This window comes from Virgibacillus sp. (assembly GCF_013393565.1).
Lineage (GTDB): Bacteria > Bacillota > Bacilli > Bacillales > Amphibacillaceae > Virgibacillus > Virgibacillus dokdonensis.
Genome location: NZ_JABXHF010000025.1, coordinates 1 through 53,010 on the forward strand (window position 1 = coordinate 1; position 53,010 = coordinate 53,010).

Genomic DNA, 53,010 nt, shown 5'->3' on the forward strand with positions numbered 1-53,010 from the left:
TGTCCGAAACAGGCGATTTTACTACCATCAGGGGAAAAACGAGCATCGTGATAAACACCTTTCCCATCTGTAAGTTTGTTTGTTTCTTTTGTAATAATTTGGAAACAGTAGAGGTCATTATTTAACTCATAATCTGCATGATCACTTAGATTAGCCGTGTATAAAAGCGTCGTGCCATCAGGTGAGATATCCTGCAAACGATAGTCGGCATCACCGTCTGTTATTTGCAGTAAGGAAGAATCATCTATTGACAGTCTAATGATTTGTGAGCGTGTATCATTATGAAAACCTTGTGCATCTGATTTGTATTTTAAACGGTTGATCATGAATGGCTGTTTTTTCTTTGCTTCTTTTTCTTTCTTTTCTTCCTCTATCGAAGGCTCTGTTTGATTATGTATATCATCATCGTGTTCGAGGGAGGCGGTAAAGAAAATATGTTGGCTATCTCTTGACCACATGGGATTCATAGCACCATGGCGGAAGGTTGTTAACTGTTCTGCTTCTCCTCCAACTGTGTGGAGTAGCCACAATTGTGGACGTCCACTTCTAGTAGATTGAAAGACAGCTCGTTTTCCGTCAGGGGAAAATCGTAGTTTGCTATTTTTAGATGAGTGAAAGGTCCAAGGAATAGTCTGTTTTTCCTTTAACTTTTGATACATCAACTGTGATTCGTACTCATTTTGTTCATTAATAGTAGTCAGAGTGTATGTGAAAGCTTGACCATTTGGTGTGAATTGTGGGTCACTGACAACGTTCAGTTGCAAGATATCTTCTGTTTGCAATGCTCGTTTATAACTCATGAAAAACCCTCCTTTACGAATATGTAACCATAGTTTAAACTATTTCGATTCCCGAATCAATTAGCTAATGAAAAATAATTTAGATTTTTCATTAGACATTATAATGGTTCGTGTTTTAGGGAACTTAGCTACTATCTTGAAGAAATTTTTGTAACTGGGATCTATTTTTGAAAATAATCTGCTGTTTGTCTGGATAGTTCGTTAGAAGTTCGTAGATGTGCGGAGCTTTCTGCTTATTAAACTTGCGAACATATTGAAAGAATTCTCAATCCAGTTTTTCGGGGCAGCCTGCAGCTAAGTCAGGGCGTTTTTGTTTATGATACTGGATGCGCCGTTTCGTAATTCCATACAAGCAACAAATGGTGGAGAAATGTAAAAAGATAATCGTGTCAGCTTCTTTCAAACGTATATCCATCGTTGCACTGTAATTGCCGTCAATAATCCACGTGTCTTTTTCCATTAGCTTTTTAGTTTCCTTAATAAGTTTTTCCCGTTTTATTGGTACCCAGCCAGGTTGCCAAAAAATGGTGTCCATAGGATAAGCGGGGATATGCAATAATTCGCTTAAATGTCTAAAGTTGATTTTCCTGAACCAGGGCTTCCTATAATCATGACTTTTTTCAAAATAACCCCCCCTTGTAATGAGATGACAACCGAACAGTTTAGCTGAGAATGTTAGAAAAAAACGAAGCCTTAAACGACTTCGTATGATAATACATTAAGCTTGGGTAATATTATTTTCTGTAATAGCAGCATCTAATTCATAAGCTTTTTGTAGTTTTCGCGTAATTGCCCCAGGTTTTCCATCTTGAATGTGCTGATTATTTACTCGAACGACAGGCATTACTTCCGATGTGCTACTGGATAGGAAAACTTCATCTGCCTGAAAAATAGCTTCTTTATAAAAAGCTTGCTCATGAAACGGTATGGAAAGGTCGTTAGCAAATTTTTCAATACGCATACGTACACAACCGTGTAGGATGCGGTTTGTTGTTGGATGCGTGTAAATTTCTCCATTTTTAACTATGTAAATGTTGGATGAACTACATTCGGTAACAAGTTCCCCTCTGTGTAAGATAGCTTCATAGCAATTATTTTCCTTTGCTTCTTGTTTAGCAAGAACGTTCGGAAGCAAATTCAAACTTTTAATGTAACAATTTTCCCAACGAACATCTGGGGTTGTAATCGTGCAAATCCCATTCTTTAATTTTTCGCTAGGACGTGGCAAATCTTGGACATAAGCATATAAATTTGCAGGCGTATCTACTGGGAAAACGTGATCTCGAGGTGCTGACCCCCTAGTTGCCTGTAAATATACTTTTCCATCCGTGGTCATTTTATTCTTTTCTAATAATTTGAGTAACAGACGAGTGAGTTCTTCTTTCGTTATATTTAGATCAATTTTAATCGCTTCCGCTGAGCGAAATAAACGATCCATATGTTCTTTTAAAAGGTAGTAGTTCCCTTTATAAATTCGAATGACCTCATAAATACCATCACCAAATTGCAACCCTCGTTCCTCAAACGGGTAATGCAAGCTATCTTGGTGCGTGAAATTTTGCTGTGCTATGACGATTGGATATACAGTCATGCTTTCTCTCCTCCCTAAATCTTATGACTATTCTATAACTTCTTTCCTAAATTGTAAATATACAAATCACCTAACTACATAAAGCTATCATTGTAATACTAAAAGTTTGTATCAAAAATGGAATAGGATTGTTTTATAAAGCTAATGTAAATAATTTGTAAACTTTTTGTCGAAAAAAGTGAAATTCCCCCTTGATTTATAACAAAGTAATTGCTATAATTATTTTTGCAGTCAAAAAAACACATTTTTTGATGCGGGTGTAGTTTAATGGTAAAACCTCAGCCTTCCAAGCTGATGACGAGGGTTCGATTCCCTTCATCCGCTCCATACATATGTCTTAACGCAGTATTTCGTATTAGTAAGGGTACGAAGTATTGCGTTTTTTACGTTGTACTATAATAAATGACAATGAATCTTTCAAGTTGCACGGAAAAAAGGCAATAAACCATGCTTTTCTAATATCATTCATTGCCAAACATAAAGTAAGTGTTTGTTTTACTTCTAACCTGGGAACATGTAAAATTTAACGGTAGAAAATAATAAAACTGTATGATGTATTTAATGGAGGTGTATGTATGCATAACTTATTACAGCTTTTAAGACAATTGGACGGAAAAGGTTATAAAGGGTATAAGCGTATTCAAGGAAATTATCAAGCAGATCATTATAAATTAGCGATTGATTACGTACAAGGTGACCCGTTTGCTTCACCTTCTAAAATACGCATTATTATTCCTAATAATGAACGGCCCATCCGATCAGCTTGGCTTCAAACCTATTCAAGAAAAGTTGCCGCAGAAGACGTATTTGCACGTTGGATAGGAAATGCAGTCGCTAAACAAACCACGTTTATCAAAGGATCGGGAAAAAGTGGGTTAATCTTATTTGATCGTCCCGGACAAGAAAAGTTAGAGCGGACGGCTGTGCAAATAAATGCTACATCCATAACGGTCTGTATTTCAATTGGACTACCTGCTAATGGAAGAAAGATTAATGGAAAAGAAGCAGAAAAGCTATTTACACAAGCGTTACCGTCTATTATGAAACGATCTGTTTTTGCTATGAAGGATGAAACAGTGAATCAGTCTATACAACTTGCTGATCAGCAAGAGGCAATTCGTCAGAAAATGAAACAAAATGGCTGGGTAGCTTTTTTGGCGAATGGTTCTACATTGCCTAGAGAGAGCGGTATTAGTAATCGTCCATTAAAACAAGCGATACCTTTTCAAAGTCCCCCTGAAAATGAGGTCACTATCGACATTCCACATACGGAAGAGCCAATGAAAGGTATGGCGATTAAACAAGGGATTACGTTAATTGTTGGCGGTGGATATCATGGGAAAAGCACATTATTACAGGCCATTGAACGTGGTGTTTATAATCATGTGCAAGGAGATGGTAGAGAGTATGTATTAACAGACCCTGCTGCGGTGAAAATACGAGTTGAAGATGGTCGAAAAGTAACCGGGGTAGACATTTCCCCATTTATTAATAACTTGCCTTATGGTCAAGATACGACATTTTTCTCAACGGATAATGCAAGTGGAAGTACTTCCCAAGCTGCAAATGTCATGGAAGCGTTAGAAGCGGGAGCAACTACATTACTCATTGATGAGGATACGAGCGCGACCAACTTTATGATTCGTGATCATCGCATGCAGTTACTTGTTCATGCTGACAAAGAGCCAATTACGCCATTCATTGATAAGATTCAGCAACTCCGAGATGAATTAGTAGTATCGACTATTATTGTTATGGGTGGCTCTGGAGATTATTTTGCACATGCGGATACAGTAATTCGTTTAGAAAATTACATTCCTGATAATGCTACAAAGGAAGCAAAAGCAATTATAGAAAAATATCCGTTAGAAAGAAAGGAAAAAGTGGACGTTCTGATTCGAAAAAGTGAGCAACGCTATTTTCAACAACAGACTTTACAAACGAGAAAAGGAAAACGATCAAAAGTTCAAGCTAAAGGCTTGAATCATATTATAATGGGAACAACAGATATTGCTTTTTCGGAGGTAGAACAGTTGGTGGATGCTTCACAAACAAGGATGATTGCGGAAATTCTCCAACACTTAGATAATCAGAATAAGCTAACGAATCAAGCATTACCCGAGCTGTTAGATAAGGTGGAAGGGCAAATGAATAAACGAGGACTTGCTTCTTTTACCGCATTTCCAGAGCAGCATCCAGGAGACTTAGCAAGACCACGTAAGTTTGAAATTGCAGCAGTGATTAATCGCATGCGTACAGCTGTTGTGAAGCAGCATTAGGAGGAGACGACATGGACACAGATAAACTAAAGCAGGAGATAATTGAATACAGTAAACAGATTGGGATTGATAAAATTGGTTTCGCTTCAGCTGATGTGTTTACCGAATTAAAAGAGAGACTGCGCAGACAGCAAGAATTGGATTATCAGTCCGGCTTCGAAAAAGGCTCCATAGAAGAAAGAACGGAGCCTACTCGCTTATTACCAGAAGCGAAATCAATTATTTCTATTGCTTTAGCGTATCCCTCCCGCATGAAAGGTGCACCAAGAAGTACAAAAGAAGAACGTCGTGGATTATTTGCTAGAGCTTCTTGGGGCGTTGATTATCATATTGTCATGCGAGAACGATTAGAAAAGCTCACGTCTTTCATTCAAGAAAGAGTCCCAAATGGAAAAAATAAAGTGATGGTGGACACGGGTGAACTATCTGATCGGGCTGTTGCAGAGCGGGCAGGTATTGGTTTTAGTGGGAAAAACACCTCAATTATAACTCCAGAGTTCGGTTCATTTGTTTATTTAGGAGAACTCATAACCAATGTCCCGTTTACGCCAGATGAGCCTGTTGATGATAGCTGTGGATCTTGTACGAAATGTATAGATGCTTGTCCTACAGGAGCGATTGTGCAAGGTGGGCAGCTTAATGCCAAGCGATGTATCGCCTTTTTAACGCAAACAAAAGATTTTTTACCAGATGAATTCCGATCAAAAATTGGTAATCGTGTATATGGCTGTGACACATGCCAGATGGTTTGTCCGAAAAATCTAAAAGTAGACTTTCATCATCATCCTGAATTTGAGCCAGAGCATGAGGTCGCAAAGCCAAAGTTAATTCCCATGTTAAAACTATCAAACCGCGAATTTAAACAGACATTCGGCCATATTTCAGGTTCGTGGCGTGGTAAAAAGCCAATTCAGCGTAATTCACTCATTGCTTTAGGACACTATAAAGATACAACGGCTGTAGCAGACATGATAACAGTAATGAAAAATGATCCTCGGCCTGTTATACGTGGAACCGCAGCTTGGTCCTTAGGGAAAATTGGCACAAAAGAAGCTTTCCAAGCTATAAGGGAAGCGATGCTAGAAGAAAAGGATGAACAGGTGCTAGTGGAAATGGAAAAAGGACTTGCTTTTGAAAATGTATATCATTCATGAACGTAGCCCCTACCATGTAAAAAATGATGATGTGTCAAGCTTTCCCTCCATATACTTTCATATGGAGGGGATTTTTCATGGAACAACTTAAAAGATATTGGCAAGATTTTTTTGCAATAGATCGAAATGAAAATGATTGGTGGGCAAGGAAGCAAGCATTATTCGCTGAGCGAGGTGCTGAAATTATTCAAATTAAAGGAAATGGGCATGTATACAGTAAATTACGTTATGAACAAGAGAATTTTCACCAGTATCATCTACATGTCCAGTATCTTATTAAGCAGCAAGAGCAACTATATTTAGAAGAGTCTGTCACTCCATATGTGTTTAAAAAAGACCACCAAGGTAATATGCAAGCGCATCGTCGCCATGACTACAAACAGGAAGACCTCGTTAAGACGGACATGTTTAAGCAAAGCAATAGCCCTTCTTTAAATAGGAGAAGTAAATACGATCGTCAGGCTGCGGTACAATATGCAGAACGTTGGTGGAATGATTATAATCCTGCCTATCGTCGATTTCCTGTAGATTGTACGAACTATGTATCACAATGTTTATATGCGGGTGGTGCGCCAATGTATGGTGCTCCTGTTCGCGAGCGGGGATGGTGGTATCAAGCTACCAATTGGAGTTTTAGTTGGGCAGTTGCACATTCACTACGCTGGTATTTAGCTGGAGCGACAAGCGGATTAAGAGGGGAAGAAATGGAAACTGCTGAACAACTTATACCAGGTGATGTTATTTGTTATGATTTTTCCGGAGATGGGAGATGGGACCACAATACAATTGTAGTCGCCAAAGATGCAAATGGGATGCCACTTGTCAATGCACATACAGATAATAGCCGTAACCGTTATTGGTCGTATGAAGATTCAACAGCGTGGACACCTGACATTCAATATAAGTTTTTTCGTATTCACATAGAATAACTTTCCTTGTACCCGAGGTTTAGGTAATATAAGTAGAGTAATATTTTATTTGCACTGCCGTTTTTTGAGGCGTGATCACAAGCTGTATTTTTCTAATACTATAATAGAGAGTATTTTAGGTAGTGTTTTTCGTCATAAGATTTGACTTTAATTTTTTCTAAGAAAGTTACTACTTCTTACGGATAGCTTCACCAATGAAAAAAGTAGTGCTATACTAAACACTGGATTAAGAAGTAAGGAGAATAGAAAATAGTGAGTTTACATGTTGTATTATACCAACCAGAAATTCCAGCTAACACTGGCAATATCGCAAGAACATGTTTAGCAACCAATGCAACACTTCATTTAATTCACCCGCTTGGGTTTTCGACAGATGATAAAATGCTACGTAGAGCAGGATTAGACTATTGGCATGATGTAGATATCCGTGAATATCCGTCCATTCAAGCTTTATATGAAGCATATCCAGAAGGAAGTTTTTATTATATTGAAAACTTTGGGACGAATCATTATACCGATTTTGATTTTAGTGACGAGGGTGAACCGTTGTTCTTTGTGTTTGGCAGGGAGACAAATGGCATACCAAAGCAATTATTAGAAGGGAAAGAAGACCGTTGTTTACGCATTCATATGGGGGATAAAGTGAGGTCATTAAACTTATCCAACACTGCGGCGATTATTATTTACGAAGCTTTAAGGCAACAAGGATTTCCTGGGCTATTCTAATATGGAGAAAGTCCAGCAAGGTAAAGTAGTTGTCTCCCCGTTGTACTTTATTGCTTCCTGCTTTTTAAATAAAAGTTGGGTGTTATTTCACAGACATCACTCTGAACATTGCAATCCTATCATTTTTGTGTAGCGCGTTTTAAACAAAAAAAAATTTAAATGTGTCAAAAGGCGTAGTAACCACCCTAGTTACTACGCCTTTGCTTCACTTCTTTTACACTATAGAAAAGTATAAGATTTTTAGGGTTTATAATATAACAAAAAATGCGGCTATCGTCATAAAGACTTCGGTGATAGACCGGTTTTTCTACCAAAATAAGATAGTATAAAATGAGGTGCTTGGAGATAAGGAAATAACGGAATAACCATGTCCGGCTCCATCGCCAGCAACGAGGCGACTTACTACACGAATGCCCTAAGCTAAGTCATCATCGGTTCGTCGCTAAGAGGAAGGCCGACTAAAAACGGGTATGCTGACGTCGGTCGGTATACCCCCTGTTTTAGTGGCATAATTACTTTATCTTTCGTTGATGCGTTCCATTCGCTACGTCGCTAACGGACGCTTACGCCTTTGTTCAAATAGAGGTGTCCTATAACCTCGCAATAGGAATGTTATGTCCTTTGTTGTTTTCTCGGCATACCTGGTTTTGATTCGTACCCCGCAGTGAAACAAGAAGTTATAAATACAATAGCTACCCCTAATATTAATGCTAACTTCATCTTGTCATCCTCCTTTTGTTTACAGACAGTATAATTTCTAGTGATTCTATTATAACGAATGATTAGTGAAAATGAAACAACATGTATCGTAAACGAATATTTTTCTCCATTTAATATTGTTTATAAAATGTACGTTTGTGATGGTCGCAAATGAATGAATTTTGAAATATAAATGTAATGAACAACGGTTAAATTCGTATAGCAAAAATATATCGCTTTTATTAAAGAAATCATTAGAAAATTTAAATTATATAAAACGTTCGAGCAGGCTGTTGTTTCCGCTAACAAAATAGGGTATATTAGTTGAAGTAATAGGTACGCAGTTCTATAATGAACAGTGAATAATGTATACCGTTTCATACGGATAACGTAACTTTTAATGGGGGTATAAAAGGTGGCACAAAATGAAGAATCCAATGAGCGATTCTGGTCAGAATTTCATGGTCCTAACATGGGGTATGTAGAAGAACAATATGATTTATACAAAGCGGATCCAGAGGCAGTAGATCCATCCATTAAAAAGATGTTCGATGAGCATGGAGCCCCTCAATGGTTATCCCAAGCAGGTGTTTCAACTGTAGCAGAAGCTCAAGCTACATCCATAGACGATGTGAAGAAACTTACCTCAGCAATGAAACTTGTTGAGGCTATTCGACGTTTCGGGCATCTCGTGGCAGATATTTATCCAGTTGGAAGAAGTGAACGAACGTCTAACTTAGTAGATGCAGAAAGCTATGGATTGACACAAGAAGACTTGATGAGCATTCCAGCTTCTTGGTTATGGGAAAAAGCTCCTAGCCATGTAAAAAATGGATTAGATGTAGTAAAAGAGTTGAAAAAGTATTATTCTGGCACAATTACGTTTGAATTTGATCATGTAAATAACGAAGAAGAACGCAATTGGTTAATGGATCTAATTGAAACTGGTAAGGCAAGGCTTAATCTACCAAATGACGAGAGAATTCAGTTGCTTGACCGACTTGCTCAAGTAGAAGGGTTTGAAGGATTTTTACAAAAGACCTTTGTTGGTCAAAAGCGTTTTTCTATTGAAGGGTTAGAAGTCATGGTCCCTATGCTTGATCAGATTGTAAAAAATGCAAGCGCGGACAAAGTAGAGAATATTATGATGGGGATGGCTCATCGTGGTCGCCTTGCTGTTTTAGCACATATTCTTGGAAAACCATATGATAAAATTTTCTCGGAGTTTCACCATTCGCCAAATAAAGAATTGATACCTTCTGAAGGTTCAACCGGCATTAATTATGGCTGGACAGGTGATGTGAAATATCATTTCGGTGCAACAAAGGAACCAGATGTGAAAGAGGGAGCGACACGGATTCGTTTAGCACACAACCCTTCACATTTAGAATTTGTTAACCCGGTTGTAAAAGGCTTTGCACGTGCAGCGCAAGATTCTCGTTATGAAAAAGGCTATCCTAAGCAGGATATAAATAAAGCAATTCCTGTATTAATTCATGGAGATGCGGCGTTTATTGGCGAAGGTGTGGTTGCAGAGACTTTAAATTTAAGTGGTTTACCAGGCTATACGACTGGTGGCTCCTTGCATATTATTGCTAATAATTTACTCGGATACACTACCGATCAAGAAGATGGTCGTTCTACTCGATATGCAAGTGATCTCGCGAAAGGTTTTGAAATTCCCATTATCCATGTGAATGCAGACGATCCAATTGCTTGTATTTCAGCTATTCAAATTGCTTACGAGTATCGCCAGAAATTCCATAAAGATTTTCTTATTGATTTAGTTGGTTATCGTCGCTATGGTCATAATGAAATGGACGAACCAAGAATGACTCAGCCAGATTTGTATAGTTTAATTGATAATCATCCTTCCGTTTCACAAGTTTTTGCAAATGACTTGGAACAAAAAGGGATTATTAATGATGGACAGTTGGAAGAAATGAAGCAAAAAACAGAGTCCAAGCTGCGGGACATTTATAATAATATGAAAGAGAATGAAACAGGAGATTGCGAACCAAAGCCAATGCCAAAAGCTTTGAAAAATGGTTTGGATCAGTTTGAAACAGCTATTGATTTAGAAACGTTACAATCCCTAAACAAAGGGCTGTTGAAACGACCTGAAGGTTTTAACAGCAACAGAAAGCTAGAACGTATTTTAAAACGACGTGAGAATGCGCTTAATGATGGGGAAAAAGCGGATTGGGGAACTGGAGAAGCTTTAGCATATGCTTCTATTTTACGAGACGGCATCCCAATTCGACTAACGGGACAAGATTCAGAAAGAGGAACTTTTGCGCATCGTCATCTTGTGTTACACGATGTGGAAACAAATGAAAAAGTTAGCCCCCTGCATATTATAGATGATGCAAAAGCTTCTTTTGACATTCGGAACAGCCCGTTGTCTGAAGCGGGTGTGCTAGGGTACGAATATGGGTATAGTGTTGAAGCAACAAATACACTTGTTATTTGGGAAGCGCAATTTGGAGATTTTGCCAATGCGGCTCAAGTTGTATTTGATCAATTTATTTCTTCTTCTCGGGCGAAGTGGGGAGAAAAATCGAATATGGTCATGTTGCTTCCACACGGTTATGAAGGTCAAGGTCCAGAACATTCCAGTGCTCGCTTGGAACGCTTTTTACAAATGGCAGCAGAGAATAACTGGATTGTAGCATATGTTACTTCATCTGCTCAATTTTTCCATTTAATGCGCCGTCAAGCTGCATTGCGGAATCGTGAAGAAGCTAGACCGTTAATCATAATGACACCAAAAAGTAGTTTAATACGAAATGAGCGAATGGCTTCATCAGCAGAAGAATTTACAAATGGTAAGTTCCTATCGTTACGAGATCAACCTAACTTAAAAGTAAGCAAGAAAAATGCGAAACGCTTACTTCTAGGTAGTGGTAAGATAATGGTAGATATCGAAGAAGAAATAGCACATTCAGAAGAAAAATTTGATTGGTTGCGGGCACTCAGGGTAGAACAAATATATCCGTTCCCTAAAGAACAATTAGCGAGCGAAATAAAGCAGTTGCCAAATTTAGAGGAAATTGTATGGGTCCAAGAAGAGCCGAAAAACATGGGGGCTTGGGACTTTGTTGACGATTATTTAAGAGATTTGCTACAAGACGGGCAGAAGTTGCGCTATATTGGTCGCCCAGACCGTTCATCTCCAGCAGTAGGTGAACCGAATGTGCATAAAACAGAACAGAAGCAGATTATTCAGGAAGCAATAGCCCCATCACAAGGAGGAGATTCTAATGAATGAAATAAAGGTACCAGAGTTAGCTGAATCTATTACAGAAGGAACAATTGCGGAATGGTTAGTGAAACAAGGGGATAAAGTAGAAAAAGGCGATCCAGTTGTTGAGCTAGAAACAGATAAAGTGAATGTGGAAGTAAACTCTGAATATTCTGGTGTAATTACAGAAATAATTCAAGTCGAAGGCGATGATGTAGAAGTTGGCGATGTCATTGCAAAAATTGACGAAAATGCAGAAGCAGGAAGTGTAAATACAGAATCTGCTCAAGGTCAAGCTGATGCAAAAGAAGAAAAGCAGACAGAAGCCTCTCCTAAACAAGACATAAAGGAAGAAGCGAAAAAAGACTTCAAAGAAGAGACACAAACAAGCGTTGACGTAATCGCTTCACCAGCTGCTAGGAAGCGTGCTAGGGAGCTAGGTATTGACCTAAGTAAGGTGAGCCCACGTGACCCATTAGGTCGCATTCGCCCAGAAGACGTGGAAGATGCTGCGAAAGGTACAGCAAAATCAAGTGAGCAAAAAGAAGAGAAGAAGCCTATCGAGAAAATAGAGTTTGATAAGCCTGTTGAAAGAATTAAAATGTCCCGTCGCCGTCAAACTATTGCTAAACGTCTAGTTGAAGTACAACAAGAAGCTGCTATGCTTACAACGTTTAATGAAGTAGATTTAACCAATGTTATGAAGCTGCGTAGTGAACGTAAAGAGAAGTTTATTGAAAAGCATGGTGTGAAGTTAGGCTTCATGTCTTTCTTTACAAAAGCTGTCGTTGGTGCATTAAAAGATTTTCCATTGCTTAATGCAGAAATTCAAGGTAATGAAATAGTGATGAAGAAATTCTATGATATTGGTATTGCAGTATCTACAGAAGATGGTTTAGTAGTTCCTGTAGTACGAGATGCTGATCGTCTCGATTTTGCAGGAGTGGAAAAAGAAATTGGTAATTTAGGTAAGAAAGCGCGTGATAAGAAGCTAGAAATGAGTGACTTACAAGGTGGTTCATTTACGATTACAAATGGTGGAACATTTGGCTCTATGCTTTCCACACCAATACTAAATGCACCTCAAGTAGGGATTCTAGGAATGCATAATATTCAAAAACGTGCCGTTGTGATGCCAGATGATAGTATCGAAGTACGTCCAATGATGTATTTAGCGCTATCCTATGATCACCGTATTGTAGATGGCAAAGAGGCGGTACAATTCCTTGTTCGTGTTAAACAATTATTAGAAGATCCTTACGATTTATTATTAGAAGGATAATGGAAACTAAAATCAAACCCCTGTTTCTTTGCGAAACGGGGGTTTTCTAGTTTTCGAAATCCTTATAAGCAAAGGAAAAAAATTAAGATATTACGTAAGAGGGAAATAGAGAAGTAAATGCTAGTATTTCGTTAATACCTTTTGCGAGCAAAAGAGCTTTAAGATAAGATAAAAAACTAATTTTTAATGAAAGCATTACTTTGTAAAGCTGTTTAACCCGATGGTGAGTTAAATGAAATATAAGGTTAATAAATAGGAAAACTAGGGAAAATATTTGCGTGGAAATAATAGCTAATAAGTTTTGTTATAGAGATGACGCTAATTTTGCTAATTGCTGTCGGATTTTCAATAAATACATATAAAAATGGGTGATTTGACAGAAAAAACAATCACTTGCATGACGTCAGACAACTTGTTAGAATGGATTTAAAAGAAGTTATGAAAACAGTTACAAAATAAGGGAGGAAAAACACCTTGCATATTTTACTAGGTTTATTAGCCATTGTCGTTGTACTTGGGTTAGCATTTTTAATGTCGAATGATAAGAAAAATGTTAATTATAAAGCGATTGGAATTATGTTGATTTTTCAAATTTTAATTACACTGTTTATGTTTGAAACGGGTGTTGGACAATGGATTATTAAAAAGATTTCAGATGGATTCAATAAATTAATTGAATTTGGTAATGTGGGAATCAGTTTTGTTGTAGGAGGATTTGAACTACAAGAGGGTGGCGTCTTTTTCTTTAACGTTCTACTTTTAATCGTCTTTTTTGCTACCTTGCTTTCTGTTCTAACATATTTGAAAATTTTGCCACCAATTATTAAATATTTAGGTTGGCTGATTTCTAAAGTTACTGGACTGCCTAGAGTAGAATCATTTAATGCGGTAAATAGTATCTTTTTCGGGCAATCTGAAGCCTTGATTGCAATCCGGTCTCAATTTCATCATTTAAATGCTAATCGGCTCTATATTGTAAGTGCTTCCGCGATGGGATCTGTTTCAGCATCAATTGTTGGTGCATATTTACAAATGCTTCCACCACAATACGTGCTAGTCGCACTTCCGTTAAATATGTTCAGTGCTTTAATGATTGCTTCTGTTATTGCACCGGTCAATGTACCAAAAGAAGAAGACGTTGTAGACATAAAAAACGTTAGTAAAGAGAAAAGCATTTTTGAAGCAATGGGAAATGGTGCGTTAGAAGGTGGAAAAATTGCCCTTATTGTTGCAGCTATGCTAATTGCTTTTATTGCTTCCCTTGAGTTAGTGAACTGGCTTATTCAATTGATCTTCGCTGGTGTAACATTACAAGAAATACTAGGTTATATATTATATCCTATTGGTTTATTGATGGGAATTTCTCCTGGTGAAGTTATTCAAGCAGGTTCTATTATGGGTACGAAAATTGTGACAAATGAATTTGTCGCTATGCTGCAATTTCAACAAGCGATGGGGGATATGTCGGAAAAAACAATCGGTATTGTTACGGTATTTCTAACCAGCTTTGCTAACTTCTCTTCTATTGGTATTATTGCTGGTACTGTAAAAGGAATTGATGAAGAAAAAGCTGTTAGCGTGTCTCGTTTTGGAATGAAACTTTTAATTGGAGCAACACTAGCCTCTATTTTATCCGCTTCTGTTGTAGGAATGTTTTTATAAAATAGAAGTTTACTACACCTGCAGTTTTGTTATTAAAAACTGTCCTAAGCTTTATTGCTAGGACAGTTTTTGTACTATTAATAAGATATAAGCGTATAAACAAAAGGATGGTTTTCGTCATAAAATTTAGCAATAAGTCAAGTTTTTTGCTAAACAAGGAAAGAGCATCCCGAGCTACAAGTTAGCAAAAGAAAATCTACGCATGCATCTTTTTCTTACACTTACGCTGTAAATACAATAAGCGTGTTAATAATGCTATAGCTCCGCATGATAGTCCAGTAATAATTCCGACCCAATAACCAAAAGGTTCTAAAGCAGTGTAATTCGCTAGCAGCCAACCAACAGGTAAGCCAATTACCCAGTAGGAAATGAAAGCGATCACTAATGTAGCGTTCACGTCTTTGTATCCTCGAAGCGCTCCTTGAATAGGCGCACCGAAGGCATCAGCTAGTTGATAGAAAATAGCGTAAATCAGAAAATGCTTAGTCAAATGAACTACTTCTGGATTAGAGTTATAAAGTAGAGCTACCCAATCTTTCGTAAAATAGATCACCAAGCCAGCAAATAATGCGATGAAAATTCCACCGCTTATTCCAATATACCCATATATACGCGCTTGATCGAAACGCTTAGCTCCAACTTCAAAGCCAATTGCAATTGTTAATGCCATGCCAACGCTAAGGGGAATCATATATAAAAGGGAAGCGAAGTTCATGGCTGCTTGATGAGCTGCAATGGTATACGTGCTGTATGCGCTCATTAATAAAGTTACGGCAGAAAAAATGCTCGTTTCAAAAAACATCGCAGCTCCAATAGGCACGCCAATTTTTAATTGTCCCCACCATGCTTTAAACGATGGTTTGATCCAATAAGATAAAATAGAAAATTTGCGAAATGGATACAGTCGATGAATAACAACGAACGCTATAAGACAAATAAGCCAATAAGTGATTGATGTAGCGATTCCCGCACCGATACCGCCATAAGTAGGTATACCAAATTTACCAAAAATAAACATGTAGTTAAAGATTAGGTTTAATGGTAAGGACAGTAGGATGATAAACATAGAGATTCTGGTTTGACCAAGCGCGTCGATAAAGCTTCGTAATGTATTAAAAATAAACAACGGAATAATACCTGTACTGAGTGCTACTAAATAAAATTTTGCTATGTGTTCAACGTCGTTTTCAAGATCCATTATTTGCAAGATGGGGTCAAGAAGTATGGCTCCAAATAGAAAGACGAAAAGGGCAAGTGTAATAGAAAGGTACAACGCTTGCTTCACTTTCTTACTAATTTGTTCTTCTGATTTTGCTCCTAATAATTGGGCAATAATGGGAGTAATAGCTAATAATATGCCATTAACTCCTGTAAAAATAGGGACCCATAAACTGGAACCGATTGCTACCCCAGCTAAATCTGCTGCACTTGCGCGACCAGACATCATCGTATCAAAAATATTCATTACATACATACTTACTTGGGTAATTAAAATGGGAATAACAATCGTAATAAATAAGGTTAATTTTTCGCTTAAACTTGTTGTATGATACATATAATTCTCTTCCTTTTTTATGTGATTTTTATTAGGATAGAAGAGGACGTAAATTTTCTTCCAACGTTTTATTTATACGATAGGAAAGCGCAAAGCTTTATTGTATAAGCATAACGGCGCCGTTCTCGCTCCATAAAAGCTTGGCAATAGCCATATTTTGATGAAAAAGACCATGAGAAAAGGTGATTTAGTATATAAATGAAGACTTGTGCTACGAATCATTTAATAACAAAGGACAAAAACTTAACTTTTACTAAATTTGTATAAACGATTTTCTTTTTCATTCAAGCGCAGTTTTTCTAAGAGATAAGAAAGTATAAAATTGTTGCTTTGGGATACAGATTTAACGGAATAGCCACGTCCGGCTCCAGCGCCCAGCAACTATAGGCAACTTCACGAAATCACACTAAGCTAAGTCACCATCGGTTCGTGCTAAATAGGAAGGACAACTAAAAACGGGCTTGCCTTAGTGCGTCGGCATACCCCTGTTTTAGTGGCAGGCTTCCTAAAACTTTAGTTGATTCGATTCCAGTCGCTATGTTGCTAAATGGGCGCCCTGAGTCTTTGTTCCACTATAGGAAAGTATAAAAATTATTATTGATTATAGTATAAGAAAAACGAAGGCTTCCGCTATGAGACTTGGCGGCAAGCCAAGTTTTTCTAAAACACACACATATAAGAGACATTATAACGCTTTATGAATGACTTGGAAAGGAAGGATATTCATCTTATGACACATAAACGTATTTTATTTACTGGTGGTGGAACCGCTGGGCATGTAATCGTTAATCTAGCTTTAATTCCGTATTATAAGGAGAAAGGCTGGGAAATTGATTATATTGGTTCAAAAACGGGCATTGAACGTAAGCTAATTGAAAAGCTGGAAGGGGTGACCTATCACCCTATTTCTACGGGAAAATTACGACGTTATGCTTCTGTTGAAAATATAAAGGACCCATTTAAAGTTTTAAAAGGAACGTGGCAAGCAGTAAGAATTATAAGGAAACAAAAGCCAAAGGTCATTTTCTCCAAAGGAGGGTTTGTATCTGTACCAGTTTTATTAGCAGCAAAATTAACAGCTGTTCCAGCGGTCATCCACGAATCTGATTATACACCAGGCTTAGCAAATAAAATTGCTATGCCTTTTGCGAAAAAGGTATTGGCGACATTTCCGGAAACAATGAAGTATTTACCAGAAAAAAAATCAGAGTATGTCGGAGCGGTTATTCGAGATGAACTTTTTCAAGGAGAAAAGGAACGTGGGCGCACTATAGCTGGTTTAAATAGCCAGAAACCTGTGCTTCTTATTATGGGAGGTAGTGGTGGTTCACAAAAGATTAATGAAACAGTTCGTCAAAGTTTACCAAAATTACTTTCTACTTTTCAAATCATCCATATTTGCGGAGAGGGAAAGATAGATCGTAGCATTAATAAACTAGGTTACACGCAATTTGAATATGTGCATGATGAATTAAAAGATATATTTGCAGCAAGTGATTTTATTCTATCGAGAGCTGGTTCGAATGCAATTTTTGAATTTCTAGCTTTACGGAAACCAATGTTACTCATTCCTTTATCACGACAAGCGAGCCGTGGTGATCAAATTATTAATGCCAAATCTTTTGCAGAAAAAAGGTACGCTCGTGTATTGGAAGAAGAATCTTTAACAGAAGAAACATTAGTGAAAGAACTTGATTTATTAAGAGAACATGCACCAATTATGCTAGATACAATGAAGCAATATCAAACAGAGCAGTCCCGTGAAAGAGTATTAGCTATTTTAGAAGAAGTGGGGAAATAAGAAATATGAAAAATTATATTGACTTTCAATATATATCCATCTATAATTAGTTAAAACTGGAAGGGAGGTCACAATGATGAAAAAACAATTATTTCAAACAACAACAAACCAACATACGTATTATTTTGTGGCCTCAAGCGGAGTCTGTTTAACAATCAACTAATAGACTTATTTACGAAAAAAGGTCACGTCTATCTGTGACCTTTTTATGTGAAAAGTGTATTCGTATGCTTTTCAAAAATGCGCATTCGTCATAGATGAATGCGCATTTTTTTGCACTATAGGAAAGTATCAAAATTTTACATTTTTATAGTATATGCAAAACAATAACCACTGCCTTAAAATTTAAAAATAAGCTAAATTTTTCTAATGCTGTAAAAACTACTATGGGTTTTGTGTGGGGGAATTCGCTTGAGGTAACATTCTAAAAGCCTTGGAAAGAAAAGAGGAGTATTATGTTTCGTGTTTTTAAAAAATTAAATTGGTTTTTTAGGTACTATTGGAAACGGTATGTATTTGCTATTATTTCACTAATTATAGCTAGCGCTATTGGGTTGATCCCGCCCAAAATTGCTGGTTATACCATTGATCAAATTCAATTTGAAACATTAACATTACAATTGTTGACAGCTATTATTGTCGGCTACGTACTTTTAATCATCATTCATTATTCCATTTCATTTTTATGGGATTACACACTATTTAGTGGCGCTGTCATTTTAGAAAAATGGATGCGTAGTAAACTGATGCAGCATTTTTTATCCATGACACCAATATTTTTCAGTAAATATCGAACTGGAGATTTAATGGCACGCAGTACGAACGATTTAAAAGCAATTAGTTTAACAGCTGGTTTTGGTGTGCTTACATTGGTCGATTCTAGCATTTTTATGCTTATGATCATTGCAATGATGGGCTTTACAATTAGTTGGAAGCTGACGCTTGTCGCGCTTATTCCATTGCCGATTATGGCTATAGTGATGAATAAATATGGCGCTGTTATTCATAAACGATTTTCCACAGCACAAGCAGCATTTGGAGAAATGAATAACGAAGTATTGGAATCCATTAGAGGCGTTCGGGTAATTCGAGCATTTGTGCAGGAGAAATATGATGCGAAGCGCTTTGAACAACGCACAAAAGATGTATATGAAAAAAATATTGCTGTAGCTAAAATTGATGCTTTATTTGAACCGACGATGAAAATTCTTGTCGGGTTGTCGTACACGATTGGACTTGGGTATGGAGCTTTGCTTGTTTTTGAAAATGTATTAACATTAGGGGATTTAGTAACATTTAACGTATATTTAGGTATGCTTATTTGGTCTATGTTTGCCGTAGGGGAGTTAATTAATGTTTTACAACGAGGAAATGCTTCCTTGGATCGAATAAACCATATATTAAATTATCAAGCGGATGTAACAGAGTCGGATGTGCCCGTACATGTAGAAAAAGTAACATCTATCACATTTGACCATGTTTCGTTTGCTTATCCGAACACGGATAAAAATCAATTAGAACAGGTGTCTTTTCAAATTAAACAAGGAGAGACGCTTGGGGTAGTTGGGAAAACAGGGGCGGGAAAAACAACTTTATTTAAATTATTATTACGTCAATATCCAGGAGTTAAAGGAGAGATTCGTATATCAGATGTAAATGTGAGTGATTTATCTTTGAATACGATTCGCTCTTGGATTGGGTATGTTCCTCAGGATCAAATGATGTTCTCGAAAACAATTCGAGAAAATATTCAGTTTGGTAAAGAAGACGCAACCGATGAAGAAATATTTCGAGTGATGGAGCTCGCCCATTTCTTAAATGATATAAAACAGCTCCCAAATGGGTTAGATACACAAGTTGGAGAGAGCGGTGTTACTTTATCAGGAGGTCAAAAGCAAAGAGTCGCCTTGGCGAGAGCTTTTATTAAGCGTCCTGAACTCCTTATACTAGACGATTCTTTATCAGCTGTGGATGGGAATACAGAAGCAAACATTTTAGAGCATTTACGAGCAGAGAGGCAAAATAAAACGACAATTATTGCCGCTCACCGACTGTCTGCTGTAACCCATGCAGATCATATTATCGTGCTCCAAGAGGGGAAGATTGTTGAGCGGGGAACACATGATGAGTTGATGCAGCTGCAAGGTTGGTATTACACCCAATATGTACAACAGCAGCTTCATGAGGTGGAGGTGACAGGCTAATGTCTACAGAAAAACGATTAGCTGCATATGCTTTTCCGTTTAAGAAACAAATTTTAATTGGCTTATTATGCTTAATTATCGCCGTCGTTCTTGAACTTGCGGGGCCATTAATTGCTAAGCGGGTTATAGATGAGCATATTTTAGGCATAGAAGGAACTTGGAATCATGTAAGAGAGCAAGATGACCGCTATACAGTGGAGTATAAAAGCAAACATTTTAAACGATCAGACCGAATGGAAAGAGGTGAAGCAACTTCAGAAGGTATGGTTACCATTTTAGCAGTAGGATCAAGCTATTATTTTATTAATGATGTCGTACCGCTTGAGGGAGAAAGGCAAATTCAAGATGATACGCTCACGGTAAAAACTGCCGAATCTGAGCAACAATTTACTGCTAATAAATTGTCCTTAGCAGAAATCTATCCATTTTTTAAGCCAGAACAAAGACCTATTCTTTATTTGCTTAGCTTATATGTGGGATTATTAGTTATCGCTGGTTTCTTTCAATTTTATCAAACTTTTTTATTGCAAAAAGCTTCTAATCAGATTGTCAGAAAGATGCGAAATGACTTATTTGAGCATACACAGCGCATTCCCATTAATTATTTTGTCGATCAGCCTGCTGGTAAGATCGTAGCTAGAATTACAAATGATACCGAGGCAATTCGAGATTTATATGAACGTGTATTATCGATTATAGTTACAAGTGTTATCTATATGGCAGGAATATTTGTAGCCCTGTTTATATTGGATGCGCGACTTGCTTTATGGTGTTTACTATTAATACCGTTAATTTGGGGATGGATGAAGTTATATAAGCATTTTGGTACGAAATACAATCAAGTGATCCGTTCAACGATAAGTGAAATTAATGGAAATATTAATGAAGCAATTCAAGGTATGCCAATTATTCAAGCATTCCAAAGAGAAAAAAAGACAAAGCAAGAGTTTGAGAAGTTAAATCAAAAACATTTTATCTATCAGCGTAAGTTGGTGAAATTAAGTGCTTTAACTTCGTATAACTTGGTGACTGTATTTCGAAATATTGCTTTTGTTGGTTTTATTTGGTATTTTGGTTCTGCATCGTTAGAACCGACAAGTGCTATATCTGTAGGTCTGCTTTATGCGTTTACCGATTATTTAACGCGGCTATTTGAACCGGTTACTGATATTGTGAATCAATTACCTCTAATTGAGCAAGCAAGGGTTGCAGGAAGTCGTGTATTTACTTTATTAGATCATAAAGGGGAAGATGTAACTGACGACAAAGTGGAGCGTTATAACGGGCATATTCGTTTTGATCACGTATGGTTTGCTTATAAAGAGGAAGATTATGTGCTCCGGGATATTTCATTTGAAATAAAACCTGGCGAAACAGCAGCTTTTGTTGGGTATACGGGTTCAGGAAAAAGCTCCATTATGAATGTGTTGTTTCGGTTTTATGATCCACAACAAGGAATAATCACCATTGATGGCTATTCAACACTTGATTGGTCCAGACAACAAACTCGAAGTTATATGGGAATTGTGCTTCAAGACCCTTTTTTATTCTCGGGAACAATTATTTCTAATGTAACGATGAATGATCCTGCCATTTCAATTGATAAAGCAAAACAAGCGTTAAAGGCAGTTGGCGCTGACACATTTATTGAAAAGCTTCCAAATCAGTATGAAGCAGAAGTTGGTGAGGGAGGCACGACTTTCTCATTAGGAGAGAGGCAACTAATATCCTTTGCACGTGCACTCGCTTTTGATCCTGCAATTCTTATATTAGATGAAGCTACCGCTAATATTGATACGGAGACAGAAGCAATGATTCAAAAAGCTTTAGAAATTCTTAAAATAGGGCGTACGACATTGGTGATTGCACATCGATTATCAACCATCCAACAAGCTAATACCATTTTTGTATTAGATCATGGTACGATAAAAGAAAAGGGAGATCATAATACTTTGTTACAAGCAAAAGGTATCTATTATCACATGTATCAGATGCAACAAAGTAGTAAATCTGCTGTTTAAAATAGGAATCATTCATGTTATGGGGTGGCTTATGGATAAAAATGAAGAGCAAAAGCATGATATTATAGATGAAGATTTATATGAAGAAATAGATGAAGAAGAACTATATGAACTTGTGCAGAAGGAAAAAGAGAAAGCACTGGCAAGAGAAAGAGAAGCTAAAGAGAACAAACGCTCAAAGCGTCCATTTCCTAAATGGGTGTTCTGGCTAATTGCATTGATGCTATTATTAAATGTTGTTGCTCTTCTTCCTCAGACGTTTTCTATTCCGGCGATAGATTTTCTTTACAAGTCAGCCAAGCTCTCGTTACAGGATGATGTACAAACGTACAAACAAGCAGTTGTAACGATTGAAACAAAGGACTCTAAAGGTACAGGCTTCTCCATAACATCAGATGGGATCATTTTAACAAATTACCATGTGGTAGAAGGGGAAGAGAAAGTTGCCGTTGCTTTTCCAGAAGATGGATTACATGAAGCAGAAGTAAAGGAAACGCACCCAACTATTGATTTAGCCGTTTTGCAAGCAGATGTAAAAGATATCCCATTTTTGAAATTGGCCAAAGAGACAGCTGTGCAACCAGATCAACCGATTCGTTTTATAGGTAATCCGCTAAATTTTAATGGAATTGCCAACGAAGGGAAAATTATTGATTACGCATCGCTTAGCACATGGGAAGAAAAAGTGGTAATGATCGAAGCTCCGGTGTATCGTGGAAATAGTGGCAGCCCTGTATTAAATGAATCTGGAGAAGTGATTGGAATTATCTTTGCGACATTAGATGATGAAAAGCATGGAAAAGTAGGTTTGTTTTATCCGATTCATTATTATTATGAATATACAACAAATTAGGAGGTAGCTCATACGGATAGATGCATAAAAACAAAATGAAAGTATGTATATAATCCCTCGTTCATGCTTTTTAAAAAGATGCCTTAAGATCCCCTTAAGGTAGACAGATTAAAATTTAAAATCTGTTATCACCTTCAGGGGAGTTTTTTTATGTATAAGAAAAACGAAGGTGTTTTTCCGCTATAAGGTTTGGCGAAAAGACCCGTTTTTCTAACATGTTATTGCTTTTCTCTTTTTTCTTTTCCAGTGATGAAGATGGTTGGAGACTTAAATTCCCTCGACATACGCAAGTCATAATTAGAAGCTTTAACAAATGACCACGCTAATAGAAACATGATGAAAATTAGTGGGAAACCAGCAACAATACTAGCTGTTTGCAATGTTTCTAAATCGCCGATAAACATTAAGACAAGCGGTAGTAAACAGAGCATAAATGCCCAAAATAAACGGTTCCAACGTAATGGTTCTCCCGTTACTTGTTTTTGAACAACAGATGCCAAAATATAAGATGAGGAGTCAAATGTAGTTGCTAAAAATAGAATAGCTAAAATAGAGAAAGCAGCGACAACAATATTGGACATAGGCAACTGGTGAAGGACTTCAATAATGGCTGCTGGAGCACCGTATTCATTCATAAAGCTAATAACATCGAACGCCCCCGTTAGTTGAAGATAGAGACCGAAATTGCCAAGTATACCAAAGAATAGGACACATCCGAATGTGCCGTATATCATCGTTCCTAAAACCATTTCTTTAATAGTGCGCCCTCTGGAAATACGGGCGACAAATAAACCTACAAATGGTGCATATACAACCCACCAAGCCCAATAAAAAACAGTCCATGACTCAGGAAAACCTGTTTCAGTAAATCCGCCAAAATCTCTAAATGGTTCTAACCATGTAGCCATTCGAAAGAAATTATCAGCTAGAATTCCTAGACTATTAAAAGTTGTTTCGCTAATAAACAAAGTTGGTCCAAATATAAAAACAAATGCCATCAAGAGAATGGTTAACCAAATACTGATATCACTTAGCACTTTAATCCCCCGGCGTAATCCAGAATAAGCACTAATTGCAAAAATAATTGTACATAATATCATAATGGCTGCTTTTAAGCCTAATGTAACAGGGATACCTGTTAAGTCATGGACACCTTCAGCAATCATAGGAGTTCCTAAAGCTAATGTTGTACCTGCGCCACCCATAAGGCCAAATATAAATAAAATATCAATAATATTGCCTATCGGTCCATCAACAAACTTTCCTAAAACAGGTCGCACTGCTTCACTTACTTTTAACACAGGTTTTTTTCGTACATAGTAAAAATAAGCAATTGGTAAAGCAGGTAATGTGTAAATAGCCCAAGCAATAGGTCCCCAGTGAAAGATTCCATAAGCAGAGGCCCATTCTACAGCTTCATTTGATTTCGGAGTTGCACCAAATGGGGGTCCTTGGTAATAGTAAGCCCATTCTATCATTCCCCAATATAGAATACTGGAACCAATACCAGCAGCAAATAACATAGCAGCCCAAGAAAATGTGCTAAATTCTTTCTTATCCTCTCTATTTCCTAACTTTATACGTCCGTTTTTACTAAAAGCGACATAAATTAAAAAAAGGAAACAGAAAAGCCCGATTAATAAATAAAGAATTCCAAAGTTACTTGTCATAAAGTTATTGGCTAAACCTATAACTTCAGCTCCAGCCTCTGGGAAAAATATAAGCGGTAGGGAAACCCCTAATAAAATCACCAGTGCCCCTAAAAATGTTGGCCAATCAATTAGTTTAAATCGCATTCAAAATCAAACACCTTTCTATTATTAATGTCATATTTTGCCGATTTTTAAGGACTCTATTAGCTTAACAAAGTAGGCATAAACAAACAACTGGCAAAAAAGTTCATAAAATAATTATTTTAAATGATTTATAAGATTTACGTTTGAGAATAGTTCATTTCCTTAGATATACTTTTATTTACTGCTAATACGTAGCAGTATATTCGATAAATTACGTAAGACATTATCTCTATCATCTTTGCACTGTAAGAAAGCATAAATTGCAGTTTATAGAATAAGCTGATTTTACTAAAAAGTGAAATGTTTTTTGGTGGAACAAAAAAAGTATGCAAGTATGAGGCATATTCTTAATAAAATGTACGACTAAGCTGGTGTTATTTGCACTATAGGGATAATGTAAGGAATTATAAAATGAGTAAACGGACAGCTTTTATGACTATAAATCAATATGTCCAGGTCTTCTACATAAAGCTAATGCTGAATGAAAAAGCTGCGGGGACCAATCATTTGGAGACAACGCATGTGATCTTGTTACATAATAGTCATGCCTATTTAAACAAATTGTAACGATTTTGTGATAGCTAATAGACTAGCGATACGTTAAGATATAGTAACTTGTCTGATTAAAGATAAATTTATTTTTCACTGTAAGAAAGCATAAAATTTTTAGGGTTTATAGTTTAAGAAAAACGACGCGTTTTATCGTCATAAAGACTTTGGCGATAGCCAAAGTCTTCTAATGTACTATATGAAAGTAGAAAATTTTAAGATTGATAGTCTAGTCTTAACTACGGTTTTACCATAAACATGTGGAAATAAGGACTTTAAAAATAAAGCAATAAATTTCGCTTTAGATTCGTTAAAGGCTATGTTTTTAAGATAAATAAAAAGTTTAAAATTAGATGCTTAGGGATAACGAAAAAACCGAACAACCACGTCCGGCTCCATCGCCCAGCAACTAGGCGACTTCACTCCATTGAATCGTTCTATTCGCTACGTTGCTAAACGGGCTCCCCGAGCCTTTGTTCTGAAAACGGCGAAAATTGTCGAATGCAGATGTATTTTAATCAATATTTGCTTAATAATATTTATAAAGATGGTGAAAACATCATGAAATATATAAAGGCTTTAAATAATTTTAAAAAATCGGCACTCATTTTTCAAAAACGAAGTAAAAATTTAACTATAAACAAATGTAGGGATCTTTTTGGACAACTTCTGATGAAGGAGAATACGCCCAAAAAAGTTTGTAGCAAAACGAAATTTATATTATTCAAGGGGGCTTTTCCTATATGTTAAATCATATAAAAAAAGACGCACCTCTTGAAGAACTGGTTGTAATGGCACAACATGGTGAGCAATCCGTTCAAAATTATTTACTTAAAACGTATCAGCCATTTGTCGCAAAATGTGTTTCAGAAGTGTGTAAACGTTACATAGATATAGCAAACGACGATGAATTTAGTATAGGGCTCTGGGCATTTAATGAGGCAATTAAATCATATAATAGGGAAAGGGGGAGCTCTTTTTTAGGGTTCGCGAAACTAGTTATTAAACGAAAAGTAATTGATTATATTCGCTATACACAAAAGAATCCTACTGTGTTATCGTTAGATGAAATATACGATGCAGATTTATTAGAAAATCCCACCGAAATACTAGCCGTAAAGAAACAGTATCAATTGGCACAAGATTCTTGGCATAGAAAGCAGGAAATTTTAGATTTTAAAGAGAAACTAAAAGTGTACAAGCTAAGTTTAGCTGAGCTAACGGAAGTAGCTCCAAAGCATCGAGATGCGAGAGAGTCTGCCATTCATACAGCTAAGGTATTGTATGAAGATAAACCTTTAAGAGATTACGTATTAGCAAAACGTAAGTTACCAATTAAACAACTTGTTAAAAAAGTCGATATAAGTAAAAAGACAATTGAGCGAAACAGAAAGTATATTTTAGCTGTTTTTATTGTGCTTACAGAAGATTATTTATATTTAAAGGACTATTTAAAGGTGGTGAAGCAGTGAATAAAGGAATAATTATGGAAAAGCGCCGTGAGTATATGATTGTACTGACTAAAGATGGCGCTTTTCATAAAGCTATACCAATAAAAGGTGTAGATATAGGTATGGAGGTGTGTTTTGACCCACTTTCAGATCAAAGGAAGCTGATGTTTATGCAACGAAAGAAGCAGCATCATAACTTTTTTAGCTTCCTTGCCTTTGTAAGTATGATATGTTTATTTGTATTGCCTTTTTATTTTGTAGCGGATAATAATAGAGTTTATGCTTATGTAGGAATTGATATCAATCCTAATCCTAGTATTGAATTTAAACTGGATGAGGATTTACATGTACAAGGAATACGTTCAATTAATGACGAAGCTAAACGAATATCTCAACACTTAATGAATTATAAAGACAAAAATGCAATCGATGTTATTCCATTATTTATTGAAAAGGTAGAACAAGCAGGTTTGACCAATAAGAATAAGCAGGTGATTATAGGAATTAGTTCGTTACAAGAAACAGACGTAACTTTGTTTGAAGAATTAAAGGAAAAATCAGTTTCTTTACAGGGATGGAAAATAACTACTGTGAAAGTCCCAAATGAAATTAGAAATGTAGCAGAAGCGCAAAACTTATCTATGAATGAGTTAATGGCAAAAGAACTTGCAGAAAAAAACCCCATGCGTATCCAGTTTAAAAACGTGGAAGAATTGAAAGAGGAAGACAGAGCAATTATACAATCATTTTATAATTACTAATTAACAACAATTACGTTGTTAATTATAAGAGAGCTGCTGTTTATAACAGCAGCTCTCTTATAATTTCATAACTGTCGAAGGGTCATACTTCATAGCGTGGTCTAGATAGTAAAGTAAATTGTCATGCGATTCCATTATTTTTCTTTCATCAAGGGAGTAGTGGAAAGCATGTAAAAATAATTGGATTTTTTTCGACAACATGTCATCATTTGTTCGAACCATAAGTACGAGCAAATCGTCCCAGTATCCCCAAAGTGTATAGTAAAGTGCTTTATCATAGTCAGGTATATCCATATTTTTTCCCCTCCTTAAAGATAAGGGTTACTTCCCCCATATAAATCCTACGCTTTTTTCTTGATGGGAAAAAAGCGAAGCAGTAATTCATTCAAAACCAGTTAAGCAGGACCTATCATAAAGGTATTAAGATGGAGTGGAGATAAAAAATCTCAGCATAGAGGATTTCCTTCTTTTTTAGCATTCCCGTATTATATATATATTGTCTAAAAGAAAAATGGTGTATTTGCCATAAAAAGGTGGTTAGAGAACGTATAATCCTTTTATTTTGCTCCATACTAAGGGCAAAACAAAGGAGGTAGAACATAGATGAAACTGAAACTATTTACTTTCATCGCGATTCTTGGTTTAGTATTAGCAGGATGTATGAATGGTAATGACACCAATAAGGAAAATGATACGGCTAATGATAATGTAGAACAGACAAGGTACAATAATACGGGGGATGGCATGACTGGTGACCGAGATTACGACATGACAAGACAAGCGGAGCGTGATCAAGAAAGAAACAATAACCGTAATAATGAAAGCCGTTATGAAGTATCAAAGGAGTCTGCTGAGAGAATCACAGAAGAAATTGATGAGATTGACACAGCATATGTATTGACAATGGATAACAATGCATACGTTGCAGCAGGGTTAGATACCAATGATACGAACGTAGAAAACAAAAACAAAGGAAACAATACGGCAAATAATATGAACAATGTAGATGAAGGTAATGATCTCACAAATGATGTGAAATCTAGAGTGAAGCAAATTGTTCAATCCGTTGATGCTGATATTGACAATGTATATGTCTCGACAAACCCAGACTTCGTTAATTTAACACAAAACTATGCAAACGATGTGGAGAATGGTGAACCTGTTGAAGGATTTTTTGACCAATTTGGCAATATGGTAGAACGATTATTTCCGCAAAACCGCTAATTAAAAGGAGTAAGCCTTAAAAAGAGGTTTACTCCTATTTAATTAGTACAAAATTTCCCGGGAAATGATAATGCTGTATAAATACGGAATAAAAAATGTGCCCCCTTTAGTAATATAATGAGAATATGCTAAAATATATATAATTATCCTAAAGGGGGCTCCGTCATGAGTGAGCAAGTATTGCAATACTTGAAGACTAATCGAGCGTATTTTCTGAAACGGCTTTTTGAATTTTTAGAGATACCTAGCATTAGCACAGATAGCAATTATAAGAAAGATATGGAAAAAGCAGCAGACTTCATTGTTACATATTTGCAAGAGATTGGCTTTGGCTCAGCTGAGAAACAGCCAACAAATAACCATCCGCTTGTTTATGGTGAATACAATGGTGCTGGAAAAGATGCGCCGACAGTGTTGTTCTATGGACATTATGATGTGCAACCAGCTGATCCAATGGAATTATGGCATAGTAACCCATTCCAACCAGAAATTAGAGACGGAAGGCTATATGCACGAGGTGCAAGTGACGACAAGGGACAAGTATTTATGCATTTGGCCGTATTTGAAGCTTTTTTAAAAACAGAAGGAAAACTACCTGTGAACGTTAAAGTATGTATTGAAGGTGAAGAAGAAATTGGTAGTGAGAATTTATATAACATATTGCAAGAACACCAAGAACAGTTTTCGGCAGATTTTGCAGTGATATCTGATTCGGGGATGGTTGCTAAAAATCAGCCAACCATTTTGTATGGCTTAAAAGGATTCACAGGATTGGAGATTACCGTAAAAGGGCCGGACCATGATTTACATTCTGGCATGTATGGTGGGGCAATTAGAAATCCAATTATGGCATTAAGCCACATTTTATCCTCCATGAAAAATGAAGAAGAGTTTATTACAGTCGATGGCTTTTATGATGATGTAGAGCCTTTATCAAGTAAAGAGAGAAAAATGATGGCAGCTGTACCTAGTGAAGATTTTGCTAAGTCCGCTGGTGTAAATCAAACTGTTTCCGAAAAAGGATATACACCCGTCGAACATACAATGGGCCGTCCAACTTTTGAAGTGAATGGAATATTTGGTGGTTACCAAGGAGAAGGAACGAAGACAATTATTCCCTCTTCTGCAACAGCTAAAATTACTTGCCGCTTAGTCCCAGGGCAAGATCCTGAGATAGTCCAAAAATTATTGGAAGATCATATTTATAAGGTAGCGCCTTCCGGTGTGGAAGTTCATGTGGAAAAAGAAAAGTTATCCGCTAAAGCTTATAAAGTAGAACCAGATCATCCGTTAATAAAAAAAGCAGCAGAAGCATATTCAAAAGCTTTTCAAGCTGAGACAGTGTATGTAAGAATGGGAGGTTCCATACCTGTAGTAGAGTGGGTGGAAGCAATATATGGGATGCCTATTGTATTACTAGGTTTTGGAACGCCAGAAGATCGTCTCCATTCACCTAATGAAAGTTTTCCTTTGGATAGCTTTGATAAAGGGATGGAAACCATTGTCTATTACTGGAATTCAGTAGGTAATTAAAGGAGACTTTGTTAACTGTCTAATTAAAGTAGTTATCTCAACTAAATGAATAATTTTTGCAAGTAACATATGTAAACATTTTTTTACGAGAGGGGGATAGGTCATGGATTATGCAATTGTTACAGGAGCTTCACAAGGATTGGGAAAAGAAATAGCTAAGTTGCTATTGAGTTATGGAGTATATGTAATCGGTATCTCCCGAAGTAAGATTACTGATTTACACAGTGTAGCTGATAAATATAAGGTTACCTTTCAAAGTATTGCTTATGATTTAGTGGATGTAGCGAATCTAGAAGTTCTTCTTGATACAATCACTACAAAGCATATGAAAAATGACGTTAGAAAGCTTTATCTTGTGAATAATGCAGCTGTTATTGAACCGATTAATCAGGGAACTCATATATTACCTACGTCTTTAAATTACCATTTTCAGATTAATGCTGTCGCGCCAATGGCATTAACGAATTTGTTCTTACAGTTTGCGAGTCAAAAACAAATTCCACTAACTTGTTTAACAGTGACTTCTGGTGCTGCTGAGAAACCGACGTTTGGATGGACTGCTTATTGTAGTTCTAAGGCTAGTGTAAACATGTATACAAAAACCATTGCTAAAGAGCAAGATGAGCTAAATACGAAACATACTATCATTGCTTTCAGTCCAGGTGTTATGGATACGGAGATGCAAGCACAAATTCGTTCCAGTGAAAAATCTGCATTTCAAGCAGTAGACACATTTAAAGCGTACTATGAAAATAAACGGTTGCAACATGCAGAAAAAATCGCCTCTATAGCTACAGAGATCATGTTAGACAATAAAATAGAAAACGGACGAATATATTATGCACGTGATTATTTATCTTAAAGGCTAACGTCAAGATTTTGGAAGAAGTTTAAGTCAAGTTTTTCTAATTATGAATATATGCTGCCCATATTTTACTGTTTCTCTCCCATTTTTTATTAATTGTCATATAATACATTAGTTAGTGAAAAGAGGAGGGGACTGAATGGGTAAAGAAGGTTACGGCTATGGCGGAGGTTTCGCCTTATTAGTTGTACTATTTATTTTATTAATTATTATCGGTACTGCTTACACTGGCTATGGATGTTGCTATAAAAATGCAGAGAATACTCTCTGCATTTTTGTACTATAGGAAAGTATAAAAGTTTAAAGGTTTATAGTTTAAGAAAAACTATAGCTTTTACCATAATACTTGGCAATAAGTCAAGCTACTCGTATGCATACTTATATTGCTATAATGTATCTAATTCGTTTTAGATTTTCTTCATTTATGATACACTTTTATATGGGTGAAAATCGCAAACGAAAAGTACAATCATTCACTAGTACGTTATCCTACAATTCTCTGATTGTAGACTACAAACTTGTTTATTACTGGCAGTTGGATCATCTGCAACTTCTCCTGTTTAATGAAGTAGATGTCTTACTGCCAGTTGTATGCACAAATGTAATAAAGTGACGGTGTATTTCTATTGTATACGTACCTTGAATAGTTGCTTTAAGGCAAAAAAATTGACTATCTAAAGACGAACAGGAAAGAGAGGAAATGTAATGATTACAAGAAAAAGTAAACGTGAAATAGAAAAAATGCAAAAAGCTGCTGATGTGTTAGTAAAATGCCATAAAGAAATTGCCAAAATAATAAAGCCTGGAATTACGACGATGGAGATTGATGCATTTACAGAATCATTTTTAAAGAAACATGGTGCAACTCCTGAGCAAAAAGGGTTTAATGGATACCCTTATGCTATATGTGCCTCCATTAACGATGAAATTTGTCATGGTTTTCCTCGCCACGAAAAGCTAAAGGATGGGGATATTGTAACGATTGATATGGTTGTAAACGTCGATGGAGGGCTTGCCGACTCTGCATGGACATATGCGATTGGGAATGTAGATGAGAAAGGTCTTCGATTGATGGAAGTTACAAAAACATCGCTGTATAAAGGGATAGAGCAAGCACGTGCTGGCAAGAGAATTGGCGACATTGGTCACGCCATTCAGCAATATGCAGAAGGGGAGGGCTTTTCCGTTGTGCGCGATTTCACTGGTCACGGTATTGGTCCAACCCTACATGAAGATCCACACATCCCTCATTTTGGGTTACCAAATAAAGGGTTACGTTTAAAAGAAGGGATGGTTATTACAATAGAACCGATGATTAATGAGGGAAGCTGGCATAGTCAAATGGATAGCAATAATTGGACTGCCAGAACCATTGATCAGGGTCGTTCTGCACAGTATGAGCATACGATAGTAATAACAAAAGATGAACCCATTATACTTACAGAGCAAGATAAATGATTTTTAGAAAAACTACGGCGATCGCCAAGTTGTTATGGCTGTAGCCGTATTTTTTCTTATATTATAAATTAAAAAAACGTATAATTTTCTATCCCTTTCTCCAATTATTTTATATCAAAAAATTGGTTATGATAAAGTCGATGTAGCAAATGTGAAATTTGTAAAGTCGCATTATTATAATTTCGCTTGAGTTTCATGAAAAAGTCGCTGAAGTTCACAACTATCCACGAGTTGCTACATCTTTTTATCATTGCTACTGTTTTTTATTGCTTTGGTTTCATACGGTATTGAAAGTGAAAGCATCTTGTTTATTTTTTAGAAGCTTCAAAGGACTTCCCGCTGAAAAACATCGTAATAATTGGGCTTAACAGGCAGAAAAAAGCAAATGGTAAATAGGTTAAGACAGAGACACCTAGAACATCAGCAATAAATACCCCACATACACTCCATGGTACGAGTGGATTAATAACTGTCCCAGCATCTTCTAAAGTACGTGCTAGCACTTTTTTCGGTAGTTTCGCTTTTGTGTAAATCGTTTTGTACGTTTCGCCTGTTAGCATGATCGAGAGATATTGTTCACCAATTAAAATATTAACTCCAATAGCTGTTGCTGCTGTTGAAACGACAATAGAACGGACGCGTTTTAATTTTTCTTGTAATGCTAATAGTAATGTAGGAATGATTCCAGTTACAAATAATAGCCCACCAAACCCTAAAGCCAAAATAACTAAGGAAATCGTAAACAGCATACTGTTAATTCCACCTTTTGTAAGTAGTGAATTAACTGGCTCAAAATCTGTTGTTGCAGTGTAACCATTAAACCAAATGCTCCAAATTTCATTCCACGCTAGATTGCTTGTAATGGCGGCAAAAGCCGTAGCAACTAAGCTACTCAGCGAAATAGAAATGAAAGCTGGTATCCGGAAATACGTACAAATTATTAGCACAATTAGAGGAATCCAAGAAGTCCAATGAATTAAATTCGTTGCCTCCAAAGCTTCTTGATACGCTTTTCCACTTCCGATAGATGTTGAAGTTGCTTCTGGTGAGAGAAGAGCGAATATAATAAACGAAATAATAAAGGCAGGAATTGTCGTTAAACTAATATGCTTAATATGCTCAAACAAATCTACACCTACTACAGTTGATGCAAGATTTGTCGTATCGGAAAGGGGTGACATTTTATCTCCAAAAAAAGCTCCTGAAACAATAGCACCTGCTGTAATTGCCATCGATGCTCCCATAGCATCCCCCATACCAATAAAAGCTACTCCAATTGTGGCAGTTGTTGTTAATGAACTTCCCATAGAGACGCCGATGATTGCTGTAATCGAAAATACAACAGAATAGAACCAAGTAGTGCCAATAAAAGAAAAGCCAAGGTTAATGAGTGCTGGAATAGTGCCACTAATCATCCAACTGCTAATTAGAATACCGATGACAAAAAATAGAAATACAGCACCCATTCCCGTTTTAGCACCTTCTACTAGACCATGTTGTAAATCAATAAACGATATCTTGCGAATAAGACCGTAGGCAAGTAATAGAAAAATACCTAAAATAATTGGAATATGTGGATTTGTCCCCAACTTAATAATAAAGAAGCTAATTAAACTAACAATGATAATAAAAAATGCAATGGCACCTACTAAAGTTGGTTGATGTTTTGGTTGAATTGGAAACATGATTATCATTCCTTTCTGTCTGTCTTTGAAGTTATTTTTTTGCACCATAGGCAAGCATAAGATTTTTAGTTTGTAGTATAAGAAAAAACAAGGCTATCTTCATCAAGGCTTGGCGATAGCCAAGTTTTTCAAATAATTGTTAGATGTATATAATCGTATTAATGCGAAAAAGGCATTATTTAAATACAAAAAAGCCCCATCCCTAATGAAGGGACGAAGCTTAACTCCGCGTTACCACCCAACTTGCTGGTATATACACCAGCCGCTCGATTTATTCTACCTTTTACAAGCGAATGTGTACTTCGATCAAATTCCTGCCAGAGTTTACACCAACCACTCTGTCTCTATCATAGCTGCTCAGAAAATGTCTACTAAATCATTCAAGGTTGTATTATGTTGTTTTCAGGTAAGTCATATTTGATGTTTAAAAATTCTGTGTCCATTCAAATGAAGCGTGCACGCTTATTTTTACACTATAGCCAAATTCTTCAAAAATCATTGTTGCAACAAAATAATTTTTGAAGATTATTATTGAATATAACTGTGAATTGCAATTTTGTCAATACAAAATATACAGAAGTTAATCTTTTTAATTTATTTACTTTAAGGTATAATAGCAAGAATTATATTTTGGGGGGGGGAACGTATTAGGTACAAAATATACAGAAGTATATAATGAATCTCATCAGCTATGATACAAAGAGGTTTGTTAAGGGCTTTCCCATTATGGTTGGATATATTCCAATAGCAATTACATACGGTGAATTGGCAAAACAGGCAGGGGCGTCGCTAACAGAATGGACATTAGTGAGCGTGCTTGTGTTTGCTGGAGCTAGTCAATTTATGGGGGAGAATATGATAGCGGTAGGAGCCGGAGCACTTGAATTAATTGTGCTCAATTTTCATGAGTTTGTCTTTTATGATATTAAAATGGAAACTTCCCATGTCGATGGGGCTAACAGATGAAATTTTTGCAGTTACAGCTATGTATCCAAAAAAAGCAAGCATCAAGCATGGCGTTTATTTTTATGGTGCAATTTTTCTCACTGCCTTTTTCTCATGGGTTATCGGTTTTTGAATTTGGAGGTAGGTCTATTTTTGAGCTTATGTATGTGCTTGTATACATGACCTTCCTCTAAAAAATGCCATGTCTTGTGGTGAGGGTAGAAGTGCGTAACATGCAAAAACCCACCACTCAAAAATTTCTCTTACAGAACTAGACAGGGGAACAATGTGCTACTACTGACACCGTAACAAGACATAGGGGATGGGGTAAGCAATACAGAAGAACATTCCCCCCACCGTCAATTTTAAACCTTTTACTTTCTTCTGTGGAGAACCTATAAGATTTAATTTAAAAATGATCGATTTTTTCTAAAAAGTTTGGTAAGGTTCAATGTGAATTTGCGCATGAGTAATATGGTGTTCTTTATATAAATATCTTTCAATTCGTTCGGTAATAGCATGGCTTTCTTCTACATTAAGGTTTGGGTCAACCAATATTGTAATATCAATAAATGCTTGATTACCGTGAATTCTTCCTTTAATATCATACAACTGTTTTACATCAGGGTCTTTTAATACACTTAATTTTATTTTTTCTATTTGTTTCTCATCAAAACCATCTGTTAATGTATGTGTAGCATCTTTAAAAATATCCCAAGCTGTTTTACAAATAATAAAACCTACAACTAATCCTGCTATTGGGTCTAGCCAAAACAAGCCAAACTGAGCACCGATAATGCCGATAAAAGCACCAATACTAACTAATGCGTCGGAGCGGTTATCTTGAGCAGCCGCATATAATGCAGAACTTGCAACAGCTTTGGAAAGACGTAAATTGTAAAAATAAACCATAAACATGATGATAGCAGCTACTAGTGCTGTCCAAGCTGTTAGCATATCAGGCTGGACATAATGTTGCTTTAAGATAGATTGGACTGTTTCTATAATTACTTGAATTCCTACTAACATCATAATAAAAGCAGCAAATAAAGAAGCAATCGTTTCTGCTCGGAAATGCCCATAATGATGATCCTCATCTGGTGGTTTGCGAGATATTTTTAGACCGATTAAAACAGCTATGGAAGCAACAACATCTGATGCGTTGTTTAATCCATCGGCACGTAAAGCTTCAGAATTTCCAAGTGCAGCAACTACTAATTTGCTAGCAGCCAATACGATATATGCAAAGATGCTTATCCAAGCCCCTTTTTCTCCCTTTTTTAAGTTATCCGAATGATTCATTATACGGACCTCCTGTTTTCTGGCACATAACTGCACGTTTGATGTACGATTTAGTTTCAGCTGAACATATGTGAACGATACATCTTTAAACAACTTCTTTCCCTATTCGAAAGTCCCCAACTATACCTTTAAGATTCTACCAAAGGCGTTGCTGGTGAGTCTAGAGAAAAATTGAAGCATGCAACTATATGTATTGAGTGAGTGGAAGGATGTTTCATTAGGGAAAAAGAGGAAATTTTGCTTTTTCGTCACTTACCTATTGAAATTTTTCTAAAAATTTAGGATAATAGTGAAAAGGAACAAGGGGGAAGTGTTCCATGAAAAAGCAGAAGATTGTATACCAATTCTTTCGATACAATGGAAAAAAGGTAAAAGCGAAACGAGAAATTACGTTTGAACTGCGATTGTCTAGTCGTCTGCTTTTGGATGAAATATGTTTTAATTATAATAAGGCATATCTTGAGAAACAAATTAATCGTTCCATTGATGAAGGGAATAAAAATGCTTTTGTGAAATGGAGTAAAGCGTATAAAACCTTCCTTTGGGAATAATTAGTAAATGTAGCTGCCTTGCCAGTTTGGTAGGGCGGCTTTTTTGGTGATTTTTATCAGATATGAATGGAAAGGTAAATTAAACGTTGAATATGCCCTTCTTTTGAATGTTAATCTACGGTCTTTTGGATCCAATCTACTAACGTAAACAGCGCCCCATCCGCATAAATCCGATCTCCCCATAAAAGAGCGTCACGTGTCAAGTCTTCCCGTTGTGTATTATATTTAGCATCTAAAAGTTCGTGAGTAGCATTCGGTAGCATCACCAATTCATAATTTGTCTTGCCCATATCATTGAAAATCGCTTTATATGTGTTATAACTCTCTTGTGCGTCCACATTTAAGTCGTTTTCACCGAATAATCCAAGAAAAGGTACTTGAATATCTTTTATACCATCCGTTGCGTTTGCCTCGTGGTTAAGATAAGCAAATTGAAAACGCTCTTTTGACATAGGTTTTCCATAAGCCATTTGGTTTACAAAATTCACGTAGTCTTCATACGCGTTTTGTGCAATTAAAGTATCTAATTTTCTAATATCCTTTAAATATGCCAGCTTTTCCTGTTTAGTAAATCCTTTTTGATTGGCGATATGACTTTCATAGTAAATGTGTTGCTCCATCCAATCGATAGCTCCACCAATAACGACCATGAAATCCATTTTCGTTTTATCTTTTGCGAGTTCAGATGTTACCCATCCGCCTTGCGAAAACCCTATAACGCCAATGGTATTAACTTGCGTTTCTTTTCGAAGCATTTGCATAGCAGATTCAATTTCCTTTGCCCTATCTTCCATAGTTTGAGAGAGCCAATCGCCTTCAGAGTCTCCTATCCCTGCTTTATCAAAAGAGAAACAAGCAATATTGTTTTTTAATAAAGCGTTCATTATAAATGCATAGTCCCCATTTGAAGTCCGATTTTGTGGTCCGTCTCCATGTATAAACACAGCAACATCATATGGTGGGGGGGACTTAGGTAAATATAACGACCCGGATAACTTTACTCCAGAAGCTTGGAACTTCATAGGAACTTCCTGTTGGGATTGAATCTCGAATTCATTAAACCGAGAAATAAGGAAAACAACAATTAAAATTACGCCAATACCTACGCCTAATGTAAGTTTTGCACGAATGTTCATTTCTTTTCCTTTTCGCGTATTGGTAATACCATTGCTGAAAATCCGCTTACACCAAATAAATCTGCCGCCCATCGAGGCATTTTTTCGTGTTTTTTTTGTACAAATCCAAGCCGTTCGTAGAGTGCTTTAGCCCGTGGGTTTTCATCAATAACGTGCAATTTTATACTTTCATACCCTTCTGATTTTACAAAGGTGAATAACGCTTCGAAAAGTTGACTACCGATGCCTCTGCCACGATAAGTAGACTCAATAGCAACACCGTTCATTAGTAATTGTTTGGCATTGTCCGATTTGTGATTAAAAAGCAATTGTAATAAAGATGCTTTATAGATCCCTCGAATAGCACCAAATGTTTTAATGAAGCTAGAAATCTTTAATTTTATCAAAGCTTGATTGTCAATGTGAAACCCCATTAGTCCTACCAATTGGTTGTTTTCGTTGTAGGCACCAAAACAAAACTGAGAATCCATACATTGTTCAAGTAGACCTTCAATAACCTCTCTATTACCCACGACTTTGGAAAATTTTCGCTCAAAAGCTTCGCTATATAATTTTGCTGCTCTTTGTCTATTGGATTCCTCAAACCCTTTTTTAATCGTATACATTTTATAGTCTCCTTTAATAATTTAATTGTGTAATGCCAGCATAAGGCGTCCTGCTAAATGGTGCCCTAGGGAAATGGATGGTTTCGACAATACCGTCAAAAGAGCATAATCTTTCGTATTATACTTTTTATTTGCCGCATAAGCGAGCAACTTTTTTAAGGATTGTTCGATTGCTTCTTCATTATTAAATGAAAAGTAACAGCATAAATATAACTGATCTTCCAGTGAAAGGGAGTCTTCCGATTCTTGTAATGCGTTTATTTTTCCCATAACAAATTCTTCATCTTGGAGAAGCCAAGCTGTATCGTCATCCTCTAAAAAATCAGTTAGAGAAATTTCATTGTTAAAGTAAGGGTTAAACCACCCTGTAATTTTTTCCATTACAATCGAAGAGCTAGCTTTAGTATGGAAATTTTTTGAGGCAATAATTGCTTCATCCAGCTCTCTTTTTATATTTTGAAGCTCCGTAATATGACTTTCCAGCATTTTAGATGTATCTAGCATTAAATCAAGATTATTTTCAATAGAATTATCTTGATGAATTTTCAAGATATTATCTATGGACATTCCGCACGCTCTAAGCAAAACAATACCTTTTAAGCGTAATATTGATTCTGTATCAAAATAACGGTAACCATTTTCTAATCGATCTATTTTAGGAAGTAAACCAACTTTTTCATAATAGTGAATGGTATGAATCGAGATTTGAAGCAGTTTTGCTACTTCGCCAATAGAGTATGTATCTTTCATCTTGGACCTCCTCGTAGATGTGTTATTCCGTTGTCTGTTTACAATTTGTCGTATTATCGTACGTCTTTGGCTTATAGTATATACCCTAGAGTTACTCTAAGGTCAATAGCAAAAAATCGAATCGTACAAAAAATTTCCATTTATAATACGTCATTGTTAAAATATGAGTAAAAACAAAATCATTAGAATATTGTATAAATATAACTGTTCATGTATTAAAACATGGTTTACAATAAAAATAAAGTCCTGCATAAGAACAAGAAAAATATATCTATAACCTGAAAGGAGATGTTACTTTGGATAGAAGTGTTAAATTTTTGTAAATAACCGACGTTTTCATTCGTACTTTTGTTATGCTAATTGAAAAGGAGGTTGAAGCAAAATGAAGAAAAAGACCACCCTTAGTTGGGTGCTTTACGATTTTGGTAATTCTGCTTTTGCAACAACGGTTATGGCGGCGGTTTTACCGGTTTTTTATTATGATGTCGCAGCAGTTGGTGCAAATCAAGATTTAGCGGCTAGCTTTTGGGGGTATTCTCAATCTATTGCTGTGTTAATCGTAGCTATTTTAGCACCAATCTTAGGGGCAATTAGTGATTATTCAGCTGCGAAAAAGCGTTTTTTGCAGTTTTTTGCATATATGGGAATGATCGCTAGCATTTTACTTGCTTTCGTTGGTGAAGGAGACTACATATTTGCATCTATACTACTCATTATTGGAACGATTGGGTTTTCAGGGGGGAATGTTTTTTACGATGCATTTTTACCTGAAATCGCCAAAGAAGGCGATATGGACAAAGTGTCTGCTGCAGGTTTTGCTTGGGGATATATAGGTGGCGGAGTGCTCTTAGCGATTAACATACTAATGATTTTAAAGTTTGATTGGTTTGGAATTGCAAATGCTACAGCGGCGAGTCAGCTAGCTTTTGTAACCGTCGGAATATGGTGGTTTTTATTTTCACTTCCACTTTTTCGTAATATTCACGAAGAAAAGAAACAAGTTGTAAAAAGGGATAAATCGTATGTAGCTATTGGTTTTTCTAGAGTTGTTACTACATTTAAAGATATAAAACAATACAAGCAATTATTAATCTTTTTATTAGCTTTCTGGATGTATAATGATGGCATCTCTACTATTATAAAAATGGCTACCATTTATGGAAGAGACATTGGAATAGATGGAAACAGTTTAATTGTAGCTTTATTAATTACTCAATTTATAGGCATTCCTTGTACTTTTTTCTTTGGGTGGCTTGCGAGTAAAATAACTGCAAAAAAAGCCTTGTTGATTTCTTTATATGCATATACAGGTATCGTATTACTTGGATATTTCATGACATCAGCTTTGCATTTTTATTTGCTTGCTATTTGTGTAGGGGTTGTACAAGGGGGAGCACAGTCATTAAGTAGATCGATTTATGGTCGTATGGTCCCGGAACATAAGCACGCTGAGTTTTTTGGTTTTTACGGTATTTCCTCTAAGTTTGCTGCTATTTTTGGGCCGTTCTTATTTGGACTTGTGGGGCAGCTTTTAGGATCAAGCCGTTATGGAATTATCTCTTTACTCGTCTTTTTCATTGGCGGTATCCTTTTATTAAGGTTTGTGAATATAGAAAAAGGTATTGCGGACGCTGCAAGGCAAAACCCCGCTTCAGAAGCTGGGGTTTACTAAAATAGTTACATGCAAAGTGCATGATATGTACCTATACGATTGGATCAGCATATTGGTTGGCTAGTTTTAGCGCAAGACTCTTGCCTGTATCATAAGATATATTGCCAATTTGAAGAGCTAACTCATGATACAGCTCATCATGTTGTTCTTTCCAATAACTATGAACAGTAGTTAAAATTTTTACCCCTTCTGCTTTTGCCTGTTGATATAGTTCAATAAAGCTTTTGTTGCTTGGTTCTCTTGTTGCGGGGTGATACCAAGTATTTTTTTGCTCATTTAAATAATCCTTCTTATTTTCCACTGGTTGTTGATGAGAATAGGATGAAATAAGGGAAGGGAGAAGACGGTTCTTCCACCCATATGGATCTGATAATATTTTTAAGGCTAATTTCATATCTTTATATGATTTTTGAATATAGAATGGAGTTGCTTTTAATTCTGGATAGTGTTTATTAATTATTTGATAAAGTAAGTGAACAATTTGTTTATCTAATTTTCTTCCAACGTCAATTTCTTTATAAACCGGCGTTTTCCATGTCTTTAAGTTGTTGAACTTATGCAGCATCAACGTATCAATAATGATTTCTAATTTTTGGTGTTTATTCCCTTCATAACCTGCGTAGTAATGAATGTATGGATGTGTATTGCGATCCAATATATGATGTGTAATAAAGCCAAATACATAAGCTTTTACTTGGTTATCCTTTCTTTTAGCTGTGTGTATTAAATCAAGTAAAAATGGCCCACATTTTGTTTCATGTAATGCTAAGCCTATTTCTTGAGCTTTTCCTTCTTTCATCCATGGCCAAAAACGGTGATAAAAGAAAGGATCAGGCCCTTGGGCGCCTAATTTCATCATGGGTTCGTAACTTGGAAATTGATGTGTTTTTGTTACCGCATCAGCCATTTCTTCACAAAACATAATATGAGTCCAAATATTGGGCACGATTGAATCCTCCTTTAAAGTATTCTCTAACAAAAGCAAATATCCTTACTGTGCATAAAATTTATGGAAGGCATCTTTTACATATTATAAAAGATATTCTTCAAAGAAGGGAATAAAAAGCCCGTACAATTTTGTGTCCTATAGAAAAACTTGGCTTGTCACCAGAAAGTTTTGTTTTTTTAAAAGATAAGAAAAAATATAAAATTTGTTGCTTTGGCATACGGATTTAACGAAATAGCCTCGTCCGGCTCCAGCGCTCAGCAACTAGGTGACTTCACTCCATTGTCCTAAGATAAGTCATTCATCGGTTCGTTCCTCACCCTGATTCCTTTATCTCAGTTGATTCGTTCCACTCGCTACGTTGCTAACCGTGCGCTTGCGCCTTTGTTCCACTATAGGAAAGTATAAAAGTTTAAAGGTTTATAGTATAAGAAAAACTACGCCTTTCGCCATCAGGGCTTGGCGATAAGCCAAGTTTTTCTAATTTAATACTTTCCTATAAGTGTAAAAAACAAATGTATAAAGTAAACCTGTAATCAGCGCGGTTTCTTTTATTTCCAACCCTTTGTTTGTAACCAACAGGTATGACCTTTAGACCTTTTATAAAAAAGGGATTAAGGTATTGTTATTTTTTACTTACCCAGATATCTTGTAGTGGTAGTCTTACAACACTTTATATCCAGAATAAATTTAAAAACCTTGTTAATGTAGGCAGGCTTTATAATTAAATTTAAGCTATTTTCTGATACAATAGAAATGGAGTATTTAACATAGGGAGGATATGTACAATGGAGTATCGTATAGAAAAAGATACGCTTGGAGAAATTCATGTACCAAAAGAAAAATATTGGGGAGCGCAAACACAAAGAAGTAAACAGAACTTTCCTATTGGTAAAGAGACAATGCCATTAGAAATAATTAAAGCGTTTGCGATTTTAAAAAAAAGTGCAGCTCTTGCAAATAAAGAACTAGGTCTTATGGAACCAAAAAAAGCGGAAGCAATTGAAGTAGCTGCAGATCAAATTGTTCGAGGGGAATTAACAGAACACTTTCCTTTGGTAGTATGGCAAACAGGTAGCGGTACACAATCAAATATGAATGTGAATGAAGTTATTGCACATGTAGGGAACAAATGGTTGAAAGAACAAGGAAGTGAATGGACTTTACATCCTAATGATGAGGTGAATAAGTCTCAAAGTTCCAATGATACATATCCTACAGCTATGCATATAGCATTTGTTTTGAAGCTGGAGGATAAAGTTCTACCTGCTTTACGTACATTAAAAGATACACTTAAAGTAAAGATGGACAACTATCAAGATATTGTGAAAATTGGCCGGACTCACTTGCAAGATGCTACGCCACTAACGTTAGGACAAGAAATTAGCGGCTGGCACCGCATGCTTGAAAAATCAGAAATGATGATCGAGCAAAGTACTACTTATTTAAAAGAATTAGCAATTGGTGGCACCGCTGTTGGTACAGGTTTAAATGCTCATCCAGAATTTTCGGAGCGAGTGTGTAAGCAGATAAATGCCGCTACCGGTAAAAACTTTATCTCCGCTCCGAATAAATTCCACGCTTTAACGAGTCATGATGAGTCTGTTTATGCACATGGCGCTTTAAAGGCATTGGCTGGTGATTTAATGAAAATAGCTAATGATGTGCGCTGGCTTGCTAGTGGACCAAGATGTGGAATTGGCGAAATTAATATTCCAGCGAATGAACCAGGAAGTTCCATCATGCCAGGCAAAGTAAACCCAACGCAAAGCGAAGCAGTTACGATGGTTGCTACCCAAGTGATGGGAAATGATGCAACTATTGGTATTGCAGCTAGTCAAGGTAATTTTGAATTAAATGTCTTCAAACCAGTAATCGCATATAATTTCTTACAATCTTGTGAGCTTCTGGCAGATAGCATATTATCATTTGATGATCGTTGTGCAAAAGGAATTGAACCGAACTTAGAGAATATTGACAAAAACTTAAAAGATTCTTTAATGTTAGTAACAGCATTAAATCCACATATTGGATATGAGAATGCAGCTAAAATAGCCAAAGCTGCTTTTGAAAATAATGCAACATTGAAAGATACAGCAGTCAAATTAGGCTTACTTACCGAAGAACAGTTCGAACAATATGTAAATCCTAAGGAAATGACTTATCCAAAGTAAATGAAAAATCGGCTGTTGCACCACAGATGTCTGATGGTGCAACAGCTTTTTTTAGTCTAGGAAATTATAAAAATTTTGCACGCTGTGGATAAACTTACTAAGTTATTTAGCCACGTCCGGCTCCAGCGCCCAGCAACTAGGCGACTTCACGAAATCGCCCTACGATAAGTCATCATCGGTTCGTTCCTCACCGTGATTCCTAAAACTTTAGTTGCTTCGTTCCACTCGCTACGTTGCTAACCGGGCGCTTGCGCCTTTGTTCTACTATAGGAAAGTCTAAAAGTTTATAGTATAAGAACAGCATTTTAGATTATACGAAACAAATACATAGCTATTGGGTCTAATTACATATCCACTTTATAAAAAACAACCCTATTATTTACCAACTCTATTTCATCATAAGTAAAGAAATTTTGCTCACACTAAAGGTACAGGAGGTGATAAATATGGCTAGAAACAGTTCAAATCAGCTAGTCGTTCCTGGTGTACAGCAGGCTCTTGATCAAATGAAGTATGAAATTGCTCAAGAATTTGGTGTGAATTTAGGTCCAGATTCTACTTCTCGTGCTAATGGATCAGTTGGAGGAGAGATTACGAAACGACTTGTGCAAACAGCACAACAACAATTAGGACCAAAAGCATAAATATGAATGGTAAAAAGGGAAAAGCCTCATAAAAGAAGCTTTTCCCTATTTTTAAAAGATAAGAAATTATAAAATGGGGTGCTTTTGTATAACGAAATAACCGAATAGCGACGTCCGGTTTCAGCTCCCAGCAAATAGGCGACTTCACTCCATTGCCCTACGACAAGTCATCATCGGTTCGTTCTAAATAGGAAGGCCGACTAAAGACGGGCTTGCCAAAGAGCACCAGCATACTTCTGTAGCAGGAGCATGATTCCTAAAACTTTCGTTAATTCGTTCCAGTCGCTACGTTGCTAGTCGGGCGCTTGCGCCTTTGTTTTAGTGGCGTTAATTTGTTCCACCAGTCGCTACGTTGCTAAACGGATGCTCCGTGCCTATGTTCTTAATGAATACGCAATTCTGTTTCAATATCAAAAAAGTGCGCTTTATTCATATCAAGTGCTAAATCAATGTTGGAGCCGACATTAATATCTGTTCTTGAGTCAATGCGAGCGATGAAATCTTGCTCATTAATTTTGGAATAAAGGAAGGTTTCAGCACCCATTAAATCAGCCACTTCTATGGTAGCGGTAATTTTTGTGTCTGGAGATGATTCAATAAACACCGGCTCATCATGAATATCTTCAGGTCGAACACCTAATGTAACATCTTTATTTATATATCCTTGTTCACGTAATGGTTTTAATTTACCTTCAGGAACTGCAATTTTCGTATTACCAATTTCAAAATGTGTTTCTGATAATTTTCCAGTAAAGAAGTTCATAGAAGGTGATCCGATAAAACCACCGACGAATACATTATCAGGATTGTCATAAACGTCTTTTGGGGCACCAATTTGTTGAATAATTCCGTCCTTCATAACAACAAGTCGTGTTGCCATTGTCATCGCTTCTGTTTGATCATGTGTAACATAAATAGTAGTTGTTTGCAAGCGACGATGTAGCTTTTGAATTTCGGCACGCATTTGAACACGTAGTTTTGCATCAAGGTTGGACAAAGGCTCATCCATTAAGAATACTTTTGCATCACGAACGATAGCTCTTCCTAGCGCTACCCTTTGTCTCTGTCCCCCGGACAATGCTTTTGGCTTACGATCCAGGTAAGGTTCTAGCCCTAATATTTTTGCAGCGTTCTTTACACGCTTATCAATTTCATCTTTTTTAAATTTTCTTAGCTTTAAGCCAAATGCCATGTTGTCATAGACATTCATATGAGGGTATAGCGCATAGTTTTGAAATACCATTGCAATATCTCGATCTTTAGGTGCTACGTCATTCATTTTCTTATCGTCAATGTAGAAGTCACCATCGGAAATTTCTTCTAATCCTGCAATCATACGAAGTGTTGTTGATTTACCACAACCAGATGGACCAACAAAGACAATAAATTCTTTATCTTGGATATGAAGATTAAAATCATCAACGGCAATATTTTTTTTGTCGTAAACTTTTTGAATATGTTCTAAGCGTAGTTCAGCCATTTCTATTCCTCCAATTGAAAGCGTTTGATTAGCTAACTTAAGTATAAATAAAAGTTTTGAAATCGAAAACAGCAAACATGCACAAAGATATCATTCGTCTTTGTGCATGTTTGCTAGAAGTGCAAAATAGACAGTAACGGCCTCGTGAAATTGTCGAAGATCAATTCCAGTTTTTTCAATAAATTTATCTATTCGATATTGTAAGCTATTTCTGTGCATATATAATTTTTTGGCTGTAACGGAAATATTCAAATTACATTGTAAAAAAGTACGTATTGTTTGTAAAAAGTCTTTATCGGTCGCAAATTCTTGTAAAGCCACTTCAGACAAGTGATGTTGAAATTTGTCATCCGTTTGTTCTAACAATATGTAGGGCAATGCTTCTTGATATTTTAAAACGGCTTTAGGTGCATATTTGAACGCCGTTTTCGCGTAGGCTAATATATGCATATATTGATCACTTGCTTGTTGATAGCTATTTAAATAAGGTCCAACTAAAAATCGTATATTTACAGATAAGTCATTCATTAATACATCAATGATTTGTTCATATGGAATGCTTTCATCCTGAGCTCCCATCTTTTCTTCAATAAATACCCCTTCATTTCTGTTTTTCCATAAAATGGCTATTTCATAATTGAATAATGTTTGAACCGATTCTTTAAACATCAACGGTTCAATTTGTTTTTCCTTCATAGAAAAATAAACAAATCGGTAAGAGGTTAATGGCTCAGTTGGAACGTGTTCAATGGATTGTTGGACAATGCTTTGCCATCGTATTTCTTTTTTCGTGGGATGTGGCAGATCGGCTCGGTAAGGGGTAAGAAATGTTGCTAATAAATGTATATCTTTATCTGTTAAGTCTTGTTTAGGTATACCTACTTTCGTACCATTTTGTAATAAAAACCATTTATACACAGTTGATGTTGGCGAGGCGTCTTTTGGTTCCACAATAAGATTAGGAAATATTTTTTTCAGACGTTCGTTCATGTTGAAAACCCCTTTTTAAGAAGCTGTTTTTTTTATTATAGCAGTAAAAACAAGTTTAAAAAATAAAATACCTAATAGCCTGTCTATAAAACAAACGGTATACATGAAAGGCTTCGTTTGTTATAGTAAATGAGAAAGTGATTCGAAGGAGGAACAATTTTGCCAAATATTTATGATAGTGCATATGATTTAGAAACAGCAATCCGTGAAAGTGAAGAGTTTAAGGCTTTAAAACATGCTTATGATGAAGTGATGAACGACTCATCTGCTAAACAGATGTTTGATAACTTTCGGGAAACACAAATGACTTTACAAGAAAAACAAATGCAAGGTCAGGAAATATCGGAAGAAGAAGTAGAAAAAGCAAGGCAAGTTGTTGAAGTTGTTCAGCAACATAAAGCAATTTCTAAATTGATGGAAGAGGAACAACGGCTTAATATGGTAATTAATGATATTAGTCGGATTATTACGAAACCTTTAGAAGAGCTTTACGGCCCTGAAGCAAACGCATAGGACACCACAACAAAGGCGCTTGCGCCTTTGTTCATTTAGTGTAAGAAAAATTACTATTTCCCCCATAAAGCGTTGACAATAAGGTAAGTTTTTCTAAGAAATGAAGCAGGAATATGAAAACCTTTACCGAATAAAAGGAAGTAATGAAGTTTATTATGTAGTTAAAACAAAGGGGGAGTGGAAATGGGAACGACAGTTATTTATGAAAGTAAGGAAGGAATTTCGTATATTCATTTGAATCGTCCGGAACGTTACAATGCGCTTCATTTAGAGATGTTAGATGAGTTATTAACGACGATTGAAAAAGTGGAGGCAAATGATGATAAAGTTGTTATTCTTTCTGGTGAAGGAAATGCATTTTGCTCAGGTGGAGATATTTCCATGATGAATCAATTAGCAGATTATAACGATTTTGCATCCATTATGGATTTAATTGGTAAGATTACGTTGAAGCTATTTATGATGCCAAAAATAGTAATCAGCGCTATTCAAGGGTCAGCTGTAGGGCTAGGGCTGAGTTATGCATTGACTGCGGACTTTGTTGTAGCACAGCAAGAAGCAAAGCTCGGTATGTTGTTTATTGGCATTGGTTTAGCTCCAGATGGAGGGGGGCATTTTCTGTTAAAGGAGCGAATTGGAGTGCAAAGGGCAAAACAATTTATTTGGAGTTTACAACAAATGGATGCTAGCAGCGCTAAAAAAATTGGATTGGTCGATGAATTAGCGCCAGAACGCGTGATGCCATATGCTATTCAATTGGCAAATAAATTAAAACAGACACCAATACTATCTATGGTGGAAACAAAGATGATGTACCATTCACACCAAAAAGAAACGCTTCTTGATTTTTTAGAAGCGGAAAAAGAGGCACAGTGGAAGTTACGACACACACAAGATCACGAAGAGGGTGTACAAGCTTTCTTAAATAAACGAAAGCCCGAATTTCAAGGGATTTAGGTGAGGTGAATAAACCGACTGTTAAATGAAAAGGTCGGTTTATTCGTGTAGTTTTATAGATTTTCGTACAGACGATACGTTTTTAGTATTCCATATGTCAACGATGAAACAAAAGAAGTTTAGCATCTGGTGTAACACAACGGTGTGTATGTTCGGAATAACCTTCCTTTTCTAATTTAGCCGTACCGATTTCTTTCGCTTCTTCATCGTTTGTAGCTGTAAAAGTTTCATCTAACAACTTTTCTCCAGACGGATCAAACACAGTCAACGTATAATGTCGCATGGTATCTTTCTCCTTTATAACATGTTAAAGTCTTAGGGGTCGGTCTAGCTGTTCTATTTCAAAACAGTGTTAACTAAAATCCTTGATGTAATGTGCTTTGGCTCTATAGTGTTAATTCGACAAAGAAAAGTAAACTCCTTCTTTCTATTTTATCCATAGAAAGTATAAAACGATGGGAGAGGTATTGGGGATGATAATCTTTTTTCTAATCTGTCTCTCTTGACACCATAATAAATGTAAAGTTTGCTTTACTAATGAGGTTGAGAAAAGTGAAAACACTTATTCGTGAAAAACGTATTCAGTTTGATATGACGCAAGAAGATTTATCACATAAGTTGAAAGTATCAAGACAAACGATCATATCCTTAGAAAAAGGAAAATATAAACCGTCGCTCATACTGGCTCATAAATTGGCACAGACATTTAACTGTACCATAGAAGATATTTTTATTTTTGAGGGGGATGAGAATGTTAAGTGACATATATCTCGAAAAACCTATTGTAATTTGGATATTTCTTGTAGGAAATTTGCTTTTACTTCCGATTGTTTATTTTATCACCCGAACTATTGGTCAAAAAAAACGTTTATTTGATGAACGACATAAAGAAATTATGAACCAAGCAAAAGCGAAGTCTTGGAATATTACTTTTTTTGTCCTTTTAATCGCCTATATTGTTATGATGCTGTTGAATTATTATTATCTGCATCTCATTGTAATGTCTATTATATTCCAATTACATTGTGGATCTTTTATGGTTGCTTCCGTTTATTTTAGATCAAAAGTAGAATGATGTGAATCTTTTGCCGTTATTTTACGTATATGCTATTAGAGGAGTGAATGAATGGTTCCAAATAATCCTAAGATCAATATTTAGGTACATCTCAGAAGTGTCAAAGGATTTGATATATCCCGTAATAGTAGGAGCAGGTAATCAATCGCTTGGAACTTAATGTGGTGACTCCTGCGGGAAAAGCATGAGCTTGGCGTTTTTTGCGAGTGAGGAGGATCAAGCCATGCCCTGAGGAAAGCAACGGGTTCAAGCACCTATACAATTACGATTAGGAAAACAAATAAACTGTTAGCAATAATAGGCGAATATTAACGCCTAAATATACGATTAGAGAGGAGAGGAAATATGTTACAACTAAAAGAAGTGACAAAGAAATTTGGGACTCATACTGCTGTTGACCAGCTGTCCTTGGAAATACCTGAAAGAGAAATGTATGGGTTTTTGGGCGGAAATGGTGCTGGGAAAACGACAACATTTCGCATGATTTTAGGATTATTAGACAAAACATCTGGAGACATATCGTGGGAGGGAAAGGCAGTTAATTATGAAAAGAGTCATTTAATTGGCTATCTTCCTGAGGAAAGGGGACTTTATCCGAAGTTAACTGTGAAAGATCAACTTACTTATTTAGCGAGGCTTCGAGGAATGGGAAAGACAGAAGCAATTAAAGAGTTAAAATCCTGGCTTGATCGATTTCAAGTTCCAGAATATCTAAATAAGAAAGTTGAGGAATTATCCAAAGGAAACCAACAAAAAATTCAGTTTATTTCAGCGGTCATCCATAAACCGAAACTATTAATTTTAGATGAACCTTTTTCCGGACTGGATCCAGTAAATGTGGAAATGCTAAAAGAAGCAGTGGTGGATTTAAAAGAAAAAGGGACATCGATTGTTTTTTCTTCTCATCGCATGGAGCATGTTGAAGAGCTTTGTGAGCATTTATGCATATTACATAAAGGCAAGCAAGTCGTTCAAGGGTCATTACGGGAGATAAAACGTTCCTTTGGTAAGAAAAACTTAAGTGTTTATGCTGACTTTTCCGTTGATTTTCTTAGAGATTTTCCTGGTGTTACGAAATATAAATCCGTTATGGATGGGTGCGAGTTACAAATTGAAAATGAAGCAGTGTCTCAAGGAATTTTTACTGCTATACAAGGTAAGGGGTTTGTAAGAAAATTTGAGTTGGAAGAGCCGTCTCTCAATGATATTTTTATTGCGAAAGTAGGTGCTTCCTATGAATAAGTTTTGGATTATTTTAGGGCATACGTATACGACTAGAGTGAAATCGAAATCATTTATCATTACAACACTCATTACACTCATCTTTATATTTGCTTTAACGAATATAAAAACGATTATCGATGTTTTTTCTGATGGGGAAAAAGATCAAATTGCTGTTATTGATGAGACAGATGAACTATTTAAGCCACTTGCCGAAAATGTGGAACAAGCCAATGAAGATATAGAACTTGCGCTTTATGAGGACACAGAAGAAAAAGCAAAACAAGCGGTAGAGGAAGAAGACTATGCAGCGCTTATCCTTTTGAGTAAAAATGAAAAGCAACTGCCAGAAGCAACTTATTACGCGAATAGTATTTCCGAATCAAGTTTACAAACGACATTAGAGCAACAGCTACAGCAGCTGAAAATAATGTATGCTACAGAGCAAGCTGGTGTTGATCCAGCGACACTAGCTATGATTAATGAACCGGTAGTGTTTGATACCATTGCTTTAGATGAATCAGCTAAAACGGAAGAAGAACTGAATCAAGCTCGCGGCATTGTATACATCATGTTATTTTTGTTATACATGACTGTTATTATGTATGGCAATATGATTGCTACAGATGTAGCAACGGAAAAGTCATCCCGAGTAATGGAAATTCTTATTTCCAGTGCACCGCCTGTAACACATATGTTTGCTAAAATTATTGGTGTTGCATTAGTCGGCTTAACACAAATAGTTCTGTTTTTAGGTGCTGGTTATGCGCTTATTACTGCCAAAGATGAAGCAACTAAAGAACTATTTGCACAGTTTGGGATTGGCTCTGCTTCTACATCGATTTATATTTATGCTATCGTATTTTTTATCTTAGGCTATCTTCTCTATGCGACACTTGCAGCCATGTTAGGGTCGTTGGTGAGTCGAATTGAAGATGCGCAACAAATCATTATGCCGATGACATTTTTGATTGTTATCGCATTTGTTATCGCAATGAGTGGCCTTTCTACACCAGATGCTGGGTTTATTAAAATCACTTCGTTTATTCCATTTTTTACACCGATGATTATGTTTCTCCGTGTAGGTATGTTAGATATTCCTGTTTGGGAAATTGCCTTATCTATCGGTCTTTTAGTTGGAACCATCATTATTTTAGCGATTCTCGGAGCTAAAGTGTACCGTGGAGGAGTTCTCCTGTATGGTCGATCTAGTTCACTAAAAGATTTAAAAAAAGCACTAGCATTATCAAAAAAAGAAAAATAAATTACTGAGAATAATACAATATGTGTCGAAGCTCTGCTTTAAGGCAGAGCTTTTTCGCACTAAAAGGAAGTATGAATGAAGAATAGGGGGTTTTAGCAAAAATTTTAAAGAGAATTTGTTGAAAAGTAGTCAACCAAACCAACGTTTTCTTAGAGTTTTTTGAACGAGATAGGAATTCTTTTAGGAATGGGAGCGACAGTGATTCTAACAAATTGACGAACGTGCATTCTGATAATGAATTTGCTAAAATAGTAAAGGAAATGGAGGTGGAAATGTGTCAGAAGAAATTACGTTTATTCATGCGGCTGATTTGCATTTAGACAGTCCATTTAAGGGGTTAGCTTCTGCACCTGAAGCTATCTTTCAAGAAATACGGAAAAGTACATTTACAGCTTTGGAACATTTGGTTCATAAGGCGATTCGATATCAAGTAGATTTTATATTACTTGTAGGAGATTTGTTTGACAATGAACAACAAAGCTTGCAAGCACAAATTCGATTAAAACGAGCTTTTGAAACGCTTCAACAATATAATATTACCGTGTTTTTATCTTATGGAAATCATGATCATGTGGAGGGGAATCCTCGTTTTGTTCCTTATCCTAATAATGTGATTGAATTTTCAAATGAAACGGTATCTTCGTATACATATGTCAAAAACGG

The 53,010-nt window shown here is 36.2% G+C and carries 44 protein-coding genes, 1 tRNA gene and 1 pseudogene; 31 read left to right on the plus strand and 15 right to left on the minus strand.

What is annotated here, in order from left to right:
* From HLX49_RS07110 to dat, 3 genes are all read right to left on the minus strand, one after another.
* A partial coding sequence (locus tag HLX49_RS07110; protein ID WP_367112728.1) for a TolB family protein occupies positions 1 to 800 on the minus strand: 800 nt, incomplete at its 3' end.
* Positions 801 to 1,065: 265 nt separating this feature from the next.
* A complete protein-coding gene (locus HLX49_RS07115; RefSeq protein WP_237342714.1) occupies positions 1,066 to 1,260 on the minus strand; it encodes a P-loop NTPase family protein in 195 nt (64 codons plus the stop codon).
* Positions 1,261 to 1,518: 258 nt separating this feature from the next.
* Entirely contained in the window at positions 1,519 to 2,391 is an 873-nt protein-coding gene (gene dat / locus HLX49_RS07120) for a D-amino-acid transaminase (RefSeq protein ID WP_077702981.1), read from the minus strand.
* Between the two features lie 253 nt (positions 2,392 to 2,644).
* On the opposite strand from dat, the gene HLX49_RS07125 reads away from it, so the two are divergent.
* The 8 genes from HLX49_RS07125 to HLX49_RS07160 all read left to right on the plus strand — a co-directional run bounded on the left by HLX49_RS07125 (position 2,645) and on the right by HLX49_RS07160 (position 14,366).
* Positions 2,645 to 2,718 (plus strand) — tRNA-Gly (locus HLX49_RS07125).
* Between the two features lie 248 nt (positions 2,719 to 2,966).
* Complete coding sequence (locus HLX49_RS07130) at positions 2,967 to 4,670, plus strand: ABC-ATPase domain-containing protein (RefSeq protein ID WP_296361087.1); 1,704 nt, start codon at positions 2,967 to 2,969, stop codon at positions 4,668 to 4,670.
* 11 nt (positions 4,671 to 4,681) lie between these two features.
* Positions 4,682 to 5,824 carry a tRNA epoxyqueuosine(34) reductase QueG gene (queG, locus tag HLX49_RS07135; protein ID WP_296361088.1) on the plus strand — a complete coding sequence of 381 codons (1,143 nt, stop codon included), beginning with the start codon at positions 4,682 to 4,684 and terminating at the stop codon, positions 5,822 to 5,824.
* 77 nt (positions 5,825 to 5,901) lie between these two features.
* Positions 5,902 to 6,753 (plus strand): amidase domain-containing protein, encoded by an 852-nt coding sequence (locus HLX49_RS07140; RefSeq protein ID WP_296361089.1) that lies wholly within the window; start codon positions 5,902 to 5,904, stop codon positions 6,751 to 6,753.
* Positions 6,754 to 7,005: 252 nt separating this feature from the next.
* Complete coding sequence (gene trmL / locus HLX49_RS07145; protein WP_077702985.1) at positions 7,006 to 7,479, plus strand: tRNA (uridine(34)/cytosine(34)/5-carboxymethylaminomethyluridine(34)-2'-O)-methyltransferase TrmL; 474 nt, start codon at positions 7,006 to 7,008, stop codon at positions 7,477 to 7,479.
* Positions 7,480 to 8,593: 1,114 nt separating this feature from the next.
* Complete coding sequence (locus tag HLX49_RS07150; protein WP_077702986.1) at positions 8,594 to 11,449, plus strand: 2-oxoglutarate dehydrogenase E1 component; 2,856 nt, start codon at positions 8,594 to 8,596, stop codon at positions 11,447 to 11,449.
* Positions 11,442 to 12,704 carry a 2-oxoglutarate dehydrogenase complex dihydrolipoyllysine-residue succinyltransferase gene (gene odhB / locus HLX49_RS07155; RefSeq protein ID WP_101933666.1) on the plus strand — a complete coding sequence of 421 codons (1,263 nt, stop codon included), beginning with the start codon at positions 11,442 to 11,444 and terminating at the stop codon, positions 12,702 to 12,704. Before HLX49_RS07150 ends, odhB begins: the two co-directional genes overlap by 8 nt.
* Before the next feature lie 474 nt (positions 12,705 to 13,178).
* Positions 13,179 to 14,366 carry a NupC/NupG family nucleoside CNT transporter gene (locus HLX49_RS07160; RefSeq protein WP_077702988.1) on the plus strand — a complete coding sequence of 396 codons (1,188 nt, stop codon included), beginning with the start codon at positions 13,179 to 13,181 and terminating at the stop codon, positions 14,364 to 14,366.
* A 196-nt stretch (positions 14,367 to 14,562) separates the two neighbouring features.
* Here the strand turns inward: HLX49_RS07160 and HLX49_RS07165 are convergent, their stop codons facing one another.
* On the minus strand, positions 14,563 to 15,921 hold the full coding sequence (locus HLX49_RS07165; protein WP_077702989.1) for an MATE family efflux transporter: 1,359 nt from the start codon (positions 15,919 to 15,921) through the stop codon (positions 14,563 to 14,565).
* Positions 15,922 to 16,651: 730 nt separating this feature from the next.
* Here HLX49_RS07165 and HLX49_RS07170 point away from each other — a divergent pair.
* The 4 genes from HLX49_RS07170 to HLX49_RS07185 all read left to right on the plus strand — a co-directional run bounded on the left by HLX49_RS07170 (position 16,652) and on the right by HLX49_RS07185 (position 22,800).
* Entirely contained in the window at positions 16,652 to 17,722 is a 1,071-nt protein-coding gene (locus HLX49_RS07170; protein ID WP_077702990.1) for an undecaprenyldiphospho-muramoylpentapeptide beta-N-acetylglucosaminyltransferase, read from the plus strand.
* Positions 17,723 to 18,177: 455 nt separating this feature from the next.
* A complete protein-coding gene (locus HLX49_RS07175) occupies positions 18,178 to 19,926 on the plus strand; it encodes an ABC transporter ATP-binding protein (protein WP_296361090.1) in 1,749 nt (582 codons plus the stop codon).
* Positions 19,926 to 21,947, plus strand: a complete 2,022-nt coding sequence (locus HLX49_RS07180; protein ID WP_077702992.1) for an ABC transporter ATP-binding protein — start codon at positions 19,926 to 19,928, stop codon at positions 21,945 to 21,947. The genes HLX49_RS07175 and HLX49_RS07180 overlap by 1 nt, the downstream gene beginning before the upstream one ends.
* 31 nt (positions 21,948 to 21,978) lie before the next feature.
* The gene (locus HLX49_RS07185) at positions 21,979 to 22,800 is read left to right on the plus strand and encodes a S1C family serine protease (RefSeq protein WP_296361091.1); all 822 of its coding nucleotides are present in this window, start codon (positions 21,979 to 21,981) and stop codon (positions 22,798 to 22,800) included.
* 218 nt (positions 22,801 to 23,018) lie between these two features.
* Here the strand turns inward: HLX49_RS07185 and HLX49_RS07190 are convergent, their stop codons facing one another.
* Positions 23,019 to 24,596, minus strand: coding sequence for a BCCT family transporter (locus HLX49_RS07190; protein ID WP_077702993.1), 1,578 nt, complete (start codon positions 24,594 to 24,596; stop codon positions 23,019 to 23,021).
* Between the two features lie 1,292 nt (positions 24,597 to 25,888).
* Here HLX49_RS07190 and sigI point away from each other — a divergent pair.
* Both sigI and HLX49_RS07200 read left to right on the plus strand, forming a co-directional pair.
* Positions 25,889 to 26,617: an RNA polymerase sigma-I factor gene (gene sigI, locus HLX49_RS07195; RefSeq protein ID WP_077702995.1), complete on the plus strand. Its 729-nt coding sequence runs from the start codon at positions 25,889 to 25,891 to the stop codon at positions 26,615 to 26,617.
* Positions 26,614 to 27,357 (plus strand): anti-sigma factor domain-containing protein, encoded by a 744-nt coding sequence (locus tag HLX49_RS07200; protein WP_101933671.1) that lies wholly within the window; start codon positions 26,614 to 26,616, stop codon positions 27,355 to 27,357. The genes sigI and HLX49_RS07200 overlap by 4 nt, the downstream gene beginning before the upstream one ends.
* Positions 27,358 to 27,414: 57 nt before the next feature.
* Here the strand turns inward: HLX49_RS07200 and HLX49_RS07205 are convergent, their stop codons facing one another.
* Entirely contained in the window at positions 27,415 to 27,651 is a 237-nt protein-coding gene (locus HLX49_RS07205; RefSeq protein WP_077702997.1) for a YhdB family protein, read from the minus strand.
* A gap of 309 nt (positions 27,652 to 27,960) precedes the next feature.
* On the opposite strand from HLX49_RS07205, the gene HLX49_RS07210 reads away from it, so the two are divergent.
* The 5 genes and pseudogenes from HLX49_RS07210 to map all read left to right on the plus strand — a co-directional run bounded on the left by HLX49_RS07210 (position 27,961) and on the right by map (position 32,437).
* A complete protein-coding gene (locus tag HLX49_RS07210) occupies positions 27,961 to 28,581 on the plus strand; it encodes a YhcN/YlaJ family sporulation lipoprotein (protein WP_077702998.1) in 621 nt (206 codons plus the stop codon).
* A 165-nt stretch (positions 28,582 to 28,746) separates the two neighbouring features.
* Entirely contained in the window at positions 28,747 to 30,114 is a 1,368-nt protein-coding gene (locus HLX49_RS07215) for a dipeptidase (protein ID WP_296361092.1), read from the plus strand.
* 103 nt (positions 30,115 to 30,217) lie between these two features.
* Positions 30,218 to 30,976 (plus strand): (S)-benzoin forming benzil reductase, encoded by a 759-nt coding sequence (locus HLX49_RS07220; protein ID WP_296361093.1) that lies wholly within the window; start codon positions 30,218 to 30,220, stop codon positions 30,974 to 30,976.
* Between the two features lie 142 nt (positions 30,977 to 31,118).
* A pseudogene (locus HLX49_RS07225) lies at positions 31,119 to 31,205 on the plus strand (YjcZ family sporulation protein); the annotation flags it as partial.
* A gap of 479 nt (positions 31,206 to 31,684) precedes the next feature.
* A complete protein-coding gene (gene map / locus HLX49_RS07230; RefSeq protein WP_077703002.1) occupies positions 31,685 to 32,437 on the plus strand; it encodes a type I methionyl aminopeptidase in 753 nt (250 codons plus the stop codon).
* 308 nt (positions 32,438 to 32,745) lie between these two features.
* On the opposite strand, the gene nhaC is transcribed toward map, so the two are convergent.
* Positions 32,746 to 34,122: a Na+/H+ antiporter NhaC gene (gene nhaC, locus HLX49_RS07235; protein WP_077703003.1), complete on the minus strand. Its 1,377-nt coding sequence runs from the start codon at positions 34,120 to 34,122 to the stop codon at positions 32,746 to 32,748.
* A gap of 726 nt (positions 34,123 to 34,848) precedes the next feature.
* On the opposite strand from nhaC, the gene HLX49_RS17080 reads away from it, so the two are divergent.
* Positions 34,849 to 35,088, plus strand: coding sequence for an AzlC family ABC transporter permease (locus tag HLX49_RS17080; protein ID WP_367112729.1), 240 nt, complete (start codon positions 34,849 to 34,851; stop codon positions 35,086 to 35,088).
* A 408-nt stretch (positions 35,089 to 35,496) separates the two neighbouring features.
* Here HLX49_RS17080 and HLX49_RS07245 read toward each other — a convergent pair whose 3' ends face one another.
* Positions 35,497 to 36,369, minus strand: coding sequence for a cation diffusion facilitator family transporter (locus tag HLX49_RS07245; RefSeq protein WP_077703004.1), 873 nt, complete (start codon positions 36,367 to 36,369; stop codon positions 35,497 to 35,499).
* Positions 36,370 to 36,686: 317 nt separating this feature from the next.
* On the opposite strand from HLX49_RS07245, the gene HLX49_RS07250 reads away from it, so the two are divergent.
* Complete coding sequence (locus tag HLX49_RS07250; RefSeq protein WP_077703005.1) at positions 36,687 to 36,920, plus strand: IDEAL domain-containing protein; 234 nt, start codon at positions 36,687 to 36,689, stop codon at positions 36,918 to 36,920.
* A gap of 110 nt (positions 36,921 to 37,030) precedes the next feature.
* Here HLX49_RS07250 and HLX49_RS07255 read toward each other — a convergent pair whose 3' ends face one another.
* From HLX49_RS07255 to HLX49_RS07265, 3 genes are read right to left on the minus strand one after another with little or no spacing between them, the layout of a single operon-like run.
* Positions 37,031 to 38,056, minus strand: coding sequence for an alpha/beta hydrolase family protein (locus HLX49_RS07255; RefSeq protein ID WP_296361094.1), 1,026 nt, complete (start codon positions 38,054 to 38,056; stop codon positions 37,031 to 37,033).
* A complete protein-coding gene (locus HLX49_RS07260) occupies positions 38,053 to 38,661 on the minus strand; it encodes a GNAT family N-acetyltransferase (protein WP_296361095.1) in 609 nt (202 codons plus the stop codon). The genes HLX49_RS07255 and HLX49_RS07260 overlap by 4 nt, the downstream gene beginning before the upstream one ends.
* 21 nt (positions 38,662 to 38,682) lie before the next feature.
* Positions 38,683 to 39,411 carry a MerR family transcriptional regulator gene (locus tag HLX49_RS07265; RefSeq protein WP_077703008.1) on the minus strand — a complete coding sequence of 243 codons (729 nt, stop codon included), beginning with the start codon at positions 39,409 to 39,411 and terminating at the stop codon, positions 38,683 to 38,685.
* Between the two features lie 382 nt (positions 39,412 to 39,793).
* Between HLX49_RS07265 and HLX49_RS07270 the strand changes: the two genes are divergently transcribed.
* Positions 39,794 to 41,083, plus strand: coding sequence for an MFS transporter (locus HLX49_RS07270; RefSeq protein ID WP_296361096.1), 1,290 nt, complete (start codon positions 39,794 to 39,796; stop codon positions 41,081 to 41,083).
* Positions 41,084 to 41,114: 31 nt separating this feature from the next.
* Here HLX49_RS07270 and HLX49_RS07275 read toward each other — a convergent pair whose 3' ends face one another.
* Positions 41,115 to 42,029, minus strand: a complete 915-nt coding sequence (locus tag HLX49_RS07275; RefSeq protein ID WP_077703010.1) for a zinc dependent phospholipase C family protein — start codon at positions 42,027 to 42,029, stop codon at positions 41,115 to 41,117.
* 788 nt (positions 42,030 to 42,817) lie between these two features.
* Here HLX49_RS07275 and fumC point away from each other — a divergent pair.
* Complete coding sequence (fumC, locus tag HLX49_RS07280) at positions 42,818 to 44,203, plus strand: class II fumarate hydratase (RefSeq protein ID WP_077703011.1); 1,386 nt, start codon at positions 42,818 to 42,820, stop codon at positions 44,201 to 44,203.
* Between the two features lie 446 nt (positions 44,204 to 44,649).
* On the plus strand, positions 44,650 to 44,847 hold the full coding sequence (locus HLX49_RS07285) for an alpha/beta-type small acid-soluble spore protein (RefSeq protein ID WP_073006037.1): 198 nt from the start codon (positions 44,650 to 44,652) through the stop codon (positions 44,845 to 44,847).
* A gap of 382 nt (positions 44,848 to 45,229) precedes the next feature.
* Here HLX49_RS07285 and HLX49_RS07290 read toward each other — a convergent pair whose 3' ends face one another.
* Both HLX49_RS07290 and HLX49_RS07295 read right to left on the minus strand, forming a co-directional pair.
* Positions 45,230 to 46,327 (minus strand): ABC transporter ATP-binding protein, encoded by a 1,098-nt coding sequence (locus HLX49_RS07290; RefSeq protein ID WP_077703012.1) that lies wholly within the window; start codon positions 46,325 to 46,327, stop codon positions 45,230 to 45,232.
* A gap of 90 nt (positions 46,328 to 46,417) precedes the next feature.
* A complete protein-coding gene (locus tag HLX49_RS07295; protein WP_077703013.1) occupies positions 46,418 to 47,317 on the minus strand; it encodes a PucR family transcriptional regulator in 900 nt (299 codons plus the stop codon).
* Between the two features lie 159 nt (positions 47,318 to 47,476).
* On the opposite strand from HLX49_RS07295, the gene HLX49_RS07300 reads away from it, so the two are divergent.
* Both HLX49_RS07300 and HLX49_RS07305 read left to right on the plus strand, forming a co-directional pair.
* Positions 47,477 to 47,830, plus strand: coding sequence for a YlbF/YmcA family competence regulator (locus tag HLX49_RS07300; RefSeq protein WP_077703014.1), 354 nt, complete (start codon positions 47,477 to 47,479; stop codon positions 47,828 to 47,830).
* 183 nt (positions 47,831 to 48,013) lie between these two features.
* Positions 48,014 to 48,787 carry an enoyl-CoA hydratase-related protein gene (locus tag HLX49_RS07305; RefSeq protein WP_296361097.1) on the plus strand — a complete coding sequence of 258 codons (774 nt, stop codon included), beginning with the start codon at positions 48,014 to 48,016 and terminating at the stop codon, positions 48,785 to 48,787.
* 97 nt (positions 48,788 to 48,884) lie between these two features.
* Here the strand turns inward: HLX49_RS07305 and HLX49_RS07310 are convergent, their stop codons facing one another.
* Complete coding sequence (locus tag HLX49_RS07310; RefSeq protein ID WP_077703016.1) at positions 48,885 to 49,070, minus strand: YhzD family protein; 186 nt, start codon at positions 49,068 to 49,070, stop codon at positions 48,885 to 48,887.
* Between the two features lie 269 nt (positions 49,071 to 49,339).
* On the opposite strand from HLX49_RS07310, the gene HLX49_RS07315 reads away from it, so the two are divergent.
* The 5 genes from HLX49_RS07315 to HLX49_RS07335 all read left to right on the plus strand — a co-directional run.
* A complete protein-coding gene (locus HLX49_RS07315) occupies positions 49,340 to 49,549 on the plus strand; it encodes a helix-turn-helix transcriptional regulator (protein ID WP_077703017.1) in 210 nt (69 codons plus the stop codon).
* Positions 49,539 to 49,862, plus strand: a complete 324-nt coding sequence (locus HLX49_RS07320) for a DUF2178 domain-containing protein (protein ID WP_296361098.1) — start codon at positions 49,539 to 49,541, stop codon at positions 49,860 to 49,862. Before HLX49_RS07315 ends, HLX49_RS07320 begins: the two co-directional genes overlap by 11 nt.
* Before the next feature lie 345 nt (positions 49,863 to 50,207).
* Complete coding sequence (locus HLX49_RS07325) at positions 50,208 to 51,104, plus strand: ABC transporter ATP-binding protein (RefSeq protein WP_077703019.1); 897 nt, start codon at positions 50,208 to 50,210, stop codon at positions 51,102 to 51,104.
* On the plus strand, positions 51,097 to 52,347 hold the full coding sequence (locus HLX49_RS07330; RefSeq protein WP_077703020.1) for an ABC transporter permease: 1,251 nt from the start codon (positions 51,097 to 51,099) through the stop codon (positions 52,345 to 52,347). Before HLX49_RS07325 ends, HLX49_RS07330 begins: the two co-directional genes overlap by 8 nt.
* Positions 52,348 to 52,621: 274 nt before the next feature.
* A partial coding sequence (locus HLX49_RS07335) for a metallophosphoesterase family protein (RefSeq protein ID WP_296361099.1) occupies positions 52,622 to 53,010 on the plus strand: 389 nt, incomplete at its 3' end.

Bases quoted from the DNA above. Each gene is read 5' to 3' on its own strand.
- HLX49_RS07210 (WP_077702998.1), top strand. From the start codon at position 27,961: ATGAAACTGAAACTATTTACTTTCATCGCGATTCTTGGTTTAGTATTA.
- HLX49_RS07175 (WP_296361090.1), top strand. From the start codon at position 18,178: ATGTTTCGTGTTTTTAAAAAATTAAATTGGTTTTTTAGGTACTATTGG.
- HLX49_RS07250 (WP_077703005.1), top strand. From the start codon at position 36,687: ATGAAAAAGCAGAAGATTGTATACCAATTCTTTCGATACAATGGAAAA.
- HLX49_RS07215 (WP_296361092.1), top strand. From the start codon at position 28,747: ATGAGTGAGCAAGTATTGCAATACTTGAAGACTAATCGAGCGTATTTT.
- HLX49_RS07180 (WP_077702992.1), top strand. From the start codon at position 19,926: ATGTCTACAGAAAAACGATTAGCTGCATATGCTTTTCCGTTTAAGAAA.
- HLX49_RS07205 (WP_077702997.1), bottom strand. From the start codon at position 27,651: ATGGATATACCTGACTATGATAAAGCACTTTACTATACACTTTGGGGA.
- HLX49_RS07185 (WP_296361091.1), top strand. From the start codon at position 21,979: ATGGATAAAAATGAAGAGCAAAAGCATGATATTATAGATGAAGATTTA.
- fumC (WP_077703011.1), top strand. From the start codon at position 42,818: ATGGAGTATCGTATAGAAAAAGATACGCTTGGAGAAATTCATGTACCA.
- HLX49_RS07140 (WP_296361089.1), top strand. From the start codon at position 5,902: ATGGAACAACTTAAAAGATATTGGCAAGATTTTTTTGCAATAGATCGA.
- HLX49_RS07165 (WP_077702989.1), bottom strand. From the start codon at position 15,921: ATGTATCATACAACAAGTTTAAGCGAAAAATTAACCTTATTTATTACG.
- odhB (WP_101933666.1), top strand. From the start codon at position 11,442: ATGAATGAAATAAAGGTACCAGAGTTAGCTGAATCTATTACAGAAGGA.
- HLX49_RS17080 (WP_367112729.1), top strand. From the start codon at position 34,849: ATGGTTGGATATATTCCAATAGCAATTACATACGGTGAATTGGCAAAA.
- HLX49_RS07115 (WP_237342714.1), bottom strand. From the start codon at position 1,260: ATGGAAAAAGACACGTGGATTATTGACGGCAATTACAGTGCAACGATG.
- HLX49_RS07290 (WP_077703012.1), bottom strand. From the start codon at position 46,327: ATGGCTGAACTACGCTTAGAACATATTCAAAAAGTTTACGACAAAAAA.
- queG (WP_296361088.1), top strand. From the start codon at position 4,682: ATGGACACAGATAAACTAAAGCAGGAGATAATTGAATACAGTAAACAG.
- HLX49_RS07305 (WP_296361097.1), top strand. From the start codon at position 48,014: ATGGGAACGACAGTTATTTATGAAAGTAAGGAAGGAATTTCGTATATT.
- HLX49_RS07260 (WP_296361095.1), bottom strand. From the start codon at position 38,661: ATGTATACGATTAAAAAAGGGTTTGAGGAATCCAATAGACAAAGAGCA.
- HLX49_RS07190 (WP_077702993.1), bottom strand. From the start codon at position 24,596: ATGCGATTTAAACTAATTGATTGGCCAACATTTTTAGGGGCACTGGTG.
- HLX49_RS07310 (WP_077703016.1), bottom strand. From the start codon at position 49,070: ATGCGACATTATACGTTGACTGTGTTTGATCCGTCTGGAGAAAAGTTG.
- map (WP_077703002.1), top strand. From the start codon at position 31,685: ATGATTACAAGAAAAAGTAAACGTGAAATAGAAAAAATGCAAAAAGCT.
- HLX49_RS07325 (WP_077703019.1), top strand. From the start codon at position 50,208: ATGTTACAACTAAAAGAAGTGACAAAGAAATTTGGGACTCATACTGCT.
- HLX49_RS07295 (WP_077703013.1), bottom strand. From the start codon at position 47,317: ATGAACGAACGTCTGAAAAAAATATTTCCTAATCTTATTGTGGAACCA.
- HLX49_RS07320 (WP_296361098.1), top strand. From the start codon at position 49,539: ATGTTAAGTGACATATATCTCGAAAAACCTATTGTAATTTGGATATTT.
- HLX49_RS07170 (WP_077702990.1), top strand. From the start codon at position 16,652: ATGACACATAAACGTATTTTATTTACTGGTGGTGGAACCGCTGGGCAT.
- nhaC (WP_077703003.1), bottom strand. From the start codon at position 34,122: ATGTTTCCAATTCAACCAAAACATCAACCAACTTTAGTAGGTGCCATT.
- HLX49_RS07130 (WP_296361087.1), top strand. From the start codon at position 2,967: ATGCATAACTTATTACAGCTTTTAAGACAATTGGACGGAAAAGGTTAT.
- dat (WP_077702981.1), bottom strand. From the start codon at position 2,391: ATGACTGTATATCCAATCGTCATAGCACAGCAAAATTTCACGCACCAA.
- HLX49_RS07265 (WP_077703008.1), bottom strand. From the start codon at position 39,411: ATGAAAGATACATACTCTATTGGCGAAGTAGCAAAACTGCTTCAAATC.
- HLX49_RS07330 (WP_077703020.1), top strand. From the start codon at position 51,097: ATGAATAAGTTTTGGATTATTTTAGGGCATACGTATACGACTAGAGTG.
- HLX49_RS07220 (WP_296361093.1), top strand. From the start codon at position 30,218: ATGGATTATGCAATTGTTACAGGAGCTTCACAAGGATTGGGAAAAGAA.
- HLX49_RS07285 (WP_073006037.1), top strand. From the start codon at position 44,650: ATGGCTAGAAACAGTTCAAATCAGCTAGTCGTTCCTGGTGTACAGCAG.
- HLX49_RS07245 (WP_077703004.1), bottom strand. From the start codon at position 36,369: ATGAATCATTCGGATAACTTAAAAAAGGGAGAAAAAGGGGCTTGGATA.
- sigI (WP_077702995.1), top strand. From the start codon at position 25,889: ATGTTAAATCATATAAAAAAAGACGCACCTCTTGAAGAACTGGTTGTA.
- HLX49_RS07270 (WP_296361096.1), top strand. From the start codon at position 39,794: ATGAAGAAAAAGACCACCCTTAGTTGGGTGCTTTACGATTTTGGTAAT.
- HLX49_RS07255 (WP_296361094.1), bottom strand. From the start codon at position 38,056: ATGAACATTCGTGCAAAACTTACATTAGGCGTAGGTATTGGCGTAATT.